Below are 57,186 nucleotides of genomic sequence, written 5' to 3' on the forward strand. Positions count from 1 at the left end.
TGGGTATGGCGGAGTGGACGGGATTCGAACCCGCGACCCCCGGCGTGACAGGCCGGTATTCTAACCAGCTGAACTACCACTCCGCAGCAGCACTCCGCAGCGCCTGGTGGGTGCTGAGGGGTTCGAACCCCCGACCCTCGCCGTGTAAAGGCGATGCTCTCCCAGCTGAGCTAAGCACCCCGAAGAGTGATTCAGTTTACGGCATCCTTCAGGGCTTTGCCAGCCTTGAATCCCGGTACTTTGCTCGCGGCAATCTGGATCGTCTGCCCGGTTTGCGGATTGCGTCCGGTGCGTGCTGCACGATGCTTGACCGTGAAGGTGCCGAAGCCCACCAACACGACCTGATCGCCGTTGCGTAAAGCGCCGCTAATGGAATGCAGCACCGATTGCACCGCGCGATCTGCGTCTGCGTGCGACAGTTTGGTGGATTCGGCGACTGCGTTGATCAATTCAGCCTTGTTCATGGATTGGTATCCCCTGGTTGCCTGTGGATGATGGATGATTCCCTGCGTGGGGCCTGAACATCATGCGGCTTCCGATCACCGCACGCACCGACGTGCATAAAAACCGTGCTTCGCTGCCTGCTCAATGCGCAAGTTTATACAGGTGGCCGCAAACGCTTGTCAACTTGCGGAATCAGCAGATTCAATGCGGGCGTACACTTTCGGGCTCGGCCTGGGGCGTAACGGCACCGGTCGGTGGCAGCGCTTCGGCCCCTGCTGGAACCGGTTTCGGTTCCGGTGAATGTTCGAGTGCCGCTTTAAGAATGTCGTCTATCCAGCGCATGGGACGGATATCGAGCGCGCCCTTTATGTTCTTGGGAATTTCCACAAGGTCCTTGGCATTTTCCTGCGGAATCAGCACGATACCCACACCACCTCGATGTGCCGCAAGCAGTTTTTCCTTCAGTCCCCCGATCGGCAGCACCTCGCCACGCAGGGTAATTTCACCGGTCATGGCGACGTCTGCACGTACCGGAATTTTCGTAAGCGCCGACACCAGAGCCGTGCACATGCCGACACCGGCGCTGGGTCCGTCCTTGGGCGTGGCGCCCTCCGGAACGTGGATATGCACGTCATATTTCTGGTGAAAGTCCGGCTCGATACCGAGCAATGCGGCCCGGCTGCGCACCACGGTAAGCGCCGCCTGGATGGATTCCTGCATCACGCCGCCCAGTTGGCCGGTGTGGATAAGCTTGCCTTTGCCCGGCACCACCGTGGCCTCGATGGTGAGCAATTCGCCACCTACTTCGGTCCAGGCCAGTCCGGTGACCTGTCCCACCTGGTCGTGGTCTTCGGCACGCCCGTAGCGGAAGCGCCGCACGCCGAGGTAATCATCCAGATTGCGCGGCAGGATGTGCACCTGCTTGTCGCGCGGCTTGAGCAGCAAGCCCTTGACTATCTTGCGGCAGATTTTGGAAATTTCGCGTTCCAGATTGCGCACTCCGGCTTCACGCGTGTAGTAGCGAATGATGTCGGTGACCGCACTTTCACCGATCACCAGTTCGTCGGGTTTGAGGCCGTTGTTGCGCATCTGCTTGGGTGTCAGATACTTCATGGCGATGTTGATCTTCTCGTCCTCGGTGTATCCCGGCAGGCGGATAACTTCCATGCGGTCCAGCAACGGCGCGGGGATGTTCATGGTGTTGGCCGTGGCCACGAACAACACCTCCGAGAGGTCAAAATCCACTTCCAGGTAATGGTCGTTGAATGTGTGGTTCTGCTCGGGATCGAGTACCTCGAGCAGCGCCGAGGAAGGATCGCCGCGGAAATCCATGGACATCTTGTCCACTTCATCCAGCAGGAACAGCGGATTGCGCACGCCCACCTTGGCCATGTTCTGCAGGATCTTGCCGGGCATCGAACCGATGTAGGTGCGCCGGTGGCCGCGGATCTCGGCCTCATCACGCACGCCACCGAGCGACATGCGCACGAACTTGCGGTTGGTGGCGCGCGCAATGCTCTGGCCCAGTGAGGTCTTGCCCACGCCCGGCGGACCCACCAGGCACAGGATCGGGCCTTTGAGCTTGTTGACACGCTGCTGGACTGCGAGGTATTCGAGGATGCGCTCCTTGACCTTGTCGAGCCCGTAATGGTCGGCCTCGAGGATCTTCTCGGCGGCTCCCAAGTCATGACCCACGCGCGTACGCTTCTTCCACGGCACGTTGACCAGCCAGTCCACATAGTTGCGCACCACCGTGGCTTCCGCCGACATCGGTGACATGAGCTTGAGTTTGTTGAATTCCGCCAGCGCCTTGTCCCGGGCTTCCTTGGGCATGCCGGCCTTGCGGATGCGCTTTTCCAGCTCTTCCATTTCATTGGGCGCGTCCTCCAGGTCGCCCAGCTCCTTCTGGATGGCCTTCATCTGCTCGTTGAGGTAATACTCGCGCTGGCTCTTCTCCATTTGCTGTTTGACGCGCCCGCGGATGCGCTTTTCGATCTGCAGGATGTCGATCTCGCCCTCGATCAGCGCCATCACGTGTTCCAGCCGCGCGCGCACGTCCTCGAGCTCCAGAATCTTCTGCTTCTCGTCCAGTTTGAGCTGCATGTGGGCGGCAATGGTATCCGCCAGCCGACCGGGCTGTTCTATGCCGGCCAGCGAGGTCAGTAGCTCGGGTGGAATCTTCTTGTTGAGCTTGACGTACTGATCAAACAGTGAAAGCGCCGAGCGCATCAGCACGTCCATCTCGCGTTCATCGTACTGGCCCTGGACGCGCATGACCGTGCCCATGGCGGAAAAATACTCACCGTCATTGATCTGCTGGATGCGCGCACGGTCCCCGCCCTCGACCAGCACCTTCACGGTGCCGTCCGGAAGCTTGACCATCTGCAGCATCGTGGCCAGCGTCCCCACCCGATACAGGTCGGTTTCCTTGGGGTCGTCCACTTCCGGGCTCTTCTGTGCGATCAGCAAAATCTGTTTGCCGGCCTGCATGCTGTGGTCCAGGGCCTTGATGGACTTCTCGCGGCCCACGAACAGCGGAATCACCATGTGCGGGTACACCACCACGTCGCGCAGCGGCAGTACCGGCACCAGCATCGGCTGGCCTTCGAGCAGGTCGTTCTGTCGGGTTTCGGTGCTCACGGTTGAACCTTCATGGACTCCGGGGAGGCGACATCAGGGGAAGCCAGGGACGCCACCGCAATGGATATGGGCGGCGCAACGACATTCAAGTGACTAGCGCCGGTCGGCGGCCGCCAGCTGCTTCTTCTCGCGCTCATACACGATGTAGGGCTTGTTCTCCCCGCTGATGACCGCTTCGTCAATCACCACTTTGGAGACATGCGACATGGACGGTAGTTCATACATGATGTCCAGGAGCACGTGTTCGAGGATGGTGCGCAGGCCGCGCGCGCCGGTTTTGCGCTGCATGGCGCGTTTGGCGGTTGAGCGCAACGCGTCCTCGCGGATCTCGAGTTCGCAGCCTTCCATGTCGAAGAGCTTCTGATATTGCTTGGTAATGGCGTTCTTCGGCTCGGTGAGGATGCGCATCAACGCGGCTTCGTCGAGTTCGTCCAGCGTGGCCACCACCGGCAGACGCCCGACAAACTCCGGGATCAGGCCGAAGCGGATCAGGTCTTCGGGTTCGACCTCGTGCAGCACCTCGCCGACGTTCTTGATGTCGTTCTTGCCGCGGATCTCGGCCATGAAACCGATGCCGCTCTTTTCGGTGCGGTTGCGGATGATTTTCTCCAGACCCGCAAATGCCCCGCCGCACAGGAACAGGATGTTGGTGGTATCCACCTGCAGGAACTCCTGCTGCGGGTGTTTGCGCCCGCCCTGCGGCGGGACCGAGGCCACGGTGCCCTCGATGAGTTTGAGAAGCGCTTGCTGCACGCCTTCACCGGACACGTCGCGCGTGATCGAGGGGTTGTCCGATTTGCGCGAAATCTTGTCGATTTCATCAATATAGACGATGCCGGTCTGGGCCTTCTCCACGTCGTAATCGCATTTCTGCAGGAGCTTCTGGATGATGTTCTCGACATCCTCGCCGACATAACCGGCCTCGGTAAGCGTGGTGGCATCGGCGATGGTAAATGGCACGTTCAACAGTCGCGCCAGAGTCTCAGCCAGCAGCGTCTTGCCGGAGCCGGTCGGACCGATCATCAGGATATTGCTCTTGGCGAGTTCCACATCGTCCTTGTTGTGGTTGGTGCGCACGTCCAGGCGCTTGTAGTGATTGTATACGGCGACCGAAAGGATTTTCTTGGCGCGCTCCTGGCCGATGACGTACTGATCCAGAACCGCCTTGATTTCCTGCGGACGCGGCAGCTTGTTGCGCGCCGTTTGCGTCTGCTCCTGCATCTCCTCGCGGATGATGTCATTGCAGAGTTCCACACATTCGTCGCACACATACACCGACGGCCCGGCAATCAGCTTGCGTACCTCGTGCTGGCTCTTGCCGCAGAACGAGCAGTACAGCAGCTTGCTGCCGTCCTCACTCTTGCCGCGCGTTTCGTCCGCCATGTTGCTGTTTACCTCTGGAATTACCGGGGCCGCAGGCCCCTATCCACACTATGGAGATTTCCGCCGCGCGCTTCAATAGCCCTGCCGCCTGCGTCGAATCTCCCGCGGTCGCCGCCCTGCCTAAGCCTTGATCTGGCGCTTATCGAGCACCGCGTCGATCAGGCCGTACTTGACCGCATCTTCCGCGCCCATGAAGCGGTCACGATCCGTATCTTGTTGAATTTGCTCAATACTTTGACCGCTATGCCTGGCCAGAATCTGGTTGACCCGCTCCCGCAGATGCAGGATCTCGCGTGCCTGAATGTCGATATCGGCCGCCTGCCCCTGCGCGCCACCGTGCGGCTGGTGAATCATCATGCGCGAGTGCGGCAGGCAATAGCGCTTACCCTTGGCACCTCCAGTCAGCAGCAATGCCCCCATGCTGGCCGCCTGGCCGACGCAGATCGTGGACACATCCGGCTTCACGAACTGCATAGTGTCGTAAATGGACAGGCCTGCGGTGACCGAGCCGCCCGGGGAATTGATGTACACGCTGATGTCCTTGTCGGGGTTCTCCGATTCGAGGAACAGCAGTTGCGCCACGACCAGATTGGCCACGTAATCGTCAATCGCGCCGACAATGAAAATCAGACGCTCTTTGAGCAGACGCGAGTAAATGTCGTAAGAGCGTTCACCGCGCGCGGTCTGCTCCACCACGATGGGTACCAGGTTCAGCCCTTGGGGTTCGCCGTGTGCCTTCATATATGTGCTGCCTCGCAGGTCACGCTAGGCGTGCCCGTGTTCGTGCTCATGATCATGTTCATGATCGTGGAAGTGCATCAATTCACTGAAACTCGTGGATTTGTCGGACACCACCGCCCTTTCCAGCAGCCAGTCCACAACCTGGTCCTCGAGCGCCAGACCCTCGATCTGGTGCATCACCCCCTTGTTCGCCCGCAGGCTGCGCAGGGCTTCACCCGGATTGCTGTAGTCCTCGGCCATGCGCTCCAGCCGCTGTTCGGCGCGCTTGGAATCCACGCGCAGCTGCTGGCGCATGATGATTTCGCCGATGATCAGGCCCAGTGTCACGCGGCGCGTGGCTTGTTCCCGGAACAGTTCGCTGGGCAGATCCACGGCTTTCTTGGTGCCCTTGATGCCCATGCGCGCGAGCGCGTCCTGGCGCAAATTCTCGACTTCCTCATCGAGCAGCGCCTTCGGCAGCGTTACCGGATTGGCCGCCAGTAATGCATTCAACACCTGTTCCTTCATGCGACTGCGTACCGTGTCCGCCATTTCGTGCCGCATGTTGCCGGTCACTTCCGCGCGCAGTTTGTCCAGACCACCGTCGGCCACGCCGAAGCTCTTGCAGAAGGCCTCGTCCAGTTCCGGCAGTACCTGCGCTTCGACGCGGTGCACCTGCACATGGAAGCGCGCGACCTTGCCCGCGACTTCCTTCGCCTGGTAATCGTCGGGAAAGCGCACTTCGATATCACGCTGTTCACCGGCACGCATTCCCTCGATGCCCGTCGCGAAATCCTCGAGCAGACGGCCCTCGCCCAGCACCACCAGAGTTTTTTCGGCCTTGCCGCCGGGAAAGGTCTCGCCATCCACGCGGCCCTCGAAATCCAGTTGCACCCGATCGCCTTGGTGCGCTCCGCGCGTCACGCTCTCCCAGCGTGCGCGCTGGTGACGCAGATTATCCAGCATGGCGTCTACATCGGTTGCGGTAATTTCAGCCACCGGCTTTTCCACCGCGATGCCTTCAAGACCCTGCAATTGGACTTCCGGATAGACTTCGAAAGTCGCGATGTATTCCAGGTCCTTGCCCGGCTCATTGTTCACCGAGTCGATGCGCGGACCGCCCGCGGGATTGACCTTTTCCTGCGCCAGCGCTTCGCTGCAGGTGTCGTGCAGCAGGTTCGTCAGCACCTCCTGCCGCACTTCGCTGCCAAAGCGCTTTTTCACCACCTCAAATGGGATCTTGCCGGGGCGAAAGCCGTTGAGCTTGGCGTTCTTGCCCAGGTTCCTGAGCCGCTGCTCGATTTCGTGTTCCACGCGCTCGGCCGGCACCCGCACTTTCATGCGCCGTTCCAGTCCTGCCGTGGTCTCGATTGACACTTGCATTGCTCGCATTCCTCTCAGTGGTTAGCGCGGCGCAACTCACCGGCACTCGTGGCGCGACATGTTGTGGTGCGAAAGGAGAGACTCGAACTCTCACGGGTTACCCCACTGGAACCTAAATCCAGCGCGTCTACCAGTTCCGCCACTTTCGCCTCGTCCCGCCGCACAATCGCCGATACTTTCTCAAGTATATCAAAGGCTTGTGTGCGTAAGGGCGGCTTGGGTCAGTGGGCGAGCCGTCGCACGGCGCCATTATACAAATTTGCCGCCCGCCGCCCTGCACGCGGCTTGATTATGCAACCGGGCCGGCCGCGCTCCGCGACAGGCATCGTTTACACTGGTGCGGCCATCGGCCGGATTTACACACTTCCCACGTCACCATGCGCTACAAGGATTACTACGAGATTCTGGGCGTTCCACGTGCCGCCAGTGCCGAGGAAATCAAACGTGCGTACCGCAGACTGGCGCGCAAATATCACCCGGATGTTTCCAAGGAGGCGGATGCCGCCGAGAAGTTCAAGGATATTGCCGAAGCCTATCAGACTCTGAAGGATACTGAGAAGCGTGCGGCCTTTGATCAGCTGGGGCAACCACGCTCGGGCGAGCAGTTCCGCCCGCCGCCGGACTGGCAGGAACGCTACCGCGACGCACCGTCTGCATTTGAGGACATGGATCTGGCGGACCTGTTTGCCGGTCTGCAGGGCGGCCGGTTCCGCGCCGGACAGGCCTCCACAAACATACCCGTCGATGGCCAGGATTACGAGGTGTCTGTGCCCATCAGCCTTGCCGATGCCTATCACGGCACCCAGGTGAATCTGGATTTGAGTCTGCCCGAGTATGACGCGCAGGGTGTCCCACACCGCACGCCCCACACGTTTAAGGCGCGCATCCCCAAGGGAGCAAGCGACGGTCAACGCTTGCGTGTGCCGGGCAAAGGCGGCAAGGGACTGAACGGCGGCAATGACGGTGACCTGTATCTCAACATCAGTCTGCGGCCGCATCACCTGTTTCGCGTGGCTGGCCATGACGTCTATCTGGATCTGCCACTGGCTCCCTGGGAAGCGGCGCTGGGCACCAGTGTCGAGCTGCCGACGCCCGGCGGGCCGGTACGGCTCAAAATCCAGCCGGGAGCCTCATCCGGCCGGCAACTGCGCCTGCCGGGCCGCGGATTGCCACGGCCACAAGGCGGTGCGGGCGACTTGTTCGCCATCGTGCAAATCGTGATGCCCGCCGCGCTGAACCAGCGTCAGCAGGAACTGTTCAAGCAACTCGGCGCCAGCTCCGAATTCAACCCGCGCGCACACTATCAACAGGAGGTGGGCCATGCGAGTCGAACTCACTGAAGTGCAGTGGCTGAATGCGCGGCCGGATTTGCCGCTGCATGAATTTGTGCGGACATCCGGACTGACGGAAGCTGATTTGCGCTATCTGGTGGACATCGGCGTGCTGGCTCCGCTCGACCCGCAAGCGCCTGCATGGTCCTTCGGCGCCGATTGTCTGCCGCTGGCAAGGGCCGCTGGACGCTTGTACCGGGATCTGGACCTGGACGGCCCGGGACTCGCTGTGGCATTAACCCTGCTCGAACGCATACACGAACTTGAGACGCGTGTGCGCGAACTGGATGCACGTCTCCTGCGTGAGTTCCCATCCGGTTGAATCGCGTTACCGGCTTTCTGCTTGGCCAGCCTTGGCGTTCATGCGCCGCGTCAGGGATGGTTCGTATCCGAAACAAGGATTCTTTGGTGGGCCGTGCAGGGCGTGGCCGGTGCGCTCACCGGAATGCCAATGGGCTAGCAGCGTCAGCTGCGAGCGCCAACCCAGGGATGGGTTGGCTGGCTTTCGAGCGAAGCAGGATGCGAAGCGCAAAAGCGAACCGCAGGTTCGAGTCCGGCGCATCAAAGAGAAATAGATCTTATTTGCTATCAGACTTGGACGAGTAATTTGGTGGGCCGTGCAGGACTCGAACCTGCGACCTACTGATTAAGAGTCAGCAGCTCTACCAACTGAGCTAACGGCCCAAATTCTGATCTCACTCACAGAACCATCCATGGCGCGCACCCGGCTCGGCATCGTGCCTCGCGTTCGTCCGGATCGAAATGCCACCGGTATTTCGATTCAATACACCGGCCTCACCCAACTGAGCTAACGGCCCACCAGAGGATTCTTGATGGTTTATATACTGAATCAACGGTATAGCGACTGCCCGAACAATTAAATGGGGTGGACGATGGGGCTCGAACCCACGACAGCCGGATCCACAATCCGGGGCTCTACCAACTGAGCTACGTCCACCATAAACTCATTGCCAGCTTCGCCGTCTTGGCGCGCCTGGCAGGAGTCGAACCTGCGACCGCCGACTTAGAAGGTCGGTGCTCTATCCAACTGAGCTACAGGCGCAAATTCAGATTGTACTCACTGCGCCATCCCTGACGCGCACCCGGCTCGGCATCCCTGCCTTGCGTTCGGCGGAACCTGACAGCCACCGGCTGTCCGATGAAAACACGCGCTGCACCTACAGGCGCAATTTCAATGCAGCAAAATGGTCGGGGCAGAGGGATTCGAACCCACGACCCCCTGCTCCCAAAGCAGGTGCGCTACCAGACTGCGCTATGCCCCGCCGCGTAACCTTATCAACAAGTCACCTGCTTTGTGGGAGCAGGCTGTTGCTGGCTCGGCTCGTGCCTCGCCTAGCAACCCAGCCGTGTACATCCATGTACCCGGCGCTCGTCCCGTTCGGGACTCGCCCTCAAAGCAGGTGCGCTACCAGACTGCGCTATGCCCCGCCGCGGGCGGGAATGATACGGATCGCCCATAATTCAGTCAATTTTGAGGCACGCGGTTGGAGCGACTACAGGTGCATGCGACAATGCAGGCCGCTGATTCGCAGGAACTTCACATGCCGGCCCGGGTTATTGACGGCAAAGCTCTGGCAGCTGAAATCCGCGATGGCATCCGCCTGAAAGTCGCGGCGCGCCTTCGGGAAAACCACCGCGCGCCTGGCTTGGCCGTGATATTGGTGGGCAGCGACCCGGCTTCTAAAATCTATGTGCGTAACAAGCGGCTGGCCTGCAAGGAAGCGGGATTCATTTCCAGTGCCTTCGATCTGCCAGTCGACACCTCACAAGCAGCGCTGCTCGAACTGGTGGACAAACTCAACGCCGATCCGGCCATTGATGGCATTCTGGTGCAATTGCCGCTGCCGGCCCATATCGGCACAGAGACCATTATCGAACGCATCCGTCCGGACAAGGATGTGGATGGATTCCACCCCTACAATGTCGGCCGCCTGGCGCAGCGTGTACCGTTGCTGCGCCCCTGCACTCCTTACGGCATCATCAAGCTGCTGGAGAAATACGGGGAGACTTTTACCGGCCGCCACGCGGTAGTGGTGGGTGCATCCAACATTGTCGGCCGGCCCATGGCGCTCGAACTTCTGCTCGCCGGCGCCACGGTCAGCATCTGCCACCGTTTCACGCCCGAGGCCGCTCTCGCAGGGCTGGTGCGGGAGGCCGATATCCTGGTGGTCGCAGTAGGCAAACCCAAGTTGATTCCGGGCGCCTGGATCAAAACAGGCGCAACCGTAGTTGACGTAGGCATGAACCGCTTAGCCAACGGTAAGCTGGTGGGCGATGTGGAATTCGAGAGTGCCCGCAAACGCGCCGCGATGATTACACCTGTACCCGGCGGTGTCGGCCCCATGACCGTTACTATGCTGCTCAATAATACCCTGACCGCGGCGGAGCAACATGGGAAATGAGTCCAGCTATTTACGCCTCCAAGTTGTTCCTTTAGCTCCATCCTCTATCACGATCCCATTCTTATCTAGTTCATCACGGATGCGATCTGCCTCTTTCCAATTCATGTTGTTTCGTGCTGCATTCCGTTGATTGATCAAAAACTCTATTTTCTCATTGCTATATCCAACCAATGCCTGGATTGACGAGGTATCCTTCCCTTCATTTATATTCATAGTTCCATAATAATGCAGTGATTTAAAATATTTTTCTGGATCCTCCTGGAGCAGTCCTAATACCCTGCCTAACTGGATAAGCAGCGCCACTAGATTACTAGCAACATTCAAATCATTTTCCTTTTGGCGATTAATTTCTCTGGCCAATTCAAACAATACGCTAATGGCGATCGGTGTGTTGAAATCGTCGTCCATAGCCGCCGCAAAGTGCTCGCGGAACTCGCTGTGTTGCGGTGCGTTTCCGGGCCTAACATCACGTAAAGCGGTATAGAAACGCGCCAAACCGTGCGCCGCCAGATCCAGCGATGCATCGGAATAATTCAGCGGACTGCGGTAGTGACTGTTGAGGATGAAATAGCGCACCACTTCCGGCCGGTACTTCTTCAGCACCTCGCGCACCGTGAAGAAGTTGCCGAGCGATTTCGACATCTTCTCTTCGTCCACGTTGACAAAACCGTTGTGCATCCACAGGTTCACGAACGGCTCGCCGGTGGCCGCCTCGGACTGCGCGATTTCGTTCTCGTGGTGCGGAAACTGCAAATCCATGCCCCCGCCGTGGATGTCGAAGTGATTCCCCAGCGCGGCGGTGGACATAGCTGAGCATTCGATATGCCAGCCGGGCCGCCCCGCGCCCCAGGGCGACGGCCAGGCGGGTTCACCCGGTTTGGCCGCCTTCCACAGCACGAAATCCAGTGGATCGCGCTTGCTTTCGTCCACCTCGACACGCGCGCCGGCGCGTAAGTCCTCCGGCCGCTTGCCCGACAGCTGTCCGTAGTTCTTGAAGCGGTTCACCGCGTAGTACATGTCGCCGTTCGGGCCTTGATAGGCAAAGCCCTTGTCCAACAAGGTCTGCACCATACGCACGATGGCGTCGATGGATTGCGTAGCGCGCGGTTCGAGGTCCGGACGCAGCACACCCAGTGCTGCCTCGTCCTCATGGCTGAAGCGGATGAAGCGCTCGGTCAGTTGCTGGATGGACTCATGATTCTCGGCCGCACGCCGGATGATCTTGTCGTCAATGTCGGTGATGTTACGCACGTAGGTCAGGCGGTAACCGCTGGCCCGCAACCAGCGCACCGCGGTGTCGAACACCACCAGCATGCGTGCATGCCCGAGGTGCATGTAGTCGTACACCGTCAGGCCACAGACATACATGCGCACATCCGCCGGACGAATGGGGACGAAGTTTTCTTTTTTACCGGTGAGCGAATTGTGGATTTTCAGCATGCGTCGTTAGTTCCGTGCAATTTCCGCAGCAGCTGTGAGTCGTCGATGGATACGTTCCGGCCCGAGCATTGTCCAAATCAAATCCAATTCGGGGCCATGCGTGATGCCGGTCAGTGCTACGCGCAATGGCATATACAAATCACGGCCCCGCAGGCCGGTAACCTTGCTCAGGAAGTCTGCGTACTGTCTGTACAGACGTGCATTTTCAGGCAATAACTCCAGCGCGACTGAAAAATATTTCTCGGTAGCCTTACGAATAATTTTTTCCGCAACATCGTTATACAACAGCCTTTCAGAATAAAGCATACCCGCATAATCCGCTGCTTCCGCAGGAAACAGGCTATGTTTGATATCCTGTTTAAGGAAGGTGATGAACTCGCGCCATTTATCATTCGGGACAAGAGCCTTGATGCGCGTGCCTTCTTTTGACTGAGTTAAATCCTGCCACAACACCGCATCCCGTATTTCAGACATCAGTACCTTTTGCCAATGACGCAACTGAGCTAAATCATAGTGAGCCGGAGACTTGTTCAATTTAAAGACGTCGAATCCTTCTGCAAGCTCTCGAAAATTCATCACTTGGTTAGTTTCATAGTGATGACCGAGCCTTGCTAGGTAATTCTTCACGGCAGCCGAAGAAAATCCCATTTCCTGTAATTCTCGGAGCGTGCCTCCCCCTTCACGCTTGGACAACGGCTTACCGTCGGCTCCAACCAGCAGGGATAGGTGCGCGTAGTGCGGGGTATGCAAACCCAAAGCCTGAAGTAATAACAGCTGCCTGGGTGTGTTCGCTAGATGATCTTCGCCACGCAATACGTGCGTGATACCCATGACGGCATCGTCCACCGCATTGCTGAAAAAAAACGCCGGACTGCCGTCGGCACGGCGTATCACGAAATCGCCGATGTCCTTGTGGGCGAAGCGCTGTGCACCGCGAATCAGGTCATCGAATTCGGTGGCGCCCTTCTCCGGCACGCGAAAGCGTAGTGCCGGTTTCATTCCCTGCGCAAGCCGTGATTCGATTTCTGCAGTCGTGAGACCCGCGCATGTTCCCGCATAACGCGGCGGCTGCCCGGCGGCCAGCTGCGTCTTGCGCGCCAGCGCCAGCTCTGCAGGTGTGCAAAAGCACGGGTATGTGCGCCCGTGCTCCGCCAATTTGTCGGTGAAAGTGCGGTAAATCCGGCTGCGTTCCGACTGGCGATACGGCGCGTGCGGCCCGCCCACGTCCGGACCTTCCTGCCAATGCAGACCGAGCCAGGCCAGGTCAGCGAGCAGCACGGTTTCGAACTCTGAGCGCGAGCGCTCGGCGTCGGTGTCCTCAATGCGCAGGATGAACTCACCACCCGCTTGCGCTGCCAGCAGCGCACTGAAAAGCGCGGTGCGCGCGTTGCCCACATGCAGCTGGCCGGTCGGACTGGGTGCAAAACGGGTGCGCAGCGTCATGGCGCGCATTCTATCAGGGCCGATATTCCCCACCCCGCGCGGCTGTCATATTTCCAACCGTGCCCGTATGATGACCCGCGTCCAAGGAGAACGCTCATGACAAAGCGCCTGCTCGCCGTACTTGTGCTGCTGTTGCTTGGCGCCTGCAGCCAGGTTCCGGTGCGGCCCACCGCACCACCGGATCCGTATCCCGATGTGGCCATCAAAACCAGCCTGGGAACGTTCGTCGTGAAACTGGACCGCGAGCGCGCACCGCTCACCGTGCGGAATTTCCTGCAGTACGTGCACAGCGGCTTCTACAACGGCACCAGCTTTTACCGCGTGGTACCCGGTTTCGTGATCCAGGGCGGCGACTACACCGCCACCTACCAGGAAAAGAAAACCGCCGCGCCCATACCCAACGAATCCGGTAACGGTCTCTCCAATCTGCGCGGCACCATCGCCATGGCGCGCGACAGCGCTCCGCATACGGCCACGGCCGCGTTCTACATCAATCTGGTGGACAACAGGAAACTGGATCCGCGTCCGGATCGCTGGGGCTACGCCGTGTTCGGCCGTGTGATTCGCGGCATGGCGGTCGTGGACAAGATCGCCGCCGTGCCCAACGGCAAAGTCGGCCCTTTCGACAAAGATGCACCGCGCGCGCCGGTGGTAATCCTCAAAGTGTGGATGCTGCCGCAACCCGCCAATTTGGAACCGTGACCACCTTGTTCATCTCTGACCTGCACCTCGACGCGACACGGCCGCGAATCACGCAGTTGTTTCTGCAATTCCTCAGCACCGAGGCGCGCCGCGCGCAGGCCTTGTACATCCTCGGCGATTTCTTCGAGGCCTGGATTGGCGACGACGATCCGGATCCCCATCACGCCGATGTCATCGCGGCTGTGTGCACACTCACCGCCACGGGCGTGCCGGTGTACTTCATGCACGGCAACCGGGATTTTCTCATCGGCGCCGGATTCATGCGCAAGACCGGTTGTACTCTGCTCCCGGATCCGACGCGCATGGAGCTTTACGGCACGCCCACTCTGCTGATGCACGGCGACCTGCTGTGCACTGACGACCTTGAATACCAGAAATTCCGCCGTCAGGTGCGTGATCCCGCATGGCAAAGAGCTTTCCTCGCCAAACCTGTCACGGAACGCCTCCGGTTTGCGCAACAAGCACGCGCCCAGAGCCAGATCCAGACATCCGCCAAACCCGACTATCTGATGGACGTGAACGCACAGGAGGTCGAGCGCGTGATGCGGGAGCAGCAGGTCACGCGCCTGATCCACGGCCACACCCATCGCCCCGCCGTGCACCGCTTTGTCGCCAACGGCAAGGATCTGACCCGCATCGTGCTGGGGGACTGGTACGAACAGTCAAGCGTGCTCGCAGTGGACCAAAATGCGTTCGAGTTGCACGACCCGCGCGGTAACAACTCGAATTAGCCCGGTGGTCGCGCGCCCGTTCGAGTCTCCCGGCTAGGCAATGCCAACCGGGATTCCGCTGTGAAAGCGGAAATCACGATCCGGGGTTTCAATCAGTTCCTGTTCCGCTCCTGCAAATGTCGCAACACGCCCGGCAAGGGCCGCGCCGCCATAACGCTGCGCCAAGCCGAGATACAGCGAACAATGCCGGGCTTCGGCTCCAGCCAGGCGGGCGTAAAAATCCGCAAGCTCGGTGTCCAATACGCTGGATAGTGCCGCGAAACGCTCGCAGGAGCGCGCTTCGATAAATGCGCCCACCAGCAGCAAATCGGCGAGGCGCTCGGGCTCACGTTTGCGCGCATGCCGGCGCAGGCCTGCGGCATAACGCGCGGCGCTCAAGGGCCGTGGCGGGATGCCGCGCCGGCGCAACAGGCGCGTCACCTGTTCGAAATGCCGCAGCTCCTCGCGCGCGAGGCGCGACAACGGTTCCTGCAATTCCGGGTAACGGTCGCCGTGCTGGAACATGAGACTGAACGCGGTCGCCGCGGCCTTCTTCTCGCAGTTGGCATGGTCCAGCAGCAGCAGATCCTGGTGGTGAGATACCGCATCCAGCCACGCACGCGGCGTGGGACAGGTCAATAACTGCCCGGCGGCTAGCGCGTCGCTGCGCACTCGCCACTCATGGAGCTGCGGCTTCACCGGATTTGAAAGCGATCACCAGATCCATCACGTTCGTTCCGGTCGGGCCGGTATACACGAGGTCCCCGCTGGCTTCCAGAAAATTGCCGGCGTCGGCGCGCGCCAGGCAATCGCCTGCGTCGAATCCCCCCTCGCCGCCGCGCTCCAGGGTACCGCCATCCACAAGCGCACCGGCATCGTTGGAGTTGCCATCGGTACCGTCGGTGCCGGCCGCGAGCATGTGTATGTCGCTGCGCCCCTTCAGTTTGCACGCCGCGGCCAGCGCCAGCATCTGGTTGCGGCCGCCGCGTCCGGGATGTTCCGGCAGGCACACCACGGTTTCTCCGCCCCAGATGTGCAGGCCCGGCTCGGAACGCAGCATGAACTCCGCGATGCGTTCGCCGCAGACCGCCGCATCGCCGGCGGGAAAATCCGCGTGCACACGCGTGCATGCCACCACCCCGGCAGCCGCCTGCTGCACCGCCTGGCGTGCCTGGCCATTGGTTGCCAGCAGGTGCACCGACACATTGCCGGCCTCGACCTGCGGCAGCGGCCATTGCGGATTCAAATTCGCGAACTGCTCCGGCAATTCCGGCAATGCTCCGGCCAGCGGCGGCAGCAGCAGCCCGGACCCGATATGCTCCGGCACATCGCGCGGCACATCCGAGATCAACAACAGATCGGTACGGCGTCCGCCGACATCCGCCAGCAGCCGTCCACCCTTGATCTGGGAAAACGCGGAACGCACGCGGTTGACCGCATCGATCGGCAAACCGCTGGCCAGCAGCCAGCGGGAAAGCATGCGCAGATTTGCGAGCGAAATTCCCGCCAGCGGCACTTCGGCCAGACTGGATGCGCCGCCTGAAACCAAAAACAGGAAATGCGCATCCGCTGGTGCGCTCGCGAGGAACAGGCGCAACGCGTTGCCGGCCGCCAGACTGTGTTCATCCGGGAGCGGATGGCCGGCTTCGAGCAGCAGGATGCGCGGATCGCGATACACCGGCGAGTCCTGGTGCCCATAGCGCGTGATCACCAGCCCCGAAGTGAGCTGGCTGCCGACCGCATCCAGCGCGCCCGCGGTCATGGCATCCGCGGCTTTGCCCATGGCCACCAGATACAAGGGCACGGAGAACTGCCGCCCGCGCAGAGCTGCGTACACGCAAGCGCGTCCATTCACGGCGGCCAGGCCGCTCTGGAACAGGTGCAACAGGAACTGGCGCCGATCCATGCGTACTTCGTTAAAACCGGTCAGCGTCAGGACACGTTGTACATTTCGATGACCTGGCGATCGTCGCGCACGCGCTTCTGCTTGGCCTCGTCGGAGCGCTCGTGGGCCAGCGTCGCCAGATAATCGCCGGTCACGTCGCCGGTGACGTATTCCCCGGAAAACACCGAGGTATCGAAACGCTGGATCTTGGGATTGCCGCGCCGCACCGCGTCAATCAGGTCATCGAGGTTCTGGTAGATGAGCCTGTCGGCGCCGATGAACTCGGCCACCTGCTGTTCGCTGCGGTCGTGGGCGATCAGCTCGCTCACCGTCGGCATGTCGATGCCGTAGACGTTGGGGAACCGTACCGGCGGCGCCGCCGAAGCGAAATACACCTTGTGCGCGCCGGCCTCGCGCGCCATGTTGATGATCTGCTGCGAAGTGGTGCCGCGCACGATGGAATCGTCCACCAGCAGCACGTTTTTGCCGCTGAACTCCAGATCGATGGCATTCAATTTCTGGTGCACCGACTGATTGCGCTGCTTCTGGCCCGGCATGATGAAGGTGCGACCGATATAGCGGTTCTTGATGAAGCCCTCGCGGTACTTGAGCCCCAGCACGTTGGCGAGCTGCAAGGCGCTGGTGCGGCTGGTATCGGGAATCGGGATCACCACGTCGATATCGTGCTGCGCCCATTCGCGCTGGATTTTCTCGGCCAGCTTGTCGCCCATGCGCATGCGCGCCTTGTACACCGAGATGTCATCCATGATGGAGTCCGGCCGTGCGAAGTACACGTATTCGAAGATGCACGGTGAGTACAGTGCTTTCTCCGCGCATTGCTGCGTGTGCAGCATGCCGTGACGGTCGATGACCACCGCCTCTCCCGGCGCCACGTCGCGTATCAACTCGAATCCGCACACGTCCAGCGCCACCGATTCCGACGCGATCATGTACTCGGTGCCCTTGTCGGTGATGCGCTGGCCGAAGACCAGGGGACGAATGCCGAACGGATCGCGGAAGCCGACGATGCCGTAGCCGGCAATCAGGCCGATATTGGCGTAGCCGCCGCGGCAGCGGCGGTGCACCGCGGCCACCGCCTTGAAGATGTCGCGCTCGTCCACTTCCAGTCCGCCGTTACGCTGCAGCTCGTGGGCGAACACGTTGAGCAGGATTTCCGAATCCGATTCGGTGTTCAGGTGCCGCCGGTCCTCACGAAACAGCATGTCCTTGAGGGCGCGCGCATTGGTGAGGTTGCCGTTGTGACCGAGGGCAATGCCGTAGGGCGAATTGGTGTAGAACGGCTGGGCCTCGGCGGAATTGGCGCAGCCGGCTGTCGGATAGCGCACATGGCCCAAGCCGATGCTGCCGCGCAACCTCAGCATATGGCGCTGGTGGAAAACGTCGCGCACCAGCCCGTTGCTCTTGCGCAGGTGCAGGCGCTCGCCGTCGCAGGTCATCATGCCGGCGGCGTCCTGACCGCGATGCTGCAGCACAATCAGCGCGTCATAGAGCAGCTGATTGACATCGCTGTGCCCCACGACTCCGACGATTCCGCACATCGCACGCCTCGCTAGGGTTTGTGCCTGGGTTCGGCCACGGACTTCAGGCCCGACATCATCTCATCCGCCACCGGTTGCGGCAGCAGTGCGCGCATCCAGCCGGCGGCACCCTGCGCATAGGGAATCAGCCGCGACTCACGCCACCAATGGTCCTTCGGCAAGGTGGTGAAGCCCGCCACGATCACCAGCACGGCCACGATCACCACGCCGCGCACCAGACCGAAGATCACGCCCAGGGTGCGATCGCTGGCACTCGCACCGGTATGCGCCATGAGCTTGCCGAGCACCAGGTTGATGAGCATGCCGATGATCAGAATCACCACGAACAGGATCACGAAACCCACGATCATGCGCACCGAAGGATTTTGAATCACCTTGAACGCATCGCCGACCTGCGACGCAAAACGTAATGCCACCCAGAAGGCCACGATCCAGGTGATCAGCGACACCACCTCCCGCAGGAAACCGCGCCACAGACTGATGAGGGCCGAGACTACGATGATTAAAATGATGAGGTAGTCAGCCCAGTTCATGCGCGCCTTGGCTACCCGGCGTACCGCCTCGAATACGGGGTGACATTCTAACAGAGGCACATGCCGCGCGCCTTCAGCTGTTCGGCACCACCTCCGCTCGGCCACCAAATGCACGCGCTACTCCTGACACCACGCGCTCCGCCGCAGCCCGGTCGGCATAAGGGCCGACACGCACGCGATAATACGTGCGTCCGCTCTTGTGGTAGCGGCTTATATAGGCATGATAGCCGCGCTTGGCGAGCTTGCGCTCAACTGCGCGTGCGTTGCGCTCGTTGGCGTAACTGCCTGCTTGCACGGCCCATTTACCGTGTATTGCGGCGTGCGTGGCCGGCGCCGGCGTCACTGTCGGTGCGGAAGGTTTGGTCGCCTTCGGCTGACGCACCACCGGCGTCACAACCTGGCGCGTCGCCGCAACCGGCGCGCGCTGCGCATCGGCAGCCACGGGACGCGTGCCAGCATCCGCCGGGCCGCTCAAGGCCATGTGATAGGTGCTCTCCGCAGCCGGCGCGGTTGTAGCCTGCGGCAAAGCCAGCGGCTGAGTCACCGTGGTGCTCGGTGGCGAACCGCCCTTCAGCACCCAGGGAATGATGATAATCGCCAGGACCACCAGCACCGCCGCACCGATCAGGCGCTCTTTTAATCCGATCAGCATTTCCCGGTCTCCATTGCGGCGCACCTGCCGCTTCAGGCCACATTGGTAACCGATTCGCGCAAAATGCGCAAGATTGCGCTCACGGTTTGAAACGAACCGAAGATCACGATGCGGTCGCCGCGCCCGGCAGCGGCGCGCGCCGCTCGCCAAGCGTCAATGACCGAAGCATGTGCATGCAATGACGCGCGCGGTAGCGCGCTGCGTATACGCGTCGCCAAGTCTGCCGCCGTCTGTCCGCGCGGTCCACCAAGCCCCCCCAGATGCCAGGAATCAATGCGCTCGCCCAGTGCCTGGGCGACGGTATCGGCGGCCTTGTCCCGGTACATGCCGATGACCGCGAAGGTGCGCCCGCCACCGCGCGTGGCGTCCAGATTGGATGCCAGTACGCGCGCGGCGTCCTGGTTGTGCGCGACATCCAGAATCAACTCGACGTCGCCGGGCACACGTTCAAAACGCGCGCTGATCTTCGCCTGCTGCAATCCCTTGCGGATTGCGGCCTCGCTCACGGCAAGCTCCGATCGCACCGCCCGCAACAAAGCGATTGAGCTGGCCGCATTGTCGTACTGGATCCGGCCCGGTATGGCCGGAGGCGGCAGATTTCCAATGTGGCTCCCGTCACCTTGCCAAGTCCAGCCATCGCCCGTGGCCTGCCATTCAAAATCTCGGCCGAGCACCCGCAAGTCGGCACCGTTCCGCTGCGCGGTCTGCATCAAGCGCAGTGGCGGATCGCGGTCGCCGCAAATCGCAGGCCGGCCGCGGCGGTAAATGCCGGCCTTCTCGTAACCGATGCTGTCGCGGTCCGGCCCCAGCCATTCCATGTGATCCAGTCCTACCGATGCCACCAGGGCGCCCAGCGGGTCCACGGCGTTAACCGCATCCAGCCGCCCGCCCATGCCCACCTCCAGCACGGCAACATCAATACTGTGATTGCGGAAAATATCCAGCGCCGCCAAAGTCCCGAATTCAAAATACGTGAGGCTGGTTGCGCCGCGCGCCCTGTCCACCCGTGCGAATGACTCGCACAGCTCGGCATCCATGACTTCCCTGCCACCGATGCGGATACGCTCGTTGTAACGCAACAGATGCGGTGAGGTGTAGGCGCCGGCCTGGTAGCCCTGGGCGCGCAACATGGCGTCCAGAAACGCCACGCATGAGCCCTTGCCGTTGGTACCGCCTACGGTCAGCACCTTGAACGGCGGTCGTTCGATCTGCATCGCCTGGAGCACGCGCCGCACACGCTCCAGGCCCAGATCTATCGGATTGGGGTGCAACTGCTCCTGCCACGCGAGCCAGTCCTTGAGCGTGGCGAAGCGCATGTCAGGGTTTGCCGCGTTGATGAAACGGCGCTGAGGCTGGTCGGGAAAGAAGTGAGCCGCGCGTATCGAGAACAGGCAACGTCAGTGATTTCCGGCGGTCGCCTTTCCTCCCCTCACGCCTCATGCCTCACTTCCTCTTCCTTCGGCGCCGGTTGACGCGTAAGCATCGCCAGCAGTGCCGCGAGCTTGTCGCGCATTTCACGCCGGTCCACGATCATGTCGATGGCGCCGTGTTCCAGCAGGAATTCGCTGCGCTGAAAGCCCTCGGGCAGGGTCTCGCGCACCGTCTGCTCGATGACGCGCGGGCCGGCAAAGCCGATGAGCGCCTTGGGTTCGGCCACGTTCACGTCGCCAAGCATGGCGAGCGAGGCCGACACGCCGCCGGTGGTGGGGTCGGTCATCACCGAAACGAAGGGAATGCCTTGGCGCGACAGCCGCGCCAGCGCGGCCGAGGTCTTAGCCATCTGCATCAGCGAAATCAGCGCCTCCTGCATGCGCGCGCCGCCGCTCGCCGAGAAACACACCAGCGGCACCTTGTCTTCGAGGGCCGCGTCCACGGCGCGCACGAAGCGCTCGCCGACCACCGCGCCCATGGATCCGCCCATGAACTTGAATTCAAACGCACACGCGACGATGCGCATGCCCTTGAGTCGGCCCTTCATCGCCACCAGCGCGTCCTTCTCGTTGGTGGCCTTTTGCGCGAGCTGCAAGCGATCCTTGTATTTCTTGCTGTCGCGGAAGCGCAGGATGTCCACCGGTTCGACACCCGCGCCGATCTCCACGCCCGAACCGGAATCCAGGAACAGATCCAGGCGCTGGCGCGCCGTGAGGCGCATGTGGTGACCGCACTTGGGACAGACGAAAAGATTACGTTCCAGCTCGGCCCGGTACAGCACCGAGTTGCATTCCTCGCATTTGCTCCACAGGCCTTCGGGGATGCCGCGGCGCACCGGCCGCGCTTCCTCGGTCTTGACTCCTGATGGAACGAGCTTTTTGAACCAGTTCATGCCTGAGTTTGCTCCGCAGCGAATGCAGAATGAAACCTAGACGCGTGCCGCATCCATGGCCTGGCGTAACTCGCTCACGAATGCGCCCACCTGCGCCAGCAGGTCCGCGCGCCGGCTGCCGAATTTCGCCACCCGGTCCACGATCGCGCTGCCGACCACCACGGCATCCGCCACGCCCGCCAGTTGGGCCGCGGTGCGCGCATCCCGCACACCAAAGCCCACGCCCACCGGCAGGCGCGTTGCACGCCGTACCACTTCCAGCCGCCGACGCACTTCGGCCACGTCCAGGTTGGCGGCGCCGGTCACGCCCTTGAGCGCCACATAATAAACGAAGCCCGCCGCGGTTTCGCAGATACGTTGCAGGCGCGCCACATCGGTGGTCGGCGCGAGCAGAAATACCGGATCCATCCCGCGCTCGCGCAGCAGTCCGGCCAGCGGGACCGCCTCCTCCGGCGGCATGTCCACGGTAAGCACGCCGTCCACCCCGGCTGCGGCCGCGGCGGCGGCAAATGCCTCCGTGCCGAACGCTTCCACCGGATTGAGATAGCCCATGAGCACCACGGGCGTACGCGTGTCGGTCTGGCGGAATTCGCCCACCATGCCGAGCACGTCGGCCAGCGTGGTGCCGTGTTTGAGCGCACGTTCGCAGGCGCGCTGAATGACCGGCCCGTCCGCCATGGGATCGGAAAACGGCACACCCAGTTCCAGCACGTCGGCGCCGGCCGCGACCAGCGCGTGCATCAATGGCACACTCGCGGACTTGTCCGGATCACCGGCGGTGATGTACGGCACCAGCGCCGCACGCCCGGCACGCCGCAATTCCGCAAAACGCGTTGCCAGCCGGCTCACAGTTCGATGCCCTCATGACTGGCAACGGTGTGGATGTCCTTGTCGCCGCGGCCGGAGAGATTCACCACCAGAAACTGGGTCGGTTGCATCCGCGGCGCAAGCTGCGTGGCATAGGCAAGCGCGTGTGCCGATTCCAGCGCGGGCATGATGCCTTCCTTGCGCGTGAGCGCATGGAATGCCTGCAGGGCCTGGGCATCGGTGACCGTTTCATACGTGACGCGGCCGATGTCCTTCAGCCAGGCATGCTCGGGCCCAACGCCGGGATAGTCGAGGCCGGCCGAAATCGAATGCGTTTCGCGTATCTGGCCGGCCGCGTCTTCCAATAGATAAGTGCGATTGCCGTGCAGCACACCGCTGCGGCCGGCACTGAGCGATGCCGCATGCTTGCCGCTGGCCAGGCCCTCGCCGCCCGCCTCGACGCCATAAAGTTTCACCTCGTCATCCAGGAACGCATGGAACAGGCCGATGGCGTTGGAACCCCCACCGACGCAGGCCACCAGCGCGTCCGGCAGCCGGCCCTCGGCGCTCAGCGCCTGTCGCCGGGTCTCCTCACCGATGCAGGCGTGGAAATCCCGCACCATCATCGGGTAGGGGTGCGGTCCGGCCACGGTGCCGATCACGTAAAACGTGTTGTCCACGTTGGCGACCCAGTCGCGCATCGCCTCGTTGAGCGCGTCCTTGAGCGTGCGCGAACCTGAAGTCACCGGCACCACCTTCGCGCCCAGCAGTTTCATGCGAAACACGTTGATTGCCTGGCGCCGCATGTCCTCCTCGCCCATGTACACCGCGCACTCGAAGCCGAAGCGCGCCGCTACGGTGGCCGTAGCTACGCCGTGCTGGCCTGCGCCGGTTTCCGCGATCAAGCGCGTCTTCCCCATGCGCTTGGCGAGCAGCGCCTGACCGAGCGCGTTGTTGATCTTGTGCGCGCCGGTGTGGTCCAGATCCTCGCGCTTGAGATAAATGCGCGCGCCCCGGCATTCGGCAGTCAGGCGTTCTGCCAGATACAACGGTGAAGGCCGGCCGACAAAGTCGCGCAGGTCGCGCTGCAGTTCGCTCTGGAAATCCGCATCGCGCCGGAACTTTTCATAGGCCAGGCGCAGCGCCTCGACCGGACCCATGAGCGTTTCAGCAACAAACTGCCCGCCGTAGGCGCCAAAGTGTCCGTTGGCATCCGGCATGCGGCGCAACGACTCGCGGAACGACGCGGTTTTTTCAAGCGCACGCGACACGGGTGACCTCACTGACAAACGCCTGCATTTTCACCGCATCCTTGATTCCCGGCGCGCTTTCCACGCCAGTTGCCACATCCACGCCGTAGGGGCGCACACTGCGGATGGCATCCGCAACATTGTCCGCATTCAATCCGCCGGCAAGTATCAGCGGCGGCGACACTATGCGCGGTATCCGGGCCCAGTCAAAGCGCGTGCCCCCGCCGCCCGGCTTGCCCTGCGCATGACTGTCGAGCAGCAGCCCGCAGGCATCAGCATAACGGCGCGCATATTCCGCCGGATCCGCGCCGCTGCCCATGGGCACAGCCTTGATGTAACCGCGGCCGAACGCACGACAGAACTCCGGGGATTCCGCGCCGTGGAACTGCAATACATCCACGCGCATGGTCCGCAGCACCGTTTCCACCTCCGCACGTGCCGGATTCATGAATACTGCGGTGACCGTCAGAAATGCAGGCGCACTGGCCGCCAATTCCCGCGCCTGCCCGGATCGCAGATTGCGCGGGCTCGTCGCGTAAAACACCAGGCCCACGGCATCCACGCCGAGTCGCGAGGCGCTCTCGATATCCTCGCGACGCATCATCCCGCACAGCTTGATTCGTACCCGCATGTGGCGATTCCGCTCGCAACCGTCACAGGTTAGCAGATAGATCGTCGAACAACGCGTCTTCCGGCACCGGAATGGCATACGCGGACGGATACAACACCGCCACGAAACACAGACCTTGCGGCGGTGCGGTGACACCGCCAAGCTTGCGGTCACGGCCTTGCAGCACGGTGCGCGCCCAGTCGGCTGCACGCTTTTGCGCGCCGATTGCGATCAATACGCCGGCGATATTACGCACCATGTGATGCAGGAACCCGTCGGCCACTACATCCACAATCACCTGTTCACCCGTACGCCGCAGCTCCAGCCTGTGGATGGTGCGCACCGGCGAGCGCGCCTGGCACTCGACGGCCCGGAAACCGGAGAAATCATGCTCGCCCAGCAAATGCCGTGCACCGGCCCGCATGGCCTCGAGGTCCAGCGCGGCATGCACCCAGGTCGTGCACCTGTGCGTGAGCGCCGGCCGCGTCGCGCGATTCACGATCGTGTAGCGGTAATGACGTGCGCGCGCGCGGAAACGCGCATGAAAATCCTCGGGCACGGCGCGCATCCAGCGTACCGCAACGTCCTCGGGCAGATTGGAATTCACTCCCAGCAGCCAGCTGCGCTCTGTGCGCTGCGCATGCGTGTCGAAATGCACCACCTGGCCGCTGGCGTGCACGCCGGCGTCGGTGCGCCCGGCGCAGGTGACTTCTACGGGATGATTGGCAACAGTGGCAAGCGCGCTTTCGACACAGGCCTGCACGGTACGCACAGGATGCACCTGACGCTGCCAACCCATGAACCCGGTACCGTCGTATTCAAGCCCGATTGCGAGTCGCATGGATGTGTGCCGTGCCAGCACGCGGTAAAGCGATTAAACCCGGTTAACATGGCATGCGGGCCAGCAACGCGCCGCACTGAGCCGCCGGTGCACGCTGCATTCTGCGGCGTGTTGCGGCGCGCGAATCAGCCGAGCTGCTGCATGAGTTTCTGGGCTTCCTGCTTCTGCTGGCTGTCGCCTTCTTCGAGCACTTCGCTGAGGATATTCTTGGCGCCCTCGGAATCGCCCATGTCGATGTAGGCGCGCGCCAGATCCAGTTTGGTGCCGATTTCGTTCAAGTTGGTCGTCTCTTCGCCCATATGGCTGGTAGTGCCGGCGACGGTTCCCGTGCCGGACATCGGACCCGGAGCATCCACATCCGCGTCAGCCGCCAGCGACAAGGCGGCGCCGCTGCGTGTGCCCTGATCCTGGTGCGGGACGTTGGTGCTCACGAAATCCGACAGTTCCTTGAGCGCCTTGTCGAATTCCACTTGCGATTCCGTGCCGAAATCCGCGGTCATGGTGGTCGTGCCCGGTTTGGCCTTGGATTTGGCCGCAGGCGCAGCAGGTTTGGACTCCGCGGGTTTTGGCGCCGCCTTGGCCTTGAGCGGAACCGGCTCGATATCCGGCAGCTCGAAATCCACGACATGCTTGTCTTCGGCCGGCTTGGGTTCAGGGGCCTCGGGCATCTCCACCCGGTGCACGCCTTCAAACGCGCCCGCCAGGGGATCCAGGTCCGTGGGTACGGCGGCGGCGGCCGTGCCGCTGTCGAGCGGGAAATCCACCGAGGCGGCGGCCGCGCCGGGTGCTGCGCTTTCACCGGCGAACAACGGATCGTCGGCCGCCACCTGACGACCCATAATCGCAACCTTCTCCCAATCCGGGCCGGGGCTCGCGCCCATTTCTTGGCGCAAACCGTGCGCGGCCTCGACGAAATTCGCGCGATCGCCGGCGCTGAAATACACCTCCAGCAGCTTCAGTTTGAGGTCACGCCGCGTCGGGTCCTGCGCCAGGCCCTTCTTCAGAACTTCGGCCGCCTGATCGTAGAGACCATAGGCCATGTGGAAATCGGATTCCGCGATGGCATCGCCCTCGCCGGATTTAGGCGCTGCCGCAGCACCGGCGGCAGTGGATTTGGCTGCGCCACCAGTCCCGGCTTTGACCGCGGCCGCGGTGTCACCGCGCTTGCCGCCCGTTGGCTTCGCCGTGACATCCTTGAGTCCGGCGGTTTCCTCTTTGCCCCAATCCGCGGCTTGTACCGCAGGTCCCGTGCCGCTCGACTTGATGGGTTTGCGGCTCACCGGCGGTGCACTGCGCTTCTTGCGTCTGAGCAGGCCGACGATGATCAAAATGATCACAATGACGATCAGCGGAATGATGATGTAGGGGTTGAGCGAACCCAGCAAACCACTGGATTCAGCCGATTGAGTCTGCGCCGGCGTTTTGGCCTTGGGCAACGGCTTGGTACCCAGCGCTTCTGGCGGTGCAAGCGGAGTGATCTTGGTGCCGGAAGGTTGATTGTTTTCCTTGCTTGCCTGTGCCTGCAGCGCGGCGAGCCCGCTGCTCGCGAGCACGATGGGCGCCTTGGCCGCGGTTGCCGCGGCTGCGGCACGACCGGTGCCCGCACCCTTCGCCACCGACGTGCCGCTCGCACCTTTGCCGGCACTGGGCACCTGATTTTCCGCGGTCCGCGCCGCAGACGATGGCGCCACCAGCGTCAGCGACGGCTGTTCACCGGTGGGCGTGCTGGCGCGCGGATGCGCGCCCGCCAGACCGCGCCGGCTGCGCCACTCGGCAATCTGGGTGCGCACCTCGGTATTGGCATCCGCCACCTGCACCGCCTGAATGTCGTCGGCGCTCGGCACGCGCAGCACATATCCCGCTTTCATGAGATTGATGTTGCGCATGAACACTTCGGGATTGGCACGATAAATGGCAATCATCATCTGATTGAGCGTGACGCCTTGCGGGCGCAGCTTGAGTGCAATCTCGGACAGGGTTTCACCCCGATGAATCGGGCCGTAGTTGCCGCCCAGCTGTGTCTCGTTGGTGGCGGCCGCGACCTGGGCTGGCGCCGGAGCCGCTGTCGGCGGTGCGGCGGCCTGCACCGGAGCCGCAGGCGCAGTGACGACGGGTTTGGCAATCGAAGCGGATGTGGGCGCAACAGTGCTGGGTGCGGGTGCCGCGACAACGGGTGCGGTGCTTACCGGCGCCGTGGTGGCGGGCGCAGGTGCCGCTACAGCTTGCGTGGTGGATTCAAAACTCGGGGGATTCAGAAAAACGGTGTATTCGCGGATGAGCTCGCCGTTGTCCCAGGTGACATCCAGCAGCACATCCATGAATGGTTCACGGAAGGGCTGGGTGGTGGAGACGTGGATGGTCGCCGTCCCATTGGCGCCAGGCACCACCTTGAACTGCAGCTTGCTGAGCACGTCAGCCATCGGAATACCGGCCTGCTTGAACTGCTCGGCATTTGCCAGTTTCACTTGCAGGCTGCTGATTTCGTCGGGTGCCGCACTCACCACGGAAATGTCCGCGCTCAAGGGCTGGTTCAGCACGGAATTGAGTTTGATTTCGCCCAAGCCGAGCGCGTTGGCAGCCAAAGGCACCGCGGTCAGCATCAAGGCCAAGACAAACACAAGCTTTTTACTCATGCTCTCTCCCCAACCTGCCCTTGCCACGCCGCCCCCGACAGGGACCGGGTTTGCGTCTGAAGCTCAGATAGCTCTTTACAAAACCGGGCTAACTATAGCTGATAAATAGCTTTTTACCAACAATTCAGCCACCTGGATGCTGTTCAAAGCAGCACCTTTGCGGATGTTATCGCCCACTACCCACAAATCCAGCCCCCGCGGATGGGACAGGTCCTCCCGGATGCGCCCCACGAACACCGCGTCGCGGTGTGCGGCCTCGGTCACGGCGGTTGGGTACCCGCCGGCCTGACGCTCGTCCAGGACCTCCACTCCGGGCGCCGCCCGCAGCAGGCTCCGGGCGCGTTCCGCGTTGATTTTCTCTCGTGTCTCGATATGCAGGGCCTCGGAATGGCCGTAGAAAACCGGTACCCGCACGGCCGTGGCATTCACGCGGATGGATTCGTCGTCAAGAATTTTGCGGGTCTCCCACAGCATTTTCATCTCTTCACGGGTATAACCGTTATCCTGGAATTCGTCAATGTGCGGCAGGACATTGAAAGCGATCTGCTTGGGGAATTTCGCGCCCGCCTCCAGCGGCTGGCCATTCAGCAGGCGCGCAGTCTGCTCCGCCAGTTCCCGGATGGCGCGCGCACCGGCGCCGGATACCGATTGATACGTGGCCACATTGATGCGCTCGATGCCCACGGCATCGTAGATGGGTTTGAGCGCCACCAGCATCTGCATGGTCGAGCAGTTGGGATTCGCAATGATGCCCCGGTTGCGGTAGTGCGCGATGGCTTGGGGATTGACCTCCGATACCACCAGCGGGATGTCCGACTCGTACCGGAATTGCGAGGTGTTATCGATCACCACGCACCCGGCGGCCGCGGCCTTTGGGGCGTATTCGGCCGACAACCTGGCACCGGCGGAAAACAGCCCGATCCGGACCTTGGAAAAATCGAAGCTGGCGAGCGGCTCCACCTTGAGCTGCGCGCCGTTGAATTCCACGCGCTTGCCGGCGGAACGCTCGCTGGCCAGTGCATATACGCGGCCGAACGGGAATTTCCGTTCCGCCAGGATTTCCAGCATTGCGGCGCCTACGGCGCCGGTGGCCCCCACCACCGCCACGTCATATGTCTTCACGGATACTCCGGGAAATTCACACGTCCTGCGCGCGGAATTTTAGCGTGTTTTAGCCGCAATCGGCGCGAGCGGCGGCCTCACATCGGCATTCTGTGCGCGCTGGCGCAGCGCGTGGTCCACGAGCACCAGCGCCAGCATGGCCTCGACGATGGGCACGGCGCGAATGCCGACGCAGGGATCATGCCGGCCGTGCACGCTGATTTCCGCCGCTTCACCGCGCGTATTGATGGTGCGCGCCGGGAGTCTCAGACTCGAAGTGGGTTTCACGGCGACGCTCACCACGATGTCCTGGCCGCTGGAGATGCCGCCGAGTATGCCGCCGGCGTTATTGGTCAGGAAACCCTGCGGCGTCATCTGGTCGCGGTGTTCGCTGCCTTTCTGCGTGACGGCGGCAAAACCCGCGCCGATTTCCACGCCTTTGACCGCATTGATGCCCATCATGGCGCCGGCGATGTCCGCGTCCAGTTTGTCAAACACCGGTTCGCCCCAGCCGGGTGGTACGCCACTGGCCGTCACGGTAATGCGCGCGCCCACAGAATCTCCGGACTTGCGCAGCGCATCCATGAATTCCTCGAGCTCCGGTACGCGCGTGGGATCGGCACAGAAAAACGCATTGCCATCGATCGCATCCAATTCTCCGGCCGCGAGCGTCAGCGGACCGAGTTGCGCCAGCCAGCCACGGATGTTGACGCCATAACGCTCGTGCAGGTATTTGCGCGCGATGGCGCCGGCTGCAACGCGCATCGCGGTCTCACGTGCCGAAGCCCGCCCGCCGCCACGCCAGTCGCGCCGGCCGTATTTCATCAAATAGGTGTAATCGGCGTGGCCCGGGCGGAATTGTTCCTGGATGGCTTCGTAGTCTTTGGGCTTCTGATCGGTATTCCTTATTAACAGGCCGATGGGCGTGCCGGTGGTGCGACCCTCGAACACACCGGACAGGATTTCGACCTGATCGGCCTCATGCCGCTGCGAGGTGTGCCGCGAGGTGCCGCTGCGCCGCCGGTCCACGTCGCGCTGGATGTCCGCCGCGCTCAGTTCCAGACCCGGCGGACAGCCGTCCACGATGCAGCCGAGTGCGGGCCCGTGGCTTTCGCCAAAGCTCGTGACCACGAACAAGCGGCCGAAACTGTTGCCGGACACGCTAAGCCCGCTTTTTGTGCCTGGAAATCGCGGCCACTTGCGCTGCATCCAGCACAAAAACCTCCGCGTGACCGCGCTGGAATTCCAGCCAAGTGAACGCCACCGCGGGATACGCCTGCTCCAGGGCCCAGCGGCTGTTGCCCACCTCCACGACCAGGATGCCGCCCGGCGCCAGATATTCAGGCGCGCCCGCAAGAATGCGACGCACGACATCAAGGCCGTCCACGCCGGCGCTCAACCCCACGGCCGGCTCGGCACGATGCTCGTCGGGCAGCGTCGCCATGTCCTCGGTGTCCACATACGGCGGATTGCTGACGATGATGTCATAGCGTGCCGCCGGCAGGCCCTGGTACACGTCCGCGCGCTGCAGGGTCACTTGTTGGCGCACGTGCAGTTTTTCCACGTTGACGCGCGCCACGTCCAGCGCATCGCCGGAAATATCGCTGGCAACCACCTGTGCTTCCGGGAATGCGCGCGCGCACGCGATGGCGATGCAGCCGCTGCCGGTACCCAGGTCCAGCACGCGCCGCACACGCTCGGGCGCAATCCACGGCTCGAAACCCTTCTCGATCAATTCTGCAATCGGCGAACGTGGCACCAGCACGCGCTCGTCCACATAGAAATCCAATCCGGCGAAACGCGCATGCTGCGTGATGTAGGCGCTGGGTTTGCGGGTTTCCAGCCGCGCACGCAGCAATGCATGCACCGCGCGTTTCTCGGCTTTGGTCAGCCGGGCCTCCAGCAGCCAGGGGGGAATGTCGTGATCGAGATTGACGCCGTGCAGCACCAGATTCAGCGCCTCATCCACGGCATTGCTGCTACCGTGACCAAAATGCAATTGCGCGTGATTGAACGTGCTCGCGCCCCAGCGGACGAAATCCGCCAATGTGTGCAGCTCGTTGCTGATATCCTCGAATGGCTCCACGACAGGCTCCCGCGCATCCGGCGCGTATCATAATCGAAATGGCGGTGTGCAAAGTTTGCGTGGCATAGTTTCCGCATGCACGCCCGAAAATCCCTGCGCAATGCTGTTACGGCCCAGAGCCCGGTCCGCACTCAATCCGGCGCCCGCAGCACGCAGCGGGTTCGCCGGTACCGACCCGCAAGGCCGCCGCAGCCTCAGGTCCGGTTACCGTCCTGCACACATGCTTGCTTGTGATTCCATTGCATATGGCCAATGACTACCGCATCATCCTCGTCCGACGCGGAGAATGTTGATGCGACATCGCCGGATATTTTTGGGGTTGCTGCTGTTGCTGGCTGCCGGCATTGTGCATGCCGATGGGCCATCCGTCAGTGCCAGTCAGGTCTGGATACGCGAGGCTGCGCCCGGCATCGAGGCGATGGCGGGTTACTTGACGCTTACCAATCACACCGGCCGCGCGCTCGCGCTGGAGCAAGCCACTAGCCAGGATTTCGGCGCGGTTACGTTGCAGAACGGCACGCGCGCCGTCAAGGCGTTGACGCTGGCCGCGCACGCCAGCGTCAAGCTGGCCCCGGACGGCGATCACCTCGTGCTCACGCATCCGGTCAAGACTCTGTATGCCGGCGATTTCATCACGCTGAGCCTCACATTCTCGGATGGATCTTCGCTGACCATCGTGGCGCCTGTGCGCCGCAACCCACCGCCGGACTGACGGCACGCGCGTGGCGACCACAGCCCGGCTCACAGATTGGCTCAAATCCGCTTGGCAATATCCATTGCCACAACACGCGGTTTCGCGCTTCACACATTGGCTGACCCGCCTGGAACATCCCGGAATCAAGAACTGGATGATCCGCGCGTTCATCCGGCGCTTCGGCGTAGACCTGAGTGAGGCCGTGGTTTCTGATATCGCCGCCTATCCGACCTTCAATGCATTCTTCACGCGTGCGCTGCGTCCCGGCGTGCGACCGGTGACGGCCGAGCCCGATGCCATTGCCTGTCCGGTGGACGGCACCCTGAGTCAGCTCGGGACCACCACCGGTGAGCATGCCGTGCAGGCCAAAGACCGGAACTTCAGTGTGACCGAGTTGCTGGGCGGTGACGCCGTGGCGGCCGGGAAATTCGCCAATGGCGCATGCATGACGCTCTATCTCTCACCCCGCGACTACCACCGCGTCCACATGCCGATGGACGGCACTCTGCTGCGCATGCTGCACGTGCCGGGCCGGCTGTTCAGCGTCAGTCCGGCGACCACGCGCACCGTGCCCAGATTGTTCGCGCGCAACGAGCGCGTCGCCATGATCTTCGACACGACGATCGGCCCCATGGCCGTGGTCATGGTAGGTGCGCTCAACGTCGGCAGCATTGAGACGGCGTGGGCCGGCGAAATCACTCCACCACGCGGTTACGTGCTGCGCTCCTGGGATTATCTCGATCACCGGCTGGAACTGGTCAAGGGCGCGGAACTGGGGCGATTCAACATGGGCTCCACGGTGATTCTGCTGTTCGCGGCCGACCGCGTGCGTTGGCAACGCGAACTTTCGCCCGGCAGCGTCGTGCACATGGGACAGCGCATCGCCACACTGCTATGAACAGTGATTTTGCAGCAACGATCTCCAGGTCAAAATGACTTTCAGCAGCCGCGCCTTGCCGCGATCCATCAAACTGCGTCGAGAAAGATCTTAGACAACTGTTCCAAACCCGCGCGGTCTTTCTGGTCAAAGCGCGCCAGCTTCGGACTGTCAATGTCCAGCACACCAAGCACTTCACCGTTCTTGAGCAGCGGCACCGCAATTTCGGACCGCGAGGCGCCGTCGCAGAATATGTGACCGGGAAATTGGTTCACGTCTGGCACCACGATAGATGCGCGCTGCTCCGCCACCTTCCCGCACACGCCCTTCCCAAATGCAATGCGCACACACGCGGGTTTGCCCTGGAACGGACCGACTACCAACTCGCCATCCTTGAGGAAATAAAACCCCGCCCAATTCACGTCCGGCAGGCTGTAATACAGCAGCGCACTGAAATTCGCGGCATTGGCAATCAGATCGCGCTCGCCGTGCAGCAGGCCCTGCGCCTGCTGCGCCAGCTCCGCATACAGCGCGGGCTTGTCGTCCACAGCGATGCTCTTGAGTTCAAACATGCCGGCTCGGAGTCGAAAGCGATTGCACGCTCGCTATTCTACGCCGCACAATGCGTGCGTGCGTTTCCGGCAGGTGTCGCGTTGCCGTATCTGCTGTTGTCCGACCTGGTGGTGGTAATCCACTTCGCCTTCGTGATCTTCGTGGTCGCAGGTGGATTGTTGCTGTGGTTGCGCCGGTGGCTGGTATTCCTGCACCTGCCGGCTATCGTCTGGGGCGCGCTGGTGGAATTCACCCGCTGGATCTGTCCGCTCACCTACCTGGAAGACGCGCTCCGCGAGCGTGCGGGCCAAGCCGCCTACCGCGGCGATTTCGTGACCCATTACCTCATGCCCATCCTGTATCCGGCCCATCTGACCGCGCATATTCAACTGGCGCTGGGCAGCCTGGTCATCCTCGTCAACGTGGCAATTTACGCCGCGCTGCTGTGGCACTGGCTGAATATCAGGCGCGGCCCGACGGAAACGCGATGACTTGATCCAGGGATTGCGCGCCCGCCGCGAGCATCAGCACGCGGTCCAGGCCCAGCGCCACACCTGCGCAATCCGGCAGCCCGGACTCCAGGGCGGCCAGCAGGTTTTCATCGAGCGGCACCTCCGGCAGGCCGTGGGCGCGCCGATAATCGCGATCCGCCACAAAACGCCGGCGCTGTTCAGCGGCATCCGTCAGCTCGTGAAAACCGTTGGCGAGTTCGATGCCATGCAAGAACGCCTCGAACCGTTCCGCGACGGGCGGATCGCCCGCGCGCACGCGTGCCAGCGCCGCCTGACTCGCGGGATAGTCATATATAAAGGTCAGTCCGCGCCGACCCAGCCTGGGATACACCAGCTCGCTCGCCACCAGATCCAGCCAGCCATCGGGGTCCAGGTCGCTCTCGGCGGGAACCTGCCGTCCGGATTCCTGCAGCACACGCATGCATTCCCGTGTGCCGCAATTGAACGGATTCAGATCGGCATGCTGCTGAAACGCTTCACGATAGGTCGAGTATTCGGCCGTGGACGATGCATCCGGCAGCAGCGCGCCCAGCAGCTCATGCACTTCATGCATCAGGCGATGGTGGTCAAAGCCCAGCCGGTACCATTCAACCAGGGTGAACTCGGGATTGTGCAAGCGGCCCGCCTCGCCTTCGCGAAACACCTTGCACAGCTGCCAGATGTCACCCGCGCCTGCCGCCAGCAGGCGTTTCATGGGAAATTCGGGCGAGGTGTGGAGATAGAAACGGGTGCCGGCCGCGCTCTCGACGCGGAAACTTGCCAGATGCCGATCGGTAGTTGCGGCGCGCGACAGCGCTGGGGTATCCACTTCCAATACTTTGCGTGACTCAAAGAACGTACGGATTTTTTTCAGCAGTTCGGCACGCAGCCGGAGACTAGCAAGGCTCGCGGTGGGCCTCCAGCTTTCTCCCCCTTTTGTAAAGGGGGATCGAGGGGGATTTTGAACCTTCAGAAAATCCTCCCCGACCCTCCTTTTTCAAAGGAGGGAATGGATTTTGACTGCAAACCAATTGCTCTCATCAGATAAAAATGACCAACGGCAGGTCTATTCCTTCACGCGCGCTGAATATTTACCGGTGCGCGTGTCCACCTTGATGATTTCGCCTTCGTTCACGAACAGCGGCACCTGCACCGTGGCGCCGGTTTCCACCGTCGCCGGCTTGGTGGCGCCGCTCACCGTGTCGCCGCGCACGCCGGGCTCACAGTGGGTAATCTTGAGGGTGGCGAATATCGGCGCCTGCACCGACAGCGGCCGGCCGTTCCACAAGGTAATGATGCACACCTCTTCGCCCTTGAGCCACTTGCCGGCGTCGCCCATGGCGGTCTTGTCGGCCGCGAGCTGCTCGTAGTTTTCCGGGTTCATGAAATGCCACATCTCGCCGTCGTTGTAGAGATACTGGAATTCCATGTCGCTGACGTCCGCTGCTTCCACTGTGTCCCCGGACTTGAAATTACGGTCCAGCACCTTGCCGGTGCGCAGGTTGCGGATTTTGACGCGGTTGAAGGCCTGGCCCTTGCCCGGTTTGACGAATTCGTTTTCCACGATGTTGTACGGGTCGCCGTCCATGATGATCTTGACGCCGGCCCTGAATTCGCTGGTGCTGTAGCTTGCCATTTTTTTTCCGCCAATCTGAGTGCAAAATGACGGCCTGCGCCGCTCCAAAGGGGCGCCATCATACAACCAACGCCTCCCCAGAGGCAGCCTCGTGGTAGTGAATCATACTCATGACTTCCCAATGGCAGACTGATCTCGCAAATGCCGTCAGCGATCCGGCAGAGTTACTGCGCTTGCTGGAACTGGATGCGTCGCTGCTCGAACCGGCGCGCGCCGCAAGCCGCGAATTCCCGCTGCGCGTGCCGCGCAGTTTCGTGACGCGCATGCGCAAGCGCGATCCCTTCGATCCGCTGCTGCGCCAGGTGCTGCCGCTGGGCGCGGAACTGGAACCGCAACCCGACTTCACCCACGATGCCGTGGGTGACCTGGCGAGCCGTGCCGAACCGGGCGTGCTGCACAAATATCACGGCCGCGTTCTGCTGATTACCACCGGCGCCTGCGCGGTCAACTGCCGGTATTGTTTCCGCCGCCACTTCCCCTATGCCGAGGAAAGCGCGCGCGCCGCAGGCTGGCAGCCGGCACTCCAATATATAAGGAGTGATGCCAGCATCGCGGAAGTCATCCTGAGCGGCGGTGATCCGTTGTCCCTGAGCGACCGGATACTGGCGGACCTCGTGTCACGCCTGCAGGAGATTCCGCACGTGCGCACTCTGCGCATTCATACCCGTCAGCCCATCGTATTGCCCTCGCGCGTGGACGCGGAGCTGCTGTCCTGGTTGCGCAACTGCCATTTGCGCAAGGTCGTGGTGGTGCACGTCAATCACGCCCGCGAGCTCAGTGCCGAGGTCACGCAGGCCCTGGAGAAACTGCAGGACGCCGGCGCCACCCTGTTCAACCAGTCGGTGTTGCTCAGAGGCGTCAACGACTCGGCCGAGGTGCTGGCCGAGCTGTCGCAGCAACTGTTCACGGCGGGAGTTATCCCCTACTATCTGCACATGCTGGATCGCGTAAAGGGTGCCGCCCATTTTGACGTGCCGGACAACGAGGCCCGGGAAATTGCCCGCGGGCTTCGGGCGCGGCTGCCGGGCTATCTGGTGCCGCGGCTGGTACGCGAGATACCCGGCGCCCCCGCCAAGGTGCCACTGACCGCTTTGTGACCGCCGGCGTGCACTGGGTTGTCATAACGCTTAAACTTTTGCTCTCGGTCGAGTCTGCTAGCTGAGGACTGCGCCTTGTCGCCACGGAACGCACTGCCCGTCCTGATTGTTACTGCTTCCCAAAATGAAGCGGAACAACTCAACAGCATGCTGCGCAAAGCCGGCTACCCGGTGAAACCGCTGTGGGCCGCGGACATGGAGAGCGCGGAAAAAAGCGTCAAGGCCCAGCGCCCCGATCTGATTCTTTGCTCCATGAGCGTGCCCGGCGCTTCCTTTAAGGAAGTCGTCAAGATGCGCGACATGTCACTGCCCAATGTCCCCGTGATTGCACTCAGCGACACCACGCAGTCAGAGCTGGTGGCGGAAATCATTGACAGCGGCGCACGCGACCTGGTGTCCGTCGCGCAGCCTGAACACGTGCGTGCGGTGGTGTCGCGCGAACTCGAAGTTCTGACCCTGGCGCGCGAGCTCGAACAGAAAGGCCTGACACTCAAGGAATACGAACAGCGCATCAACCTCGTGATGCGCGATACCAAGAACGCCATCGCCTACGTAAGTGACGGCATCCTGGTGAATGTGAACCCCGCGTTCCTCGAACTCTTCGGTTACAACTCGAGCGGACAGATCGTGGGTCAGCCGGTGCTGGAACTGTTTGCAGGCGAGGCCCAGGCAGCACTCAAAGACGCGCTCAAACTGGCCGGCAAGCGCCACGCCGTCAAACCGCTGCCCCTGGACGCCAAGCATGCCGGTGGCAAGGCGTTGAAAATCACGCTGCAGATCGCGAACGCGGAATTCGACGGCGAACCCGCACTGGAACTCTCCGTGCGCAGCGAGGTCAAAGACAGCAGCGCGCAGGCCCAAGTACCGGGCCGGTCCCACGCACAGGCGCAGGCACAAATCGATCTGCTTACCCAGAAGCTCGCGGCCAGCGTGCAGCAGCTCACCGCCGCGCGCAACCTGGATCTGCTCACGGGCTTCATCAACCGCGTGCACTTCATTGAAGTGTTGCGCCAGGAGCTGGCCAAGAACAAGGGGCCGGCACTGTCCGCGCTCTTGTACATCAAACCCAACCAATTTTCGCAGGTCACCGTCAAAGTGGGCATGATTGCCAGCGACGGCATAATCAAGGGCCTGGCGGACCTGGTGCGCTCCAGCGTTAGTCACGATGACATCGTGGCGCGCTTCGGTGGCACCGATTTTTCGGTCATCATGACCCGTCCCAAACTCAAAGACATATCCGATGCGGCGGAGAAACTCCACGCCGCCGTGGGCGCGCGCATCTTCGAATCCATGGGCAAGTCCACCAGCATGAGCTGCAGCATCGGCTTCGTGATATTGGACGAGCACAACCGTGACCCCGAGCAAGCGCTGATGCACGCCAAAGAGGCCCACACCAAAGCCACGCTGGCCGAGGGCGGTTCCGTGGCCGCCTGGGCGCCCGCCAAGGTGGATGCACAAGGCCAGGCCACCGACACCGAATGGAAACGCACCATCATCGAGGCGCTCAGGGCTAATCGCTTCATGCTGGCCTACCAGTCCATTGCCAGCCTGACGGGTGATGCCACCGAGGCGCTGGACATGCTCATCCGCATGCGCGATGAGGACAACAACGAAATTCCCAGCAAGGATTTATTCCCAGCCGCGGAGCGCGCCGGTATGATGGGTGCGATTGACCGCTGGGTCGTGGAACGCAGCCTCGCCATGATGGTGGAACGCGCCAAGCTGAACCACACAGCGCGCCTGTTCGTGCGGCTGTCGGATCAGTCCTTGACCGACAAGAGCCTGTTCCCATGGCTGGAAAAGCTGCTCAAGAGCACGCCCGTGCCCGCTGGCAATCTGGTATTCGAGATTTCGGAAAAATCCGCGGAGAAATACATTACCGATACGCGCGCGCTGGCGGAAGCCGCGCATCGCCTGAAATGTGGATTTGCGCTCGAACACTTTGGCCTCGGGCAGGATTCGCTGCACACCCTCGGACTGATCCGCCATGTGGACTACATCAAGATTGACGGCAGTCTGATCGCGGTGCTCGCCACCGAGGAGGACAAGCGCAATCTGACCAAGAAATTCGTGGCACGCGCCAACGAGTTGAAAATCCACACCGTGGCCGAAAAAGTGGAAAAGCCGGAAACCATGGCCATGCTTTACCAGCTTGGCATCGAATACATCCAGGGCAATTACGTGCAGGAACCGGAAGTCGTCATGGCGGATTCCACGCCTACGCGTGCGGTCACCGGTTGATCTGAATCGCAGCGCCGACTGCGTTTCCCAATGCACGCTTGGGAGCGGTGATATTCACCGCGATCGAATTTTTGGGAGCGGCGGTCTGCGCCGGGGTTCCGCTCTTCAGCCGCCGCTCTTCCCCGGCATCCTTGACGCCGGATACATGGCTTCCACCGCGCGCCAGCCGCGCGGCAATTTAAGGCCGCGGCGGCCGCGCTCGCCGGCATATTCCTTCAGTTCCTTGGCCGACAGCGTCATATGACGCGCACCGGAGAGAATCACCAAGCCCTCTTCCGCCGGCACGCAGGCTATCGCCGCCATGTATTCCTCGTGGTTCGCAGCTTTCTTCGAGGGAATACCCATAATCTTGTTGCCCTTGCCACGTGCCAGTTCCGGCAGTGCCTTCACCGGGAATACCAATATATGTCCTTCACTGCTGACCGCCACGAGCAGATCACTTTTCACGTTGTTGACCGGCGACGGCACCAGCACACGCGCATTCTTCGGCAGCCGCAGCGTGGCCTTGCCGGCGCGGTTGCGGGAGATGAGTTCGCCGAGCTTGACTACGAAACCGTAACCCGCATCGCTCGCCACCAGCCAGCGATCCTCGGGTTCGCCGATCAATGCGCCGGCGAAGCTTGCGCCCGCCGGCGGCGTGAGCCGCCCCGTCAGCGGCTCGCCCTGGCTGCGGGCCGAGGGCAATGAATGGGCCGGCAGCGTGTAGGCGCGGCCGGTGGAGTCCAGAAACACCGCCGGCTGGTTGCTTTTGCCGTAGGCCGCGGCGAGAAAGCCGTCGCCGGATTTGTAACCCAGTGTGCGCGGATCGAGTTCGTGACCCTTCGCGGCCCGCACCCACCCGGCCTTGGAGAGAATCACCGTGGTGGGCTCCGTGGGCAGCAACTGGGTTTCATCAATCGCCTGGGCCGCAGGTGCGCGCTCCACCAGTTGCGAACGCCGCGGGTCGCCATAAGTTTCAGCGTCGGCCGTCAGTTCGTCGCGCACCAGTTTTTTGAGTTTGGCTTTCGAACCTAATGTCTTCTCCAATCCCTCACGCTCCTTCGCCAAGTCCTTCTGCTCGCCCCTGATCTTCATTTCTTCAAGCTTCGCCAGGTGCCGCAACTTGGTTTCCAGAATCGCCTCGGTTTGCGCGTCGGTTAATTTGAAACGCTTCATCAACACGGACTTGGGCTGATCGTGCTTGCGGATGATGGCGATCACCTCGTCCAGATTGAGATACGCAATCAGCAGGCCATCCAGAATGTGCAGCCGCTTCTCGACTTTATCGAGGCGAAACCTGAGCCGGCGCGTAACGGTTTCAGTGCGGAATTCCAGCCACTCTTCCAGTAATTCCTTCAGATTTTTGACCCGCGGCCGGCCATCCAGACCGATGAGGTTCAAATTCACACGGTAGCTGCGCTCCAGGTCCGTGGTGGCGAACAGGTGCGCCATGAGTTCGCCCGTGTCCACCCGGTTGCTGCGCGGCACGATCACGAGGCGCGTGGGATTCTCGTGATCGGATTCGTCACGCAAGTCTTCCACCATCGGCAGCTTCTTGGCACGCATCTGGCCCGCAATCTGCTCCAGCACCTTGTCGCCGGACACCTGGTACGGGAGTGCGCTGATCACGATGTCGCCGCCCTTCTCCCGCGTCCATTTGGCACGCAACCGCATGCTGCCCATGCCGGTCTCGTACATTTGCAGGATTTCCGCGCGCGGCGTGATGAGTTCCGCTTGCGTCGGAAAATCCGGCCCCTTGATGTGTTCGCAAAGCCGTTTGACAGAGGCTTTGGGTTCTTCCAGCAGGCGGATGCAGGCGCTCGCCACTTCTTTCAGATTGTGCGGCGGGATGTCGGTCGCCATGCCCACGGCAATGCCAGTCGCGCCATTCAGGAGAACATTCGGCAGCCGCGCCGGCAGGAGCTTCGGCTCCTGCAAGGTGCCATCAAAATTTGGCTGCCAATCCACCGTGCCTTGCGCGAGCTCCGAAAGCAGCACTTCGGCGTATTTCGAGAGCTTCGCTTCGGTGTAGCGCATGGCAGCAAAGGACTTGGGATCGTCCAGCGAACCCCAGTTGCCCTGGCCGTCAATGACGGGATAGCGGTAGGAAAATGGCTGGGCCATGAGTACCATGGCTTCGTAGCAGGCGAGATCGCCGTGCGGGTGATACTTGCCGAGCACGTCGCCCACGGTGCGCGCGGATTTCTTGGGCTTGGCTTGATAATCCAGCGACAGCTCCGACATCGCGTACACGATGCGCCGCTGCACTGGTTTCAAGCCGTCGCCGATGTGCGGCAGCGCCCGGTCCAGAATCACGTACATGGAATAGTCCAGGTACGCCTTTTCGGTGAAAGTCTTCAGCGGCTGGCGTTCGGCACCTTCGACGGCAAGCGTGGCTGTGTTAGCCATGGGAATCCTCATCTAGTTGCCGGCATTATAGGGTGCCAGACATGGCAACTGGTAATCCGGGATTGCCGGTGCTACAAAGGGCGGACTTAAACAATCGTCCGTCATGATGAATATCGCCAGCATCGATCTAATACTTGTTAGTCAACCTGATGACTAAGGAGGTTCGTTGTCGTGGATGAGAAAGATTTCAAGACTCGTTCCACTCGACTTGAACGGGTTGCCAAGGTCATCGAGAAACTGCCACCCGAGGTGCGCAGTGAAGCGTTTGACCTCCTAAAGGCATATGTTACGGAGCAGGCTTCGGATTCCCCGGGCAAAAAAACTGCATCTAATGCCAAGCATCAAGGCTCAGATGATTCGGAGGAGTCGTTCTTCAGAGGCTTCGATCTCGACAAGCCTGCTGATAACGCAAGGCTCATAGCTGCCTATTTTTATCGCGAATACGGAGCAGAACCATTCTCCATGGATGAAGTGCGCCGTAAGGCAGATGACGTTGGGATAACTGTTCCGGCTCGGTTGGACATGACCTTTCAGGCGGCGAAAGAAAAGGGTAAGAAGCTGTTCGCTAGGGCTGGAAGAAGCAAGTTCAAGCCGACAGTTCACGGAGAGGCAAATCTGAAAACTACATACTCTGTGAAAAAAGGTACAAAGAAACGCGCGGAGAGTACTTAGTGACGCTCGTCGAGTTCATAGCCCCACTGTTGAATAAGAAACATCAGGATCGGATTCTTGCGGTCCTGTACTACCGTGAAAGGTATGAGCAGAAAACGGCGCTCACAGTCGATGAGATTCGGCAGGGGTTAAAAAATGCACGTTCTAAGGGATGGGCTAAGGCCAATGTGGCCGACGTATTAAGCAAGAGCGGTGCTCTTGTTGATACCAAGCGGTTGCAAGGGAAGAGGCACCTCTGGAATCTGACAGATTCCGGTCGTGAGCACGTGCGCACGCTCCTTGGTCTCCCTGAGGCGGACGTCGAAATCGAGCATGATGTTGGCACTCTAGAAAATCTAGTCACCAAAGTCGCCGATCCGGATGTGAGGGACTATCTCGATGAAGCTCTGAAGTGCCTGCAAGTTGGCGCGCTGAGGGCCAGTACAGTGTTCGTGTGGGTCGCTGCGATTCGGACAATTCAAACTAGCCTACTCACTAAGGGCACGACGGTGCTTTCAGCCGCCATCCAGAAACACGACCCAAAGGCTAGACCTATCAAGACCCTTGATGACTTTGCTTATGTCAAGGATGCGACCTCGCTCTTAGCCGCCAAAGACCTCGGAGTACTGGACAAGAACGAGAAAGATACCCTTACCGAGGCACTGAATCTCCGCAATCGCTGTGGTCACCCTGGCAAGTATCGACCAGGGATAAAGAAGGTATCCGCCTTTGTTGAAGACATTACGTCTATCGTGTTCGTGTAGATCGTTGGCTAACAAGCGCTTGAAATCGACCTCCGCAAGCTTCGCTTGCGGTTACCTCGTCGCTATGCTCCACGACGGCGGCTGAAGCGCGACGCCATCCGAAACATTGAAGGAGGTCTGAACATATGTTCACAAAGAAAGGCGACGCGGCCGTCCTCGCTAAACTCGGCGAGGCCCCCGCACAGTATCGGGAAATTGGAGAACGCCTGCACCGCATCATCCGGGAAAGCGCACCGTCGCTCGAGCCGATCGTGCGCTGGGGACTCCCGTTTTACGTAAAGAACGGCAAGGACATTTGCTACATCAAAACGGATAAGGACTTCATCGCTTTCGGATTCGGCGAAGTAGTCAACCCCGCCCGCGAGGACGGTGTCCACATGCACCCCGTCGCATGGACTCTCACCTCGCTCGACGCCGCGACTGAAGCCAGAATTCGCGCGCTCGTCAAAAAGGCCGTGGCCTAGCCAGCAGGGGCGGCCGGCAGCTCGTGCGCGGTTGGAAATGAGGGTCCGCGACACAAAGGTGGACGAATTGACGTCCAACAACGCGTTGCAGCCGACGCAGCTTCGCCGCGCGGCTGAACGCAGACCTTAGGGTGCCCATGATCTACGCATTCGTAATTTGTCAGTTTCTCGTCGTGCTGTTTATTGCGGTCCACGACTGGGTGCCACTTGGCAGGCTCAACAGTGTGGCCGGCATCCGCGCAGTTGACAGCCCTAGCAAGCTTGCTGTTGTTACGGTGCTCAGCACGCTGCCCTTCGCCATTGCGTTGGTCGCAAGCGTCCACTACGCCAACTCCAGTTTTCCAATGTGGCTAATGTGGTTGCTCTGGTGTAGCTACGGCGCGGCCCTTTACGGGGTACTGCGCACTTGGTGGGTACCCTATCTGTTTGCAAAAAATCCTGCGGGAGAAATGGGGTCAGAGCGAATATCCGGGATGCAATAACTACGCCTCACATACACAAGGCTGAGTACAGGTCACGCCTCCCGCGCTTTCGTTCACCCGGCACTCCTCAGCACGTCATACAACGTCGCAATAATCGCCCGCCATGTTTTAACCATCGCGCACTGCCTGTTGGGTAGCCAGGCCGTTCGACCATGTCCCGGCTGCGGCGTACAGCCTGGTTAGCGGCTGTACCCGATCGCCCAAGCGACTCGTGGGCAGCCGGAGGTGCGCCGCAATCACGGGGCGCTACCGGACGTAATCGTGCATACCTCGAACAGCGTATAGTCAACCCGCCTGCCAACCGCCACGGAGAGGTCCCATGCCAAAGTATGTCATTGAGAGAGAAATTCCGGGTTCCGGAAAACTTTCAGCTGAGGAACTTAAGGCCATCTCACAGAAGTCTTGTAGCGTTCTAAGCAAGCTCGGCACGCAGATTCAATGGGTACAGAGCTACGTTACCAAAGACAAAATCTACTGCGTGTATATTGCTCCGAACGAGCAGCTTGTGCGAGAACATGCGAAGCAAGGCGGGTTTCCTGCCAATTACGTTTCTGAAGTCGCCAGGATTATTGATCCAACAACGGCGGAGTAAACATCGCTCGGCGCGTGGTTTCAGCCGGCGACCATTCCCTCGGCAAGGCTACGGCTGAATTTGGATGTTCGAGGCGCGCGGCGCGGAACGCGGCTATTACTGCATTATGATTTTGGATAGGCTTCGCCCATCTCAATCACTCGGGCTGCGCTCAACTCGCGACGAGTACCATCGTCGCAACCGAGCCCGAACTGCCTCGCGTACTGTTTTCTCTTCTTTGACGGAAGGAGTGGTCCAATGACCAGCGGGAAGAACCAGCCATATGCCACGCATCTCGATACCAAGTTTCCAGTTCTCTCCATTGTTGACGTCCCCGGGCTTGTGCAGGCGTGCACAGACCAGTGGTACAACCAAACGCTTTGCAAGGTCAACGAGTCAGTTGTGCGCTTGGGCGTCGTGCAGGGTGAATACCACTGGCACAAGCATGACAACGACGACGAGTTCTTTTTCGTGCTGGATGGTCATTTCCTCATCGATCTGGAAGACAAGTCTTTCGACCTGCAACCGCGAGAGGGGTTCGTAGTCCCAAAGGGCGTCGTACATCGAACGCGTGCGCCGGATCGTGCCGTCATCCTCATGGTCGAAACCGCCTCAATTGTTCCAACCGGTGACGCCTAACCCCTCCATCGAGCGGACGTCCCAAAGGTTCCACTTTTTGGCTACCGCTCATTTGTAGCGTTAAAACCCAGGCAGCCCATCGCGAAAGCCTCATGAATCTAACCAGTCAAGTGTTTGCCTTTCTCGCGGCCGCCGTGCACGTCTTCATCTTCTGCATGGAGAGCCTGTGGTTCATGCGGCCCAGCGTGCACAAGCGTTTCGGTGCGGCCACCAGTGCGGACGCTGAGGCACGTCGCCTGTTTGCCTTTAACCAGGGTTTTTACAACTTGTTCCTGGCCATTGGCATCTTCGCGGGTATCGCGCTACTTCACATGGGCGGCAATGTCACCGTCGGCCGGACCTTGGTGTTGTTCAGTTGCGCCTGCATGGTCGGGGCGGGAGTTGTACTGTTCTTTTCGGCTGGCCGCCGGATGCTGCGTGCCGCAGTGATACAAGCGGCTTTCCCACTGCTAGCCTGGATAGCTTGGCTTTGGTTCTGACAATTTATTCAAGCCGAAGCCGCTTCGCAGTGCGGCTTGAGTCCGCAGTTATGCGGCTGATATTTGATAATCCAATGTAGATCGCGTACAACTATTTGCCCTGCCCCGCTCAAACTGAATCCGGTATCCAAGACAGAGGTGCAGTATGAAAATCGGAGTTCTCGGTTCGGGGATAGTGGCGACCACGCTGGCCGGCGGCTTTTTGAAGCACGGCCACGAGCTCATGCTGGGCACACGCACGGTGTCGAAACTTGCGGATTGGTCCAGGAAAAACCCCAAAGCACGAATCGGTAGCTACGCGGAAGCCGGCAAATTCGCTGAGGTGGCGGTTCTCGCCGTCAAGGGCACGGCCGCGCTGGACGCGCTGCGCGCAGCGGGTGCCACGAATCTCACCGGCAAACCCGTCATTGATGCCACCAACCCCATCGCTGACGCCCCACCGGTCAACGGCGTGCTCAAGTTCTTCACCAGCCTGGACGATTCGCTAATGGAGCGACTGCAACGGGAATTTAAGGAAGCGTGCTTCGTCAAGGCGTTCAATTCCGTCGGCAGTGCCCTGATGGTCAACCCGCAGTTGAAAGGCAGCAAGCCCACTATGTTCATCTGCGGCAATGACGACGCGGCCAAGAAAACCGTGCGAAGTATTCTGGATCAGTTCGGCTGGGAAACCGCGGACATGGGCAAGGCCGAGGCGGCGCGCGCCATCGAACCGCTGTGCATGTTGTGGTGCATCCCCGGCTTGCTGCACAACGATTGGGTGCACGCTTTCAAACTGCTGACTCACTCCTGAGAAAGAGGTGTCCTCGGAATGGCGTCTGAGAATGTTTACCCTCTTTATGGCGGCTGCGATTGCGGTACGCTCCGCTACCGGCTGGAATCCAACCCGCTGTTTGTGCATTGCTGCCATTGCCGCTGGTGCCAACGGGAAACCGGTGCTGCATTCGCACTCAACGCCCTGATCGAAGCGGAACGCGTGACGCTGGTGTCCGGTGAGCCGGAAATCGTGGACACGCCTTCAGCGAGTGGCAAGGGCCAGAAAATTGCGCGTTGTCCAAAATGCCGGATCGCGGTGTGGAGTAATTATTCGGGCGCCGGCCCGGCATTTCGTTTCGTGCGTGTAGGCACACTCGACGAACCCGATCACCTGCCGCCGGACATTCATATCTACACTTCCACAAAACAGCCGTGGATTATTCTCCCTGCCAACGTGCCGGCGGTCTCTGACTACTACGACCGCAAAAAATACTGGCCGGAGGAAAGCTTGGTACGACGCGAAGCGCTATTGGCGAAATTAGCAGTTAATGCCCAGGCACCGCGCAAAGGATAGCCCCGATTACTTCCCCTGCGACCAAGACCGTGCCCTGAAAAAGGATTATTCTGAAGGAAGCCGTATGGTTCACGGTTACTTGGGGTTGTGATTCTTGATAGCTCTCATTCATTCGCCATGCGTCAGCATATCCGCTATCTCGTAACTCCTGACGGGGTGCATGTGGCTTGGGCCGAAATGGGGTCCGGGCCGACGCTGGTTAAACCCGCCACTTGGCTTACACATCTGAAATACGACCTGGAAAGTCCAGTGTGGCGCCATTGGATGCAATTTCTTTCCGGACATTTCCGTTACGTCCGCTACGACGAACGCGGTTGCGGCATGAGCGACTGGCGTGCGGCTGATCTTTCCGCAGCTCACTGGGTCCAGGATTTGGAATGTGTGGTGGAGAAAGCCAGCATTGAGCATCCATTTGTTTTGCTTGGCATCTCGCAGGGAGCGGCTACAGCCGTTGAGTTTGCAGTCCGTCACCCGGAAAGGGTGTCGCGCATGGTTCTCTATGGCGGCTACGCCTGCGGATGGAAACAGCGGGGCAATCCAAATGCCACGCGTTATTACGAAGCCCTGGTGGAGATGATGCGGCACGGCTGGGGCAGCGAGAATTCCACTTTCCGGCAATTATTCACCTCGATGTTTGTCCCCGGCGGCACGCCGGAACAGCTCGGTTGGTTCAACGAGCTGTGCCGGCGCACCACGACACCCGAAATCGCCGTCGAACTCATGAAAGCGCGTGGCAGTGTGAACGTCCTGGATTTGCTCCCTCAAGTACGTACACCGACCCTGGTGATACACGCGCGCCACGATAAAGCGGTTCCGTATTCGGAAGGATGTCTTCTGGCATCGAGAATTCCCAATGCGGATTTCGTGGAACTCGATTCCTGCAATCACGTGTTGCTTGAGCATGAACCCGCCTGGCGGGAGTTTCAATCGCTGGTGCTGGAATTCACCGGCGCAGAGCGCGGCGCCAGCGCGGCTTTCGAAGGACTCTCGCGTCGCGAACACCAGATTCTTGCCTTGATCAACGACGGATTGAGCAACGGAGAAATTGCCGAACGCCTGTTCATTGACGAAAAGACGGTGCGCAACCACGTCTCCCGGCTGTTCGACAAGCTCGGGGTAAGCAGTCGCGCACAGGCCATCGTTTTGGCCCACAAGCGTGGCTTTCAAGCCTAGTCCGGGACAAACGTCCCTGCTTGAACAGCTCCCGCCTTCACAACAGGACAAATGCCTTATTCCACCGGCACTGAGAACGCTGCATCATTTTTCCAAGATCGTACTTTTTGGGAGGATGGACAATGCAGCGCTCATTCATTCTGCTTTTCGGCGTCATCGCCTACGGACTATTCCTGCTGACATTCCTTTATCTGATAGCCTTCGTGGGCAATTTGCAACTCACGCGATTGGCTGAGACGTTTCCGCTAGTGGCTGCACTGGTACCGCATTCCATTGATGCAGGCCGTCCAACAGGCAGCCTCATCACGGCCCTGGTGATCAATTTGGTGCTGATTCTGGTATTTGGGATGCAGCACTCCTTCATGGCGCGCAGCGGTTTCAAGGCCTGGCTGAAACGCTACCTGCCGGCATCCGCCGAGCGCAGTGTGTTTGTACTCATCGCCAGTCTGGTCCTGATCTTGCTCTTTTGGCAGTGGCGGCCGATCGCGGTTACGGTCTGGAGGGCAGATAGCGCGTGGGGTCAGTCGTTCGGCTGGATTGTATTCGCAGCCGGATTCGGATTGGTGTTGATTTCCACCTTTCTCATCAACCATTTCGAGCTGTTCGGACTCAAGCAGGTGTGGGCGCAGTTGCGGGGCCGCGAGGCGCGCCCACCTCAATTTGCTATGCCACTGTTCTACAAAATGGTGCGCCATCCGCTGTATCTCGGCTTTCTGCTCGCGTTCTGGGGAGCGCCGGTGATGACGGCGGGACACCTGTTGTTTGCCATCGTCATGAGCGGCTACATCTTGGTTGCCATCCGCTTCGAGGAACGTGATTTGGTGCAATTCCATGGCCAACTCTACGAACATTACCGCACACGCGTTCCCAAGATTGTGCCGCTCACCGGCTGGCTGCTGCATCGTAGGAACACGCACTGATGTACGTCACGGGACTTAGGCGGCACACACTTTGGACGCTTGCTTTTGCACCCGGAACAATCCCATGTACACAAAGACACTTTATGCAGGCTGGTCCGATATGGACTTCAATTCCCACATGAAAAATACATCGTACCTGGACAAGACCGCGGATGTTCGTCAGATGTTTCTGATCGAAAACGGCTTTCCAGTTGAAGAGTTCCTGAAGCTCGGAATCGGGCCGGTGGTCATGAAGGACGAGATCGAATACTTCAAGGAAATCCGGTTGCAGGAACAAATCAAAGTAACCTATGCACTTGCAGGCCACGCACCCGACGGCAGCCGATTTCTCCTCCGGCATGAGATCTTTCGGCCAGACGGTAACCTCAGCGCGCGCGTAACGAGCGCCGGGGGATGGTTGAACTTGACAGAACGCAGACTCGTCGCGCCACCGCCGATACTTTTGTCCGTCATGAATCTACTTGAAAAAACGCGCGACTTCGCAATCCTGCCCTCAAGCATAAGGCACGACCACTAAACCTCCGCTAAATTTCCTTTCTTTTCCAGCCATTGCTTGCGATCCGCGGCGCGCTTCTTGGCGAGCAGCATGTCCATGAGTTTATCGGTGTTGTCCTTGGCGTCCACGGTAAGCTGCACCAGCCGGCGGGTGTCGGGCGCAATGGTGGTCTCGCGCAGTTGCAGCGGGCTCATTTCGCCCAAACCCTTGAAGCGCGTGACCGTGACCTTGCCCTTCTGCTTCTCCGCGGCGATGCGATCCAGAATGCCTTTGCGTTCGGCTTCATCCAGCGCGTAATACACGTTCTTGCCTGCGTCTATGCGAAACAAGGGCGGCATACATACGAACACGTGGCCGCGCTCCACCAGCGCGCGGAAATGGCGCAGGAACAGCGCACATAAAAGTGTGGCGATATGCAGGCCGTCGGAATCCGCATCCGCCAAAATGCAGACCTTGTGATAACGCAAGCCATCGAGCTTGCTGGAGCCCGGCTCCACCCCCAGGGCCACGCTGATGTCGTGCACTTCCTGCGACGCCAGCACTTCGCCGGCGTCCACCTCCCAGGTGTTCAGGATCTTGCCGCGCAGCGGCAGGATGGCCTGGAATTCCCGGTCGCGGGCCTGCTTGGCCGAGCCACCGGCGGAATCGCCTTCCACCAGGAACAATTCGCTGCGCTCCGGCTCGCCGCTGGAGCAGTCCGCGAGCTTGCCGGGCAACGCCGGGCCGCTGGTGATTTTCTTGCGCATCACCTGCTTGCTGAGCTTGAGGCGCTGCTGCGCGTTTTCGATGGCGAGTTGCGCGATCTGCTCGCCGGCTTCGGTGTGCTGATTGAGCCACAGCGCCAGCGCGTCCTTGACGATGCCGGAAACAAATGTGGCCGATTCCCGTGAGGACAGGCGTTCCTTGGTCTGGCCGGAGAACTGCGGATCGCTCATCTTCACCGACAGCACGTAGGCCACGCGGTCGCAAATGTCTTCGGGCGCGAGCTTCACGCCGCGCGGCACCAGATTGCGGAACTCGCAGAATTCGCGCACCGCATCCGTGAGCCCGGTGCGCAGGCCGTTCACGTGCGTACCGCCCTGCACCGTCGGTATCAGGTTCACGTAGCTCTCGGCAAATACCTCGCCGCCGTCCGGCAACCACACCACCGCCCAATCCGCGGTCTCCTTTTCGGCTTCCAAGCCGCCGTTGAAAGGCTCATGGGGGATGAACTCGCGACCCTCCAGGGATTCAATCAAATAATCCTTGAGTCCTCCGTGATACTGCCATTCGTCTGTTTCCAGCGTCTGCTCGTTGATGAACTTGACGGTAAGGCCGGGACAGAGCACCGCTTTGGCGCGCAACACATGTTTGAGTTTCGGAATGGAGAATTTCGGCGAGTCGAAATACTTCGGGTCCGGCCAAAAGCGCAGGCGTGTGCCGGTATTGGCGCGGCCCACTTCGCCCTGCTCTTCCAACTTGCCTACGCGCTTGCCGTCCTTGAAGGCCATGTGATAGTTCTTGCCGTTGCGCCGCACCCAGACTTCGAGTTTGCTGGACAGCGCATTCACCACCGACACGCCCACACCGTGCAATCCGCCTGAGAAACGGTAATGCTTGTCGGAGAACTTGGCGCCCGCGTGCAGGCGCGTGAGGATCAGTTCCACGCCGGTGAGTTTTTCCTTGGGATGCACGTCCACCGGCATGCCGCGGCCGTCGTCGTTGGCCGACAGCGAGCCGTCCTTGTGCAGGATCACCTCGATTTTTTTCGCAAACCCGGCGACGGCTTCGTCCACCGAGTTGTCTATGACTTCCTGGGCGAGATGATTGGGGCGGCTGGTGTCGGTGTACATGCCCGGCCGCCTGCGCACCGGGTCCAGGCCGGACAAAACCTCGATGTCAGCCGCGTCGTATTTGGCGCTCATGCTTCCGGGTGATTTCGCTTGGGGGCGCAGGGAAGGCGCCGGTGGCCGGGAATTCTAACTGAATCCCGCCGTATCCCGCAGTCAGGAGAGATCGGCAGTCAGACTCGCACGGATATTGGCAGGAATAGTTTCGACCGAGTACGCGTAATTGGCATGTTCGATTCCCGCACCCAGTGCAGCCCCATTTTTTAGCTTGCTCACCATGGACGCCGCCAGCTCGAAGCGCAGAAAATGCACGCTGGATGTTTTGTCGGCGGTGCTGCGATCCATGTCCTCGTCGGCAATCGCAAATACCCGGTCGAACCCCGCCACCTGCAGCCACACTTGGTGCTCGATGCCCACGAGCTGCGCGAGTGCCCGTTGACGTTCAGCCACGTTTTCAAACTCGATCATCATGGTCGCAGCGAGATTGCCGGCTTCCGGTATCAGGGCATTGTAGGTATCGAGCTCGTCCTGGATGCCCTGGGCCTCGAAAATCCGCTCGGCGCGCAGCATTTCCTGTATCTGGTACTGCATCGTCAGGCGGTCTTCGAACAGCAGGCGCACATGCGGTCCCACCTGCAGGTTGCGGACCCGCTTGTGCTCCATGACCTGCCGGCGGAAGGCATCGCGCTTCTGCGCGTAGTCTTCCAGGCTCCACAGATCCTGACGGCTCAGTTTTTGCATAGCCCACTGCCCGCCGGTGATCTCTCTAAATTCCATACGCTAGGCGCAGGAGCTGGAAGGCCGATTCGGGAGCGCGCCGGTCCGGGAGGCCGTTCTGGATCTGCTCGGCCGCCATGGGGCAGTCGCTGAAATAGTGATCGCAACCCGATTCCGCGACTTGGCTCATCACTGGCCGGCCGATTTTCATGGATATCTCGTGAAATTCGCGCTTCACCGCATAGGTGCCGTCATGACCCGAGCAGCGCTCGATGGCCTGAACGGCTGTTCCGGGTACCAGTTCGAGCAACTGCCTCGTCTTGAGGCCGATGTTCTGCACGCGCTGGTGACAAGGGACGTGATACATCACCTTGCCGAGAGCCTGCTTGAAATCGGTTCTGAGCTTGCCGGCCTTGTACCGCAACATCAGGTACTCAAACGGGTCGTAGATGTTCTCCTGGACTTTCTTTACGTCGGCATCTTCCGGAAACAGGTGCGGCAGCTCCTGCTTGAACATGAGCACGCAGGACGGAATCGGCGCCACGATGTCCCAGCCTTCGTCCACCAGCCTTGCGAGTGTGGGAATGTTGGTCTCCTTGTTCTTGCGGATGGTGTCAAAATCGCCGAGTTCCAGCTTCGGCATGCCGCAGCAATGCTCCTGCGGCGTAAGGCGCGTCGGGATACCGTTGTGCTCCAGCACCGCGATCAGATCGGTCACCAGCCCGGGGGCGTTGCGATTGCCGTAACAGGTGAGAAAAATAGCCGCCCGGCCGCGTGTGCCCTCGGCCGGCTCCGCGTCCGCCGCAAGTGGCGTGTGATGCTTGAGGCGTTTGCGCGCGGTATTGCTGTGAAACTCCGGCACCACCGCATCCGCGTGCACGCCGACAGCATCCTGCACCAGCTTGCGCACAGCACGACTTTTGTTTGCCGCATTTACGGTCTGCGCCACAATAGGGATACCGAGGAAATTGCCGAGCTTTTCCGGCGCGGACAGAATCTTGTCGCGCACGCTGGCGCCATGGTGCCTGAATTTCCAGGCCTTGCCGCGCAGCATCAGATGCGGGAAATCCACGTCCCAGGGGTGCGGCGGCACGTACGGGCACTTGGTCATGAAACACAGATCGCAGAGATAACAGTGATCCACCACTTCCCAGAAGATTTTGTGATCTACGTTGGAAACCTCGCCTCCGGAGGTAGCGTCCACCGCATCGAACAGGGTGGGAAACGCGTTGCACAGGCTGAAGCAGCGGCGGCACCCGGCGCAGATGTCAAAGACGCGTTCCATTTCCTTGAGCAGCAAGGCTTCATTCCAGAAATCCTCGCTCTGCCAGTCCAGATGATGGCGGTGGGGAGCCTTTAGACCACCTTCTTGCGCCACGAATACCTCCGCGATCCTGGCAACGGTCAGAGACGAGAATCCCGGGGATGCGGCCGCGCGCCCCCCGGGATTCAGTACCCAACCTGTTTACTTGCCGAGGCTATCCAGGGATTTCTGGAAGCGGTTCGCGTGCGAACGCTCCGCCTTGGCGAGCGTCTCGAACCAGTCCGCGATTTCCGTGAAGCCCTCGGTGCGGGCCGTCTTGGACATGCCGGGATACATGTCGGTGTACTCATACGTTTCGCCGGCAATGGCGGACTTGAGATTGCTGCCGGTCGGACCGATGGGCAGTCCCGTCACCGGATCACCCACCTGCTCCAGGTATTCCAGATGACCGTGGGCATGGCCGGTTTCGCCTTCCGCGGTGGAGCGGAACACGGCGGACACGTCGTTGTAGCCTTCCACATCGGCCTTGGCCGCGAAATACAGGTAGCGGCGGTTGGCCTGGGATTCGCCGGCGAAGGCGTGCTTGAGGTTTTCCTCGGTCTTGCTGCCTTTGAGCTTGCTCATAAACATTTCCTCCTGGGGGCTTGACGCATTCTCGCATCGGGCCGATGTCCGACTACGCTTAGACCAAGTCTAAAATTCAAGTTCAATGTAGCCTCCGGCATGGCGCCTGTCAACCGGGACCATCGCGTTGACCGAGCCGGCAGCGGCGTGTAACTTTCGACGCACACAGGAGAACATCGTGGCCCCAAGCCCCAAACCCGACGCCCCGGATTTCGAGACCGCGCTCAAGGAACTGGAAAAAATCGTGGCGGCGCTGGAAAAGGGCAATCTCAGCCTGGATGCGTCGCTTAAGCATTTTGAACGCGGGATTGCGCTTACCCGCCAGTGCCAGACAGCGCTAAAAAAGGCGGAACTCAAGGTGGAAATGCTGGTGCAGAACGGCGACCAGCAGAAACTCGCGCCTTTCGAAACCGAGGAAGAATAATTCATGGCGCCCTTCGAAGAACGCGTGGCGGGGTACTGCGCGCACCTCGAAACCGTGCTCGACAATTGGCTGCCGGCCGTGACCAAACCCCCGCAGCGGCTGCATCAGGCGATGCGCTACGCGGTCCTGGGCGGCGGCAAACGCATGCGCCCGCTGCTGGTGTACGCCACCGGTGAAGTCCTGGGCGTGGCGCGCAAGCTGCTGGATGGCCCGGCCGCCGCCGTGGAGATCATTCACGCCTACTCCCTGATCCACGACGACCTGCCGGCCATGGACGACGACAACCTGCGCCGCGGCCGCCCCACCTGCCACAAGGCTTTCGATGAAGCCACGGCGATTCTTGCCGGCGACGCCCTGCAGGTGCTGGCATTTCAGATTCTGGCCGAGGATGCGCGCATGACGGCCTCCCCCGCCGCGCGCGTCAAAATGCTTCACAGCTTGGCGGTAGCGAGTGGGGCGGCCGGCATGGCTGGCGGCCAGGCCATGGATATGGATGCAATCGGGCAATCGCTGAGCCTCGCCGAACTGGAACTCATGCACATCCACAAGACCGGCGCGCTGATCCGCGTGAGTGTGATGCTCGCGGCGCAATGCGTTCCGGGCCTGACTGCGGAAAAGCAAACCGCGCTCGACCGCTATGCCAAATGCGTCGGCTTGGCATTTCAGATTCGCGACGACATCCTGGACGTCGAAGGCGAAACTGCGGCGCTCGGCAAACAGGCCGGCGCAGACGCCTCGCTCAACAAGCCTACATACCCGAGTGTGCTGGGACTCGCGGAATCGCGCGAGCGCGCCCAGAACCTGCACCATGAGGCGCTTGAGGCGCTCAAACCGTTTGGCGCAGCCGCGCAGCCGCTCGCCTGGCTATCCGAATATATTGTCACCCGCAAACATTGAGCCCGCGCCGCGTCGGGAAGCTATAATGCAGACAGGTACGTCAGCTGAAAGGGACCATCAGGGAGCCGCGATGACCGATTTGTCGAATTATCCGCTGCTCTCACGCCTGAATTCACCCGCCGACCTGCGCGCCCTGCCCGAAAGCGAGCTGCAGAAAGTCGTGGACGAACTACGCACCTTCCAGATCGAAACCATCAGTCACATCGGCGGTCATTTCGCCGCCGGCCTGGGCGTGGTGGAGCTGACCGTGGCGTTGCACTACGTATTCAACACGCCCGAGGACCGGCTGGTGTGGGACGTGGGCCACCAAGCCTACCCGCACAAGGTGCTTACCGGGCGGCGCGACCGCTTGGACACCATCCGCAAATGGGGCGGCCTCGCGCCTTTCCCAAAGCGTGCCGAGAGCCCTTACGACACCTTCGGCGTTGGTCATTCCTCGACCAGCATCAGCGCCGCGCTCGGCATGGCGCTCGCCGCCAAACACAAGGGCGAAGACCGCCACGTGGTGGCGGTAATCGGCGACGGCGCCATGACCGCCGGCATGGCGTTCGAAGCGCTCAACCACGCCGGCAGCCTGGACGCCAACCTGCTGGTGGTGCTGAACGACAACGACATGTCCATTTCGGGCAACGTCGGCGCGCTCTCCAACTATTTCGCCAAGGTGCTGTCGGGGCGGCTGTATTCCCATTTGCGCGAAGGCGGCAAGAAAGCCCTGTCCATCATGCCGCCGGTGCGCGAGTGGGCGCGGCGCTCCGAGGAAATCCTCAAAGGCATGGTGGTGCCGGGCACGCTGTTCGAGGAACTGGGCTTCAACTATATCGGACCCATCGACGGCCACGACGTTTACACGGTGATGAAGACCCTGCGCAACATGCGCGCGCTCAAGGGCCCGCAACTGCTGCACATCGTCACGCGCAAGGGCAAGGGTTACGAGCCGGCGGAGAAAGACCCGATCAAATGGCACGGCCCAGGCGCATTCGATGCGGCGACCGGCAAAATCCATTCCAAACCCGCGCCCAGCCCGAATTATTCCGACGTGTTCGGTCAGTGGCTATGCGACATGGCGGCGCAGGAGCCACGCATGGTCGCGATCACCCCCGCGATGCGCGAGGGCTCGGGGCTGGTGGAGTTCCAAAAACAATTTCCCGAGCGCTATTTTGACGTGGGCATTGCCGAGCAACACGCGGTGACTCTGGCCGCGGGTCTGGCCTGCGGCGGCCTCAAGCCGGTCGTGGCGATATATTCCACGTTCCTGCAGCGCGCTTACGATCAGCTGGTGCATGACGTGGCGCTGCAGCATCTGCCGGTGCTGTTCGCCATTGACCGCGCGGGACTCGTGGGACCCGACGGGCCCACACACTCTGGCAGCTTCGATTTCAACTACATGCGCTGCCTGCCGAACGTGGTGTTGATGGCGCCGGCGGACGAGAACGAATGCCGCCAGATGCTCTACACCGGCATGACGCTCAACCAGCCGAGTGCGGTGCGCTATCCGCGCGGCCGCGGGCCGGGCGTGACCATTGAACGCGAGATGCGTGCACTGCCCATCGGCAAAGCCGAGGTGCGTCGCGAAGGCAAGAAGCTCCTGCTGCTCGCGTTTGGTGCCATGGTGGACATGGCCTGGCCGAGCGCCGAGGAACTCGATGCCACGTTGGTCAACATGCGCTTCGTGAAACCGCTGGACGAGAAACTGGTCCTGGATCTCACCGACAGCCACGACCTGATCGTCACGCTGGAAGACAACGCCGTGGCCGGCGGTGCCGGCAGCGCGGTGAGTGAACTGCTGACCACCCACGACGTGCACAAACCCACGCTGCACATCGGCATCCCCGATCGGTTCGTGGACCACGGTTCGCGCGAAGACTGCCTCAGGGATGCCGGCCTGGATGCAGCCGGCGTGCGTCATTCGCTGGACGACTGGCTGGCCGAACAACACCCCTACAAGCATGCATGGCGCGTGGCCACGCGGCGGTGGACTTTTTCCAGGTCCTGAGTATCCTAGCCCACGCAGTCCGCAATTTGCCGCAAACCGCGCTGCGGTCCCACTGGAATTCCCCGGTCGCGACTCCATAATACAGCGAGCACCGCTGAGCGCGCCGCGATTCACGCCCGATGGAGGATATGCCGATGACGCCCAACCAGCCGGCCAAGCAGGCCAAGATCGTCGCCATCGCCGACGTGCAGGCCAGCGCCGACACGCGCCGCATTCCCATCAATCAGGTGGGTATCAAGGAAATCCGCTATCCCATCCGCGTACGCGAACGCTCGGGCGGCGAACAACACACCATCGCGACCTTTGCCATGTACGTGGATCTGCCCCACAACTTCAAGGGCACGCACATGTCGCGCTTCGTGGAGATCCTCAACCACTACGAGCGTGAAATCACCGTGGAGTCCTTCAAGGAAATGATCACGGAGATGACCGAACGGCTGGGAGCACGCTCCGGGCATATCGAGATGCGCTTCCCGTATTTCATCGCGAAGAAAGCCCCGGTGTCCGGCGTACAGAGCCTGCTCGACTACGACGTGACCTTCATCGGCGAGCGCCGCGACGGCCAGAACTGCCTGCGCCTCAAGATCGTGGTGCCGG

56 protein-coding genes and 7 tRNA genes (1 of these 63 only partly in view) are annotated in these 57,186 nt (G+C 61.1%); 26 read left to right on the top strand and 37 right to left on the bottom strand.

Going from position 1 to position 57,186, the window contains the following annotated elements; all coding sequences use genetic code 11:
• Positions 1-6: 6 nt before the first annotated feature.
• The 8 genes from VJR90_00215 to VJR90_00250 form a co-directional block, all read right to left on the bottom strand.
• Positions 7-83: transfer RNA gene (locus VJR90_00215), tRNA-Asp, on the bottom strand.
• Between the two features lie 21 nt (positions 84-104).
• Positions 105-180 (bottom strand) — tRNA-Val (locus VJR90_00220).
• A gap of 11 nt (positions 181-191) precedes the next feature.
• Positions 192-464 (bottom strand): HU family DNA-binding protein, encoded by a 273-nt coding sequence (locus tag VJR90_00225; GenBank protein ID HKV95904.1) that lies wholly within the window; start codon positions 462-464, stop codon positions 192-194.
• A 181-nt stretch (positions 465-645) separates the two neighbouring features.
• Positions 646-3,039, bottom strand: coding sequence for an endopeptidase La (gene lon / locus VJR90_00230; protein ID HKV95905.1), 2,394 nt, complete (start codon positions 3,037-3,039; stop codon positions 646-648).
• 138 nt (positions 3,040-3,177) lie between these two features.
• Positions 3,178-4,467, bottom strand: a complete 1,290-nt coding sequence (clpX, locus tag VJR90_00235; GenBank protein ID HKV95906.1) for an ATP-dependent Clp protease ATP-binding subunit ClpX — start codon at positions 4,465-4,467, stop codon at positions 3,178-3,180.
• Between the two features lie 120 nt (positions 4,468-4,587).
• The gene (gene clpP, locus VJR90_00240) at positions 4,588-5,208 is read right to left on the bottom strand and encodes an ATP-dependent Clp endopeptidase proteolytic subunit ClpP (GenBank protein ID HKV95907.1); all 621 of its coding nucleotides are present in this window, start codon (positions 5,206-5,208) and stop codon (positions 4,588-4,590) included.
• Positions 5,209-5,232: 24 nt separating this feature from the next.
• Positions 5,233-6,570 carry a trigger factor gene (gene tig, locus VJR90_00245; protein ID HKV95908.1) on the bottom strand — a complete coding sequence of 446 codons (1,338 nt, stop codon included), beginning with the start codon at positions 6,568-6,570 and terminating at the stop codon, positions 5,233-5,235.
• Between the two features lie 64 nt (positions 6,571-6,634).
• Positions 6,635-6,719: transfer RNA gene (locus VJR90_00250), tRNA-Leu, on the bottom strand.
• A 228-nt stretch (positions 6,720-6,947) separates the two neighbouring features.
• Here VJR90_00250 and VJR90_00255 point away from each other — a divergent pair.
• Together VJR90_00255 and VJR90_00260 are read left to right on the top strand one after the other, a co-directional pair.
• Positions 6,948-7,910 carry a DnaJ C-terminal domain-containing protein gene (locus VJR90_00255; GenBank protein HKV95909.1) on the top strand — a complete coding sequence of 321 codons (963 nt, stop codon included), beginning with the start codon at positions 6,948-6,950 and terminating at the stop codon, positions 7,908-7,910.
• Positions 7,891-8,223, top strand: coding sequence for a chaperone modulator CbpM (locus tag VJR90_00260; GenBank protein HKV95910.1), 333 nt, complete (start codon positions 7,891-7,893; stop codon positions 8,221-8,223). Before VJR90_00255 ends, VJR90_00260 begins: the two co-directional genes overlap by 20 nt.
• Before the next feature lie 286 nt (positions 8,224-8,509).
• Here VJR90_00260 and VJR90_00265 read toward each other — a convergent pair.
• The 4 genes from VJR90_00265 to VJR90_00280 all read right to left on the bottom strand — a co-directional run bounded on the left by VJR90_00265 (position 8,510) and on the right by VJR90_00280 (position 9,184).
• Positions 8,510-8,585, bottom strand: a tRNA-Lys gene (locus tag VJR90_00265).
• Positions 8,586-8,783: 198 nt separating this feature from the next.
• Positions 8,784-8,859, bottom strand: a tRNA-His gene (locus tag VJR90_00270).
• A 28-nt stretch (positions 8,860-8,887) separates the two neighbouring features.
• Positions 8,888-8,964: transfer RNA gene (locus tag VJR90_00275), tRNA-Arg, on the bottom strand.
• Between the two features lie 143 nt (positions 8,965-9,107).
• A tRNA-Pro gene (locus tag VJR90_00280) sits at positions 9,108-9,184 on the bottom strand.
• Between the two features lie 279 nt (positions 9,185-9,463).
• Between VJR90_00280 and folD the strand changes: the two genes are divergently transcribed.
• Complete coding sequence (folD, locus tag VJR90_00285) at positions 9,464-10,324, top strand: bifunctional methylenetetrahydrofolate dehydrogenase/methenyltetrahydrofolate cyclohydrolase FolD (GenBank protein HKV95911.1); 861 nt, start codon at positions 9,464-9,466, stop codon at positions 10,322-10,324.
• A 6-nt stretch (positions 10,325-10,330) separates the two neighbouring features.
• On the opposite strand, the gene cysS is transcribed toward folD, so the two are convergent.
• Positions 10,331-11,764, bottom strand: a complete 1,434-nt coding sequence (gene cysS / locus VJR90_00290; GenBank protein HKV95912.1) for a cysteine--tRNA ligase — start codon at positions 11,762-11,764, stop codon at positions 10,331-10,333.
• A 6-nt stretch (positions 11,765-11,770) separates the two neighbouring features.
• Entirely contained in the window at positions 11,771-13,216 is a 1,446-nt protein-coding gene (gene gltX / locus VJR90_00295; GenBank protein HKV95913.1) for a glutamate--tRNA ligase, read from the bottom strand.
• An 87-nt stretch (positions 13,217-13,303) separates the two neighbouring features.
• Here gltX and VJR90_00300 point away from each other — a divergent pair, with 87 nt between their 5' ends.
• Positions 13,304-13,909 (top strand): peptidylprolyl isomerase, encoded by a 606-nt coding sequence (locus VJR90_00300; GenBank protein ID HKV95914.1) that lies wholly within the window; start codon positions 13,304-13,306, stop codon positions 13,907-13,909.
• A complete protein-coding gene (locus VJR90_00305) occupies positions 13,906-14,640 on the top strand; it encodes a UDP-2,3-diacylglucosamine diphosphatase (GenBank protein ID HKV95915.1) in 735 nt (244 codons plus the stop codon). Before VJR90_00300 ends, VJR90_00305 begins: the two co-directional genes overlap by 4 nt.
• A gap of 33 nt (positions 14,641-14,673) precedes the next feature.
• Here VJR90_00305 and VJR90_00310 read toward each other — a convergent pair whose 3' ends face one another.
• The 15 genes from VJR90_00310 to prmB all read right to left on the bottom strand — a co-directional run bounded on the left by VJR90_00310 (position 14,674) and on the right by prmB (position 30,899).
• Positions 14,674-15,291, bottom strand: coding sequence for a tRNA-(ms[2]io[6]A)-hydroxylase (locus tag VJR90_00310; GenBank protein HKV95916.1), 618 nt, complete (start codon positions 15,289-15,291; stop codon positions 14,674-14,676).
• A 7-nt stretch (positions 15,292-15,298) separates the two neighbouring features.
• Positions 15,299-16,525 carry a DUF4147 domain-containing protein gene (locus VJR90_00315; protein HKV95917.1) on the bottom strand — a complete coding sequence of 409 codons (1,227 nt, stop codon included), beginning with the start codon at positions 16,523-16,525 and terminating at the stop codon, positions 15,299-15,301.
• A 26-nt stretch (positions 16,526-16,551) separates the two neighbouring features.
• Entirely contained in the window at positions 16,552-18,063 is a 1,512-nt protein-coding gene (gene purF, locus VJR90_00320; protein ID HKV95918.1) for an amidophosphoribosyltransferase, read from the bottom strand.
• 11 nt (positions 18,064-18,074) lie between these two features.
• Positions 18,075-18,656 (bottom strand): CvpA family protein, encoded by a 582-nt coding sequence (locus VJR90_00325; protein ID HKV95919.1) that lies wholly within the window; start codon positions 18,654-18,656, stop codon positions 18,075-18,077.
• A 13-nt stretch (positions 18,657-18,669) separates the two neighbouring features.
• Complete coding sequence (locus VJR90_00330; GenBank protein HKV95920.1) at positions 18,670-19,248, bottom strand: SPOR domain-containing protein; 579 nt, start codon at positions 19,246-19,248, stop codon at positions 18,670-18,672.
• Positions 19,249-19,280: 32 nt separating this feature from the next.
• The gene (folC, locus tag VJR90_00335) at positions 19,281-20,564 is read right to left on the bottom strand and encodes a bifunctional tetrahydrofolate synthase/dihydrofolate synthase (protein ID HKV95921.1); all 1,284 of its coding nucleotides are present in this window, start codon (positions 20,562-20,564) and stop codon (positions 19,281-19,283) included.
• Between the two features lie 113 nt (positions 20,565-20,677).
• Entirely contained in the window at positions 20,678-21,571 is an 894-nt protein-coding gene (gene accD, locus VJR90_00340; protein HKV95922.1) for an acetyl-CoA carboxylase, carboxyltransferase subunit beta, read from the bottom strand.
• 36 nt (positions 21,572-21,607) lie between these two features.
• Positions 21,608-22,420 (bottom strand): tryptophan synthase subunit alpha, encoded by an 813-nt coding sequence (trpA, locus tag VJR90_00345; protein HKV95923.1) that lies wholly within the window; start codon positions 22,418-22,420, stop codon positions 21,608-21,610.
• Entirely contained in the window at positions 22,417-23,598 is a 1,182-nt protein-coding gene (gene trpB / locus VJR90_00350; GenBank protein HKV95924.1) for a tryptophan synthase subunit beta, read from the bottom strand. The genes trpA and trpB overlap by 4 nt, the downstream gene beginning before the upstream one ends.
• A 34-nt stretch (positions 23,599-23,632) precedes the next feature.
• Entirely contained in the window at positions 23,633-24,259 is a 627-nt protein-coding gene (locus tag VJR90_00355) for a phosphoribosylanthranilate isomerase (GenBank protein ID HKV95925.1), read from the bottom strand.
• Between the two features lie 22 nt (positions 24,260-24,281).
• Positions 24,282-25,079, bottom strand: a complete 798-nt coding sequence (gene truA, locus VJR90_00360) for a tRNA pseudouridine(38-40) synthase TruA (GenBank protein ID HKV95926.1) — start codon at positions 25,077-25,079, stop codon at positions 24,282-24,284.
• 125 nt (positions 25,080-25,204) lie between these two features.
• Positions 25,205-27,712 (bottom strand): FimV/HubP family polar landmark protein, encoded by a 2,508-nt coding sequence (locus tag VJR90_00365; GenBank protein ID HKV95927.1) that lies wholly within the window; start codon positions 27,710-27,712, stop codon positions 25,205-25,207.
• 75 nt (positions 27,713-27,787) lie between these two features.
• Positions 27,788-28,834, bottom strand: coding sequence for an aspartate-semialdehyde dehydrogenase (locus VJR90_00370; GenBank protein ID HKV95928.1), 1,047 nt, complete (start codon positions 28,832-28,834; stop codon positions 27,788-27,790).
• Positions 28,835-28,873: 39 nt separating this feature from the next.
• Positions 28,874-29,974: a chorismate synthase gene (aroC, locus tag VJR90_00375; GenBank protein HKV95929.1), complete on the bottom strand. Its 1,101-nt coding sequence runs from the start codon at positions 29,972-29,974 to the stop codon at positions 28,874-28,876.
• A gap of 1 nt (position 29,975) precedes the next feature.
• A complete protein-coding gene (prmB, locus tag VJR90_00380; protein ID HKV95930.1) occupies positions 29,976-30,899 on the bottom strand; it encodes a 50S ribosomal protein L3 N(5)-glutamine methyltransferase in 924 nt (307 codons plus the stop codon).
• A gap of 292 nt (positions 30,900-31,191) precedes the next feature.
• Here prmB and VJR90_00385 point away from each other — a divergent pair, with 292 nt between their 5' ends.
• On the top strand, positions 31,192-31,611 hold the full coding sequence (locus VJR90_00385) for a copper chaperone PCu(A)C (GenBank protein ID HKV95931.1): 420 nt from the start codon (positions 31,192-31,194) through the stop codon (positions 31,609-31,611).
• Positions 31,612-31,621: 10 nt separating this feature from the next.
• Positions 31,622-32,491, top strand: coding sequence for an archaetidylserine decarboxylase (gene asd, locus VJR90_00390; protein HKV95932.1), 870 nt, complete (start codon positions 31,622-31,624; stop codon positions 32,489-32,491).
• A 68-nt stretch (positions 32,492-32,559) separates the two neighbouring features.
• Here the strand turns inward: asd and VJR90_00395 are convergent, their stop codons facing one another.
• The gene (locus VJR90_00395; GenBank protein HKV95933.1) at positions 32,560-33,042 is read right to left on the bottom strand and encodes a GAF domain-containing protein; all 483 of its coding nucleotides are present in this window, start codon (positions 33,040-33,042) and stop codon (positions 32,560-32,562) included.
• An 81-nt stretch (positions 33,043-33,123) separates the two neighbouring features.
• On the opposite strand from VJR90_00395, the gene VJR90_00400 reads away from it, so the two are divergent.
• Positions 33,124-33,513 carry a DUF2784 domain-containing protein gene (locus VJR90_00400; protein ID HKV95934.1) on the top strand — a complete coding sequence of 130 codons (390 nt, stop codon included), beginning with the start codon at positions 33,124-33,126 and terminating at the stop codon, positions 33,511-33,513.
• On the opposite strand, the gene epmA is transcribed toward VJR90_00400, so the two are convergent.
• Together epmA and efp are read right to left on the bottom strand one after the other, a co-directional pair.
• The gene (epmA, locus tag VJR90_00405) at positions 33,485-34,486 is read right to left on the bottom strand and encodes an EF-P lysine aminoacylase EpmA (protein ID HKV95935.1); all 1,002 of its coding nucleotides are present in this window, start codon (positions 34,484-34,486) and stop codon (positions 33,485-33,487) included. The genes VJR90_00400 and epmA overlap by 29 nt on opposite strands.
• 93 nt (positions 34,487-34,579) lie before the next feature.
• Positions 34,580-35,149 (bottom strand): elongation factor P, encoded by a 570-nt coding sequence (gene efp, locus VJR90_00410; GenBank protein HKV95936.1) that lies wholly within the window; start codon positions 35,147-35,149, stop codon positions 34,580-34,582.
• Positions 35,150-35,259: 110 nt separating this feature from the next.
• Here efp and epmB point away from each other — a divergent pair, with 110 nt between their 5' ends.
• The gene (epmB, locus tag VJR90_00415) at positions 35,260-36,246 is read left to right on the top strand and encodes an EF-P beta-lysylation protein EpmB (protein ID HKV95937.1); all 987 of its coding nucleotides are present in this window, start codon (positions 35,260-35,262) and stop codon (positions 36,244-36,246) included.
• A 75-nt stretch (positions 36,247-36,321) separates the two neighbouring features.
• A complete protein-coding gene (locus VJR90_00420; protein HKV95938.1) occupies positions 36,322-38,487 on the top strand; it encodes an EAL domain-containing protein in 2,166 nt (721 codons plus the stop codon).
• Between the two features lie 105 nt (positions 38,488-38,592).
• Here VJR90_00420 and parC read toward each other — a convergent pair whose 3' ends face one another.
• The gene (gene parC, locus VJR90_00425; protein HKV95939.1) at positions 38,593-40,875 is read right to left on the bottom strand and encodes a DNA topoisomerase IV subunit A; all 2,283 of its coding nucleotides are present in this window, start codon (positions 40,873-40,875) and stop codon (positions 38,593-38,595) included.
• Positions 40,876-41,046: 171 nt separating this feature from the next.
• On the opposite strand from parC, the gene VJR90_00430 reads away from it, so the two are divergent.
• The 12 genes from VJR90_00430 (at position 41,047) to VJR90_00485 (ending at position 48,862) form a co-directional block, all read left to right on the top strand.
• Complete coding sequence (locus VJR90_00430; GenBank protein HKV95940.1) at positions 41,047-41,547, top strand: hypothetical protein; 501 nt, start codon at positions 41,047-41,049, stop codon at positions 41,545-41,547.
• A complete protein-coding gene (locus VJR90_00435; protein ID HKV95941.1) occupies positions 41,547-42,290 on the top strand; it encodes a hypothetical protein in 744 nt (247 codons plus the stop codon). The genes VJR90_00430 and VJR90_00435 overlap by 1 nt, the downstream gene beginning before the upstream one ends.
• Before the next feature lie 125 nt (positions 42,291-42,415).
• Positions 42,416-42,754 (top strand): DUF1801 domain-containing protein, encoded by a 339-nt coding sequence (locus VJR90_00440; protein ID HKV95942.1) that lies wholly within the window; start codon positions 42,416-42,418, stop codon positions 42,752-42,754.
• 137 nt (positions 42,755-42,891) lie between these two features.
• Complete coding sequence (locus VJR90_00445) at positions 42,892-43,236, top strand: hypothetical protein (protein ID HKV95943.1); 345 nt, start codon at positions 42,892-42,894, stop codon at positions 43,234-43,236.
• Positions 43,237-43,555: 319 nt separating this feature from the next.
• The gene (locus VJR90_00450) at positions 43,556-43,828 is read left to right on the top strand and encodes a DUF4242 domain-containing protein (protein ID HKV95944.1); all 273 of its coding nucleotides are present in this window, start codon (positions 43,556-43,558) and stop codon (positions 43,826-43,828) included.
• A gap of 237 nt (positions 43,829-44,065) precedes the next feature.
• A complete protein-coding gene (locus VJR90_00455) occupies positions 44,066-44,446 on the top strand; it encodes a cupin domain-containing protein (protein HKV95945.1) in 381 nt (126 codons plus the stop codon).
• 92 nt (positions 44,447-44,538) lie between these two features.
• Positions 44,539-44,925: a DUF1304 domain-containing protein gene (locus VJR90_00460; protein ID HKV95946.1), complete on the top strand. Its 387-nt coding sequence runs from the start codon at positions 44,539-44,541 to the stop codon at positions 44,923-44,925.
• A 145-nt stretch (positions 44,926-45,070) separates the two neighbouring features.
• Positions 45,071-45,715: an NAD(P)-binding domain-containing protein gene (locus VJR90_00465; GenBank protein ID HKV95947.1), complete on the top strand. Its 645-nt coding sequence runs from the start codon at positions 45,071-45,073 to the stop codon at positions 45,713-45,715.
• 18 nt (positions 45,716-45,733) lie between these two features.
• Positions 45,734-46,252 (top strand): GFA family protein, encoded by a 519-nt coding sequence (locus VJR90_00470; protein ID HKV95948.1) that lies wholly within the window; start codon positions 45,734-45,736, stop codon positions 46,250-46,252.
• A 117-nt stretch (positions 46,253-46,369) separates the two neighbouring features.
• Positions 46,370-47,425 carry an alpha/beta fold hydrolase gene (locus VJR90_00475; protein HKV95949.1) on the top strand — a complete coding sequence of 352 codons (1,056 nt, stop codon included), beginning with the start codon at positions 46,370-46,372 and terminating at the stop codon, positions 47,423-47,425.
• A 122-nt stretch (positions 47,426-47,547) separates the two neighbouring features.
• Entirely contained in the window at positions 47,548-48,345 is a 798-nt protein-coding gene (locus tag VJR90_00480) for an isoprenylcysteine carboxylmethyltransferase family protein (protein HKV95950.1), read from the top strand.
• 64 nt (positions 48,346-48,409) lie between these two features.
• Entirely contained in the window at positions 48,410-48,862 is a 453-nt protein-coding gene (locus VJR90_00485; protein HKV95951.1) for a thioesterase family protein, read from the top strand.
• On the opposite strand, the gene parE is transcribed toward VJR90_00485, so the two are convergent.
• The 4 genes from parE to VJR90_00505 all read right to left on the bottom strand — a co-directional run bounded on the left by parE (position 48,859) and on the right by VJR90_00505 (position 53,275).
• Positions 48,859-50,745, bottom strand: a complete 1,887-nt coding sequence (gene parE / locus VJR90_00490) for a DNA topoisomerase IV subunit B (protein HKV95952.1) — start codon at positions 50,743-50,745, stop codon at positions 48,859-48,861. The genes VJR90_00485 and parE overlap by 4 nt on opposite strands.
• A gap of 81 nt (positions 50,746-50,826) precedes the next feature.
• Positions 50,827-51,411 carry a DUF3501 family protein gene (locus VJR90_00495; GenBank protein ID HKV95953.1) on the bottom strand — a complete coding sequence of 195 codons (585 nt, stop codon included), beginning with the start codon at positions 51,409-51,411 and terminating at the stop codon, positions 50,827-50,829.
• Between the two features lie 25 nt (positions 51,412-51,436).
• Positions 51,437-52,765 (bottom strand): heterodisulfide reductase-related iron-sulfur binding cluster, encoded by a 1,329-nt coding sequence (locus VJR90_00500; GenBank protein ID HKV95954.1) that lies wholly within the window; start codon positions 52,763-52,765, stop codon positions 51,437-51,439.
• 87 nt (positions 52,766-52,852) lie between these two features.
• Complete coding sequence (locus VJR90_00505) at positions 52,853-53,275, bottom strand: rubrerythrin family protein (protein ID HKV95955.1); 423 nt, start codon at positions 53,273-53,275, stop codon at positions 52,853-52,855.
• A gap of 178 nt (positions 53,276-53,453) precedes the next feature.
• Here VJR90_00505 and VJR90_00510 point away from each other — a divergent pair, with 178 nt between their 5' ends.
• The 4 genes from VJR90_00510 to folE2 form a co-directional block, all read left to right on the top strand.
• A complete protein-coding gene (locus tag VJR90_00510) occupies positions 53,454-53,699 on the top strand; it encodes an exodeoxyribonuclease VII small subunit (protein ID HKV95956.1) in 246 nt (81 codons plus the stop codon).
• A gap of 3 nt (positions 53,700-53,702) precedes the next feature.
• Positions 53,703-54,596 carry a farnesyl diphosphate synthase gene (locus VJR90_00515; protein ID HKV95957.1) on the top strand — a complete coding sequence of 298 codons (894 nt, stop codon included), beginning with the start codon at positions 53,703-53,705 and terminating at the stop codon, positions 54,594-54,596.
• Positions 54,597-54,666: 70 nt separating this feature from the next.
• Entirely contained in the window at positions 54,667-56,589 is a 1,923-nt protein-coding gene (dxs, locus tag VJR90_00520; protein ID HKV95958.1) for a 1-deoxy-D-xylulose-5-phosphate synthase, read from the top strand.
• 134 nt (positions 56,590-56,723) lie between these two features.
• A protein-coding gene (gene folE2, locus VJR90_00525) for a GTP cyclohydrolase FolE2 (GenBank protein HKV95959.1) crosses the window boundary here: on the top strand, positions 56,724-57,186 show its 5' portion. It continues 356 nt past the right edge of the window; the window shows 463 of its 819 coding nt (coding positions 1-463); its start codon is at positions 56,724-56,726; the stop codon falls past the right edge of the window.

Source organism: Gammaproteobacteria bacterium, assembly GCA_035279405.1.
Lineage (GTDB): Bacteria > Pseudomonadota > Gammaproteobacteria > Natronospirales > REEB76 > REEB76.

Excerpts from the sequence above, each read along its gene's own strand:
- truA (HKV95926.1), bottom strand. The coding sequence starts at position 25,079 with ATGCGACTCGCAATCGGGCTTGAATACGACGGTACCGGGTTCATGGGT.
- VJR90_00460 (HKV95946.1), top strand. The coding sequence starts at position 44,539 with ATGAATCTAACCAGTCAAGTGTTTGCCTTTCTCGCGGCCGCCGTGCAC.
- VJR90_00470 (HKV95948.1), top strand. The coding sequence starts at position 45,734 with ATGGCGTCTGAGAATGTTTACCCTCTTTATGGCGGCTGCGATTGCGGT.
- VJR90_00515 (HKV95957.1), top strand. The coding sequence starts at position 53,703 with ATGGCGCCCTTCGAAGAACGCGTGGCGGGGTACTGCGCGCACCTCGAA.
- clpX (HKV95906.1), bottom strand. The coding sequence starts at position 4,467 with ATGGCGGACGAAACGCGCGGCAAGAGTGAGGACGGCAGCAAGCTGCTG.
- dxs (HKV95958.1), top strand. The coding sequence starts at position 54,667 with ATGACCGATTTGTCGAATTATCCGCTGCTCTCACGCCTGAATTCACCC.
- VJR90_00260 (HKV95910.1), top strand. The coding sequence starts at position 7,891 with ATGCGAGTCGAACTCACTGAAGTGCAGTGGCTGAATGCGCGGCCGGAT.
- VJR90_00445 (HKV95943.1), top strand. The coding sequence starts at position 42,892 with ATGATCTACGCATTCGTAATTTGTCAGTTTCTCGTCGTGCTGTTTATT.
- VJR90_00440 (HKV95942.1), top strand. The coding sequence starts at position 42,416 with ATGTTCACAAAGAAAGGCGACGCGGCCGTCCTCGCTAAACTCGGCGAG.
- gltX (HKV95913.1), bottom strand. The coding sequence starts at position 13,216 with ATGCGCGCCATGACGCTGCGCACCCGTTTTGCACCCAGTCCGACCGGC.
- VJR90_00315 (HKV95917.1), bottom strand. The coding sequence starts at position 16,525 with ATGGATCGGCGCCAGTTCCTGTTGCACCTGTTCCAGAGCGGCCTGGCC.
- efp (HKV95936.1), bottom strand. The coding sequence starts at position 35,149 with ATGGCAAGCTACAGCACCAGCGAATTCAGGGCCGGCGTCAAGATCATC.
- VJR90_00300 (HKV95914.1), top strand. The coding sequence starts at position 13,304 with ATGACAAAGCGCCTGCTCGCCGTACTTGTGCTGCTGTTGCTTGGCGCC.
- VJR90_00385 (HKV95931.1), top strand. The coding sequence starts at position 31,192 with ATGCGACATCGCCGGATATTTTTGGGGTTGCTGCTGTTGCTGGCTGCC.
- purF (HKV95918.1), bottom strand. The coding sequence starts at position 18,063 with ATGTGCGGAATCGTCGGAGTCGTGGGGCACAGCGATGTCAATCAGCTG.
- VJR90_00225 (HKV95904.1), bottom strand. The coding sequence starts at position 464 with ATGAACAAGGCTGAATTGATCAACGCAGTCGCCGAATCCACCAAACTG.
- VJR90_00395 (HKV95933.1), bottom strand. The coding sequence starts at position 33,042 with ATGTTTGAACTCAAGAGCATCGCTGTGGACGACAAGCCCGCGCTGTAT.
- VJR90_00465 (HKV95947.1), top strand. The coding sequence starts at position 45,071 with ATGAAAATCGGAGTTCTCGGTTCGGGGATAGTGGCGACCACGCTGGCC.
- VJR90_00255 (HKV95909.1), top strand. The coding sequence starts at position 6,948 with ATGCGCTACAAGGATTACTACGAGATTCTGGGCGTTCCACGTGCCGCC.
- epmB (HKV95937.1), top strand. The coding sequence starts at position 35,260 with ATGACTTCCCAATGGCAGACTGATCTCGCAAATGCCGTCAGCGATCCG.
- VJR90_00495 (HKV95953.1), bottom strand. The coding sequence starts at position 51,411 with ATGCAAAAACTGAGCCGTCAGGATCTGTGGAGCCTGGAAGACTACGCG.
- VJR90_00480 (HKV95950.1), top strand. The coding sequence starts at position 47,548 with ATGCAGCGCTCATTCATTCTGCTTTTCGGCGTCATCGCCTACGGACTA.
- VJR90_00485 (HKV95951.1), top strand. The coding sequence starts at position 48,410 with ATGTACACAAAGACACTTTATGCAGGCTGGTCCGATATGGACTTCAAT.
- folC (HKV95921.1), bottom strand. The coding sequence starts at position 20,564 with ATGCGCTTCGCCACGCTCAAGGACTGGCTCGCGTGGCAGGAGCAGTTG.
- VJR90_00450 (HKV95944.1), top strand. The coding sequence starts at position 43,556 with ATGCCAAAGTATGTCATTGAGAGAGAAATTCCGGGTTCCGGAAAACTT.
- tig (HKV95908.1), bottom strand. The coding sequence starts at position 6,570 with ATGCAAGTGTCAATCGAGACCACGGCAGGACTGGAACGGCGCATGAAA.
- parC (HKV95939.1), bottom strand. The coding sequence starts at position 40,875 with ATGGCTAACACAGCCACGCTTGCCGTCGAAGGTGCCGAACGCCAGCCG.
- folD (HKV95911.1), top strand. The coding sequence starts at position 9,464 with ATGCCGGCCCGGGTTATTGACGGCAAAGCTCTGGCAGCTGAAATCCGC.
- parE (HKV95952.1), bottom strand. The coding sequence starts at position 50,745 with ATGAGCGCCAAATACGACGCGGCTGACATCGAGGTTTTGTCCGGCCTG.
- VJR90_00455 (HKV95945.1), top strand. The coding sequence starts at position 44,066 with ATGACCAGCGGGAAGAACCAGCCATATGCCACGCATCTCGATACCAAG.
- VJR90_00355 (HKV95925.1), bottom strand. The coding sequence starts at position 24,259 with ATGCGGGTACGAATCAAGCTGTGCGGGATGATGCGTCGCGAGGATATC.
- clpP (HKV95907.1), bottom strand. The coding sequence starts at position 5,208 with ATGAAGGCACACGGCGAACCCCAAGGGCTGAACCTGGTACCCATCGTG.
- VJR90_00330 (HKV95920.1), bottom strand. The coding sequence starts at position 19,248 with ATGCTGATCGGATTAAAAGAGCGCCTGATCGGTGCGGCGGTGCTGGTG.
- VJR90_00505 (HKV95955.1), bottom strand. The coding sequence starts at position 53,275 with ATGAGCAAGCTCAAAGGCAGCAAGACCGAGGAAAACCTCAAGCACGCC.
- VJR90_00365 (HKV95927.1), bottom strand. The coding sequence starts at position 27,712 with ATGAGTAAAAAGCTTGTGTTTGTCTTGGCCTTGATGCTGACCGCGGTG.
- cysS (HKV95912.1), bottom strand. The coding sequence starts at position 11,764 with ATGCTGAAAATCCACAATTCGCTCACCGGTAAAAAAGAAAACTTCGTC.
- trpB (HKV95924.1), bottom strand. The coding sequence starts at position 23,598 with ATGCCGGATGCCAACGGACACTTTGGCGCCTACGGCGGGCAGTTTGTT.
- accD (HKV95922.1), bottom strand. The coding sequence starts at position 21,571 with ATGAACTGGTTCAAAAAGCTCGTTCCATCAGGAGTCAAGACCGAGGAA.
- VJR90_00475 (HKV95949.1), top strand. The coding sequence starts at position 46,370 with ATGCGTCAGCATATCCGCTATCTCGTAACTCCTGACGGGGTGCATGTG.
- lon (HKV95905.1), bottom strand. The coding sequence starts at position 3,039 with ATGCTGGTGCCGGTACTGCCGCTGCGCGACGTGGTGGTGTACCCGCAC.